The 51,522-nt window shown below is 59.7% G+C and carries 42 protein-coding genes; 19 read left to right on the forward strand and 23 right to left on the reverse strand.

Annotated features, from left to right (window positions below; translation table 11 throughout):
• The first annotated feature begins 329 nt into the window (after window positions 1-329).
• On the forward strand, window positions 330-1,034 hold the full coding sequence (locus tag FJ404_08890; GenBank protein MBM3822984.1) for a hypothetical protein: 705 nt from the start codon (window positions 330-332) through the stop codon (window positions 1,032-1,034).
• Here the strand turns inward: FJ404_08890 and accC are convergent.
• The 9 genes from accC to FJ404_08935 form a co-directional block, all read right to left on the reverse strand.
• Window positions 991-2,361 carry an acetyl-CoA carboxylase biotin carboxylase subunit gene (gene accC, locus FJ404_08895; GenBank protein ID MBM3822985.1) on the reverse strand — a complete coding sequence of 457 codons (1,371 nt, stop codon included), beginning with the start codon at window positions 2,359-2,361 and terminating at the stop codon, window positions 991-993. The genes FJ404_08890 and accC overlap by 44 nt on opposite strands.
• A 70-nt stretch (window positions 2,362-2,431) precedes the next feature.
• Window positions 2,432-3,004, reverse strand: coding sequence for an acetyl-CoA carboxylase biotin carboxyl carrier protein (accB, locus tag FJ404_08900; protein ID MBM3822986.1), 573 nt, complete (start codon window positions 3,002-3,004; stop codon window positions 2,432-2,434).
• Between the two features lie 103 nt (window positions 3,005-3,107).
• Window positions 3,108-3,542: a type II 3-dehydroquinate dehydratase gene (gene aroQ / locus FJ404_08905; GenBank protein ID MBM3822987.1), complete on the reverse strand. Its 435-nt coding sequence runs from the start codon at window positions 3,540-3,542 to the stop codon at window positions 3,108-3,110.
• 18 nt (window positions 3,543-3,560) lie between these two features.
• A complete protein-coding gene (locus FJ404_08910) occupies window positions 3,561-4,922 on the reverse strand; it encodes an O-antigen ligase family protein (protein ID MBM3822988.1) in 1,362 nt (453 codons plus the stop codon).
• A 6-nt stretch (window positions 4,923-4,928) separates the two neighbouring features.
• Entirely contained in the window at window positions 4,929-5,954 is a 1,026-nt protein-coding gene (locus tag FJ404_08915) for a hypothetical protein (GenBank protein MBM3822989.1), read from the reverse strand.
• Window positions 5,955-6,197: 243 nt separating this feature from the next.
• Entirely contained in the window at window positions 6,198-7,370 is a 1,173-nt protein-coding gene (locus tag FJ404_08920; GenBank protein ID MBM3822990.1) for a 2-oxo acid dehydrogenase subunit E2, read from the reverse strand.
• Window positions 7,371-7,384: 14 nt separating this feature from the next.
• Complete coding sequence (locus FJ404_08925; protein ID MBM3822991.1) at window positions 7,385-8,350, reverse strand: alpha-ketoacid dehydrogenase subunit beta; 966 nt, start codon at window positions 8,348-8,350, stop codon at window positions 7,385-7,387.
• Entirely contained in the window at window positions 8,347-9,306 is a 960-nt protein-coding gene (locus tag FJ404_08930; GenBank protein MBM3822992.1) for a thiamine pyrophosphate-dependent dehydrogenase E1 component subunit alpha, read from the reverse strand. The genes FJ404_08925 and FJ404_08930 overlap by 4 nt, the downstream gene beginning before the upstream one ends.
• Before the next feature lie 493 nt (window positions 9,307-9,799).
• The gene (locus tag FJ404_08935; protein MBM3822993.1) at window positions 9,800-11,851 is read right to left on the reverse strand and encodes a hypothetical protein; all 2,052 of its coding nucleotides are present in this window, start codon (window positions 11,849-11,851) and stop codon (window positions 9,800-9,802) included.
• A gap of 367 nt (window positions 11,852-12,218) precedes the next feature.
• On the opposite strand from FJ404_08935, the gene FJ404_08940 reads away from it, so the two are divergent.
• From FJ404_08940 to FJ404_08955, 4 genes are all read left to right on the forward strand, one after another.
• Entirely contained in the window at window positions 12,219-12,473 is a 255-nt protein-coding gene (locus FJ404_08940; GenBank protein MBM3822994.1) for a DNA-directed RNA polymerase subunit omega, read from the forward strand.
• A gap of 61 nt (window positions 12,474-12,534) precedes the next feature.
• Window positions 12,535-13,005, forward strand: a complete 471-nt coding sequence (smpB, locus tag FJ404_08945; protein MBM3822995.1) for an SsrA-binding protein SmpB — start codon at window positions 12,535-12,537, stop codon at window positions 13,003-13,005.
• A 77-nt stretch (window positions 13,006-13,082) separates the two neighbouring features.
• Window positions 13,083-13,451 carry a DUF4197 domain-containing protein gene (locus FJ404_08950; GenBank protein MBM3822996.1) on the forward strand — a complete coding sequence of 123 codons (369 nt, stop codon included), beginning with the start codon at window positions 13,083-13,085 and terminating at the stop codon, window positions 13,449-13,451.
• Entirely contained in the window at window positions 13,396-13,857 is a 462-nt protein-coding gene (locus FJ404_08955) for a DUF4197 domain-containing protein (protein MBM3822997.1), read from the forward strand. The genes FJ404_08950 and FJ404_08955 overlap by 56 nt, the downstream gene beginning before the upstream one ends.
• Before the next feature lie 77 nt (window positions 13,858-13,934).
• Here FJ404_08955 and FJ404_08960 read toward each other — a convergent pair whose 3' ends face one another.
• On the reverse strand, window positions 13,935-14,231 hold the full coding sequence (locus tag FJ404_08960) for an HU family DNA-binding protein (protein ID MBM3822998.1): 297 nt from the start codon (window positions 14,229-14,231) through the stop codon (window positions 13,935-13,937).
• A gap of 153 nt (window positions 14,232-14,384) precedes the next feature.
• Window positions 14,385-15,725 (reverse strand): DegT/DnrJ/EryC1/StrS family aminotransferase, encoded by a 1,341-nt coding sequence (locus FJ404_08965; protein MBM3822999.1) that lies wholly within the window; start codon window positions 15,723-15,725, stop codon window positions 14,385-14,387.
• 85 nt (window positions 15,726-15,810) lie between these two features.
• On the opposite strand from FJ404_08965, the gene FJ404_08970 reads away from it, so the two are divergent.
• The 7 genes from FJ404_08970 to FJ404_09000 all read left to right on the forward strand — a co-directional run bounded on the left by FJ404_08970 (window position 15,811) and on the right by FJ404_09000 (window position 23,856).
• The gene (locus tag FJ404_08970; GenBank protein MBM3823000.1) at window positions 15,811-16,044 is read left to right on the forward strand and encodes a hypothetical protein; all 234 of its coding nucleotides are present in this window, start codon (window positions 15,811-15,813) and stop codon (window positions 16,042-16,044) included.
• A 199-nt stretch (window positions 16,045-16,243) separates the two neighbouring features.
• Complete coding sequence (locus FJ404_08975; protein MBM3823001.1) at window positions 16,244-17,275, forward strand: rod shape-determining protein; 1,032 nt, start codon at window positions 16,244-16,246, stop codon at window positions 17,273-17,275.
• A 47-nt stretch (window positions 17,276-17,322) separates the two neighbouring features.
• A complete protein-coding gene (gene mreC, locus FJ404_08980; protein ID MBM3823002.1) occupies window positions 17,323-18,132 on the forward strand; it encodes a rod shape-determining protein MreC in 810 nt (269 codons plus the stop codon).
• A complete protein-coding gene (gene mreD, locus FJ404_08985) occupies window positions 18,129-18,686 on the forward strand; it encodes a rod shape-determining protein MreD (GenBank protein MBM3823003.1) in 558 nt (185 codons plus the stop codon). The genes mreC and mreD overlap by 4 nt, the downstream gene beginning before the upstream one ends.
• A gap of 4 nt (window positions 18,687-18,690) precedes the next feature.
• Window positions 18,691-20,637 carry a penicillin-binding protein 2 gene (gene mrdA / locus FJ404_08990; protein MBM3823004.1) on the forward strand — a complete coding sequence of 649 codons (1,947 nt, stop codon included), beginning with the start codon at window positions 18,691-18,693 and terminating at the stop codon, window positions 20,635-20,637.
• 6 nt (window positions 20,638-20,643) lie between these two features.
• Window positions 20,644-21,852 (forward strand): rod shape-determining protein RodA, encoded by a 1,209-nt coding sequence (locus tag FJ404_08995; protein MBM3823005.1) that lies wholly within the window; start codon window positions 20,644-20,646, stop codon window positions 21,850-21,852.
• 3 nt (window positions 21,853-21,855) lie between these two features.
• Window positions 21,856-23,856 (forward strand): Rne/Rng family ribonuclease, encoded by a 2,001-nt coding sequence (locus FJ404_09000; GenBank protein MBM3823006.1) that lies wholly within the window; start codon window positions 21,856-21,858, stop codon window positions 23,854-23,856.
• Window positions 23,857-23,866: 10 nt separating this feature from the next.
• On the opposite strand, the gene FJ404_09005 is transcribed toward FJ404_09000, so the two are convergent.
• From FJ404_09005 to FJ404_09030, 6 genes are all read right to left on the reverse strand, one after another.
• The gene (locus tag FJ404_09005; GenBank protein MBM3823007.1) at window positions 23,867-24,610 is read right to left on the reverse strand and encodes a hypothetical protein; all 744 of its coding nucleotides are present in this window, start codon (window positions 24,608-24,610) and stop codon (window positions 23,867-23,869) included.
• Window positions 24,611-24,613: 3 nt separating this feature from the next.
• Complete coding sequence (locus FJ404_09010; GenBank protein ID MBM3823008.1) at window positions 24,614-24,742, reverse strand: hypothetical protein; 129 nt, start codon at window positions 24,740-24,742, stop codon at window positions 24,614-24,616.
• A 3-nt stretch (window positions 24,743-24,745) separates the two neighbouring features.
• A complete protein-coding gene (locus tag FJ404_09015) occupies window positions 24,746-27,514 on the reverse strand; it encodes a hypothetical protein (GenBank protein MBM3823009.1) in 2,769 nt (922 codons plus the stop codon).
• Entirely contained in the window at window positions 27,511-28,347 is an 837-nt protein-coding gene (locus FJ404_09020; GenBank protein MBM3823010.1) for a GGDEF domain-containing protein, read from the reverse strand. The genes FJ404_09015 and FJ404_09020 overlap by 4 nt, the downstream gene beginning before the upstream one ends.
• Window positions 28,224-28,943, reverse strand: coding sequence for a response regulator (locus FJ404_09025; GenBank protein MBM3823011.1), 720 nt, complete (start codon window positions 28,941-28,943; stop codon window positions 28,224-28,226). The genes FJ404_09020 and FJ404_09025 overlap by 124 nt, the downstream gene beginning before the upstream one ends.
• 72 nt (window positions 28,944-29,015) lie before the next feature.
• Complete coding sequence (locus FJ404_09030) at window positions 29,016-29,963, reverse strand: NAD-dependent epimerase/dehydratase family protein (GenBank protein ID MBM3823012.1); 948 nt, start codon at window positions 29,961-29,963, stop codon at window positions 29,016-29,018.
• Between the two features lie 76 nt (window positions 29,964-30,039).
• On the opposite strand from FJ404_09030, the gene FJ404_09035 reads away from it, so the two are divergent.
• Complete coding sequence (locus FJ404_09035) at window positions 30,040-30,882, forward strand: LpxI family protein (GenBank protein ID MBM3823013.1); 843 nt, start codon at window positions 30,040-30,042, stop codon at window positions 30,880-30,882.
• Between the two features lie 143 nt (window positions 30,883-31,025).
• Entirely contained in the window at window positions 31,026-32,345 is a 1,320-nt protein-coding gene (locus FJ404_09040) for a Gfo/Idh/MocA family oxidoreductase (protein MBM3823014.1), read from the forward strand.
• A 55-nt stretch (window positions 32,346-32,400) separates the two neighbouring features.
• On the opposite strand, the gene FJ404_09045 is transcribed toward FJ404_09040, so the two are convergent.
• The 5 genes from FJ404_09045 to FJ404_09065 form a co-directional block, all read right to left on the reverse strand.
• A complete protein-coding gene (locus FJ404_09045) occupies window positions 32,401-33,207 on the reverse strand; it encodes a type II secretion system protein (protein ID MBM3823015.1) in 807 nt (268 codons plus the stop codon).
• Entirely contained in the window at window positions 33,174-33,455 is a 282-nt protein-coding gene (locus tag FJ404_09050; protein MBM3823016.1) for a rhodanese-like domain-containing protein, read from the reverse strand. The genes FJ404_09045 and FJ404_09050 overlap by 34 nt, the downstream gene beginning before the upstream one ends.
• Before the next feature lie 151 nt (window positions 33,456-33,606).
• Entirely contained in the window at window positions 33,607-35,232 is a 1,626-nt protein-coding gene (locus FJ404_09055) for a thiamine pyrophosphate-binding protein (protein MBM3823017.1), read from the reverse strand.
• Between the two features lie 45 nt (window positions 35,233-35,277).
• Complete coding sequence (locus FJ404_09060; protein ID MBM3823018.1) at window positions 35,278-37,275, reverse strand: pyruvate ferredoxin oxidoreductase; 1,998 nt, start codon at window positions 37,273-37,275, stop codon at window positions 35,278-35,280.
• Between the two features lie 281 nt (window positions 37,276-37,556).
• On the reverse strand, window positions 37,557-38,984 hold the full coding sequence (locus FJ404_09065; protein ID MBM3823019.1) for a sigma-54-dependent Fis family transcriptional regulator: 1,428 nt from the start codon (window positions 38,982-38,984) through the stop codon (window positions 37,557-37,559).
• Here FJ404_09065 and FJ404_09070 point away from each other — a divergent pair.
• Both FJ404_09070 and FJ404_09075 read left to right on the forward strand, forming a co-directional pair.
• The gene (locus tag FJ404_09070; protein MBM3823020.1) at window positions 38,983-40,299 is read left to right on the forward strand and encodes a Gfo/Idh/MocA family oxidoreductase; all 1,317 of its coding nucleotides are present in this window, start codon (window positions 38,983-38,985) and stop codon (window positions 40,297-40,299) included. The two genes, FJ404_09065 and FJ404_09070, sit on opposite strands and share 2 nt — an antisense overlap.
• A gap of 155 nt (window positions 40,300-40,454) precedes the next feature.
• The gene (locus FJ404_09075; GenBank protein MBM3823021.1) at window positions 40,455-45,626 is read left to right on the forward strand and encodes a hypothetical protein; all 5,172 of its coding nucleotides are present in this window, start codon (window positions 40,455-40,457) and stop codon (window positions 45,624-45,626) included.
• 82 nt (window positions 45,627-45,708) lie between these two features.
• Here FJ404_09075 and FJ404_09080 read toward each other — a convergent pair whose 3' ends face one another.
• Window positions 45,709-47,070 carry a DUF1080 domain-containing protein gene (locus FJ404_09080; GenBank protein MBM3823022.1) on the reverse strand — a complete coding sequence of 454 codons (1,362 nt, stop codon included), beginning with the start codon at window positions 47,068-47,070 and terminating at the stop codon, window positions 45,709-45,711.
• Between the two features lie 597 nt (window positions 47,071-47,667).
• Here FJ404_09080 and FJ404_09085 point away from each other — a divergent pair.
• The 3 genes from FJ404_09085 to FJ404_09095 form a co-directional block, all read left to right on the forward strand.
• Window positions 47,668-47,865, forward strand: coding sequence for a hypothetical protein (locus tag FJ404_09085; GenBank protein ID MBM3823023.1), 198 nt, complete (start codon window positions 47,668-47,670; stop codon window positions 47,863-47,865).
• Window positions 47,866-47,878: 13 nt separating this feature from the next.
• Window positions 47,879-51,328: a hypothetical protein gene (locus FJ404_09090; GenBank protein MBM3823024.1), complete on the forward strand. Its 3,450-nt coding sequence runs from the start codon at window positions 47,879-47,881 to the stop codon at window positions 51,326-51,328.
• Between the two features lie 2 nt (window positions 51,329-51,330).
• A partial coding sequence (locus FJ404_09095; protein ID MBM3823025.1) for a DUF4372 domain-containing protein occupies window positions 51,331-51,522 on the forward strand: 192 nt, incomplete at its 3' end.

Here is a 51,522-nt window from a genome sequence, read left to right on the forward strand (position 1 = left end):
CAGTGGAAGTCCGGCTTTTTCAATCCCATGAGCCCCCGCAAAGGGAGACAACATCCGCAACTCGGGGAGCGAGGGAAAGCCGGGGCCCAAAGCAGGCTGTGCCGCCGGATCAACCGGGGCATGGTTGAGGGAAGCGTAAAGCGCCCTGCCGGCCTGGGGCAACGCTGCTTCTGAAATGGGTTCCAATCTCCTCATGGTTTTGTTGTCAGACTATGAATGGAACCGCTCATCACCTGAAAGAAAAGATTTGCCTCCGCAGAGCCACAGAACAAAATCGAGCCAGGAATTCACCAACATTCCCACAAGGACTCAATCTCATCCCAATCCCTATGGGAAACCCGAAATCTCCGAAGGAAGAACCTCCCAAAACACCCGGGCCCGAAGGTTACGTCAGCGAGTTGGACAGGACACGAGCCGAAGAAAATATTTCAAACTTTCTCACCACCAAGTTTGAGGGGGAGGTCAAAAACGTTTTTCAAGGCGCCTCTAAAGCGCTCGCCCAGCGCCACCTCGATAGTGTGCTCAACTATCGCAGCGTCTATCTGACCGAAACCCTCCTGAATCGTTTGAAAACGGACCTGCCGGAATTGATGGATCGTTCCGCGCTGGCGGTGACTAATTCCTTGGCTCACTTGGTGGCTGCTTCCGGGCTCAAGGACGAGGATCGCAAGGCCATCGTGCAACTTGGAAGTCAGATGCAAAGTTTGAAAACCAAGCTGGAGGAACTGCGCATTCCGACGGCGCATGGGGACGGCGCGCTGTCCACGAAAGACAGGCTTCTGGGGGAGCAAATCCACTCGGAACTGGTCAACCTGGAAAGGCAGCTCAAAGCCAAATCCATCGACCCCGCCGCGTGGGGCCAAATCGCACAAGCAGCGAGCCAGGCCGTTCAGCAAACCGCCTTCAACGTTCAAAAAATCATCACCGTCGCCATCGAGGCTTCTCGCGGGAACGATAACACCAGCCCGAAATACGCCTACCCCCCCCTGATCAGCCGGAGCGAAATCGCGCCCCGGTCAAGAGTTGCTCGATGAAGTTCGTCGAGTAAACACCACGCCGGAAGTTCGGGTCCTGAAGGACCGCCTGCTCGAACGGAATCGTGGTCTTGATCCCCGTGACCATGTATTCCTCCAAGGCCCGGCTCATGCGATCCATCGCTTCGCGCCGGTCCTTCCCATACGTGATCAATTTGCCGATCATCGAGTCGTAATACGGAGGAATGGTGTAGCCCGCGTAGGCATGGCTGTCTAACCGCACACCGCGCCCCCCCGGAGCGTAGTACATCTCAATTCGCCCGGGACTCGGTCGAAAATCGTCGAAGGGATCCTCGGCGTTGATGCGGCATTCGATGGAGTGCCCCTTGAACTCGACGTCATTCTGGGAAATCTTCAGCGGCTCCCCCATGGCGATCAGGATCTGCTGCCGCACCAGATCGACGCCGGTGACCTCCTCCGTGATCGGGTGCTCGACCTGAATCCGCTTGTTGACCTCAAGGAAGTAGAACTGGCCCGCCTCGTCCACAATGAACTCGACCGTGCCGGCGTTCGTATAGTGGGCCACCTCAGCAATTTTGATCGCTGCTTTGCCCATCTTCTTCCGCAGATCCTTAAATCTCCCCTCGATCAATGGAGAGGGTGTCTCCTCAATCAATTTCTGATTCCGCCGCTGAATCGAACAATCCCGTTCGCCCAAATGGATGATGTTCCCCTTCTGGTCGCCCAGAATCTGGAATTCAATGTGGTGCGGATTCTCAATGAACTTTTCGATGTAAACTCCGGAATTGCCGAATGCCTTCTCCGCCTCAGATCTCGCCGTGTGATAACCCTTCACCAGAGAAATGTCATTGTGAGCAATCCGCATCCCCCTGCCCCCACCACCCGCCACCGCCTTGACCATGACCGGATATCCGATCCGCTTGGCCGCCGTCAGCGCATCTTGCTCGTTTTCCACCAATCCTTCCGAGCCTGGCGGACATGGCACGCCAGCCTTCTTGGCCAGATTCCGACTGATCGCTTTGTCCTCCAACGCGTTCATGGACCTCGAACTCGGGCCGATGAAGCGGATGTTGCAGCTCTCACACACATCCGCGAAATGCGCGTTTTCTGAAAAAAAACCATAGCCGGGATGGATCGCATCCACATCGGCAATCTCAGCCGCGCTAATCAAGCGGTCGATGCGCAAGTAGCTGTCGCTCGAAGGGGCTTTACCGATACAGATCGCTTCATCGGCCATCTGCACATGCATCGAATTGACATCGGCTTCGGAATAGACGGCAACGGTCCGGATGCTCAACTCCTTGCAAGCTCTGATGATTCGCACCGCGATCTCGCCGCGATTAGCGACTAGGATTTTTTCAAACATGGATCGGGTGAGAGAAAGTTCGCTCGGGGGACCTTTTGAGTCGTTTCAGCGTTGATACCTTGATCCGCGTCTATTTCGGACGAACCTTGAAGAGAGGTTGGCCGAACTCAACCGGTTTGGCGTTCTCAACCAGGACTTCAACGATAACCCCCTTCACCTCAGCCTTGATCTCATTCATGACCTTCATGGCCTCAATGATACAGACAACGCTTTCCGGCCCCACCTCGGAACCGATCTCCACATAGTTAGGCGAATCAGGAGAAGCCGCAGCGTAGAATGTTCCAATCATCGGGGACTTAATGTCGATCGTCCCTGCATGGACGTCGTCCACCGGCAACGCGGCGGGGACAGCACCGGAAGGGGTGGATCCAGATCCAGTGGGCAGGTGCTGAGGAGGCGGGACCTCTGCTAACATCGTCGGGATCGCAACACCCCCCCCCCCGCGCTTCAACTTTATCTTGAAATCCTGACGCTCCAACTCGAACTCTGAAATCGAGTTCTTCTTCATCAGGTCGATGATCGCCTTAATATCTCGAAGGTCCACAGATTGTTTTCCGACAGTTATGAAACGCTGCCACACAGGCTTCCTAACATCCTTCAGAAGCAAAAAAGCAGCGATCCTGTGGACCCTGCCTTTTGTCATCCGCGAAGCTTGAGAAAAGACTACCGACCCAACCCATTGAGGTCAAGACCCAACCTAGCCAAAGCATCATCGTGAAGTTCGATTCGAATGGAATCTTGCGAATTCATTTCTTCTTTAACATTAAAGCTGCAGAAAGTCCGAGCAAGTAAGAATGAGCCCCAAACCCCGCGATCACACCGGCACAAACGGCCGAAATCATCGAATGATGCCGGAAGGATTCACGGGAATAAACATTTGAAAGATGGACCTCAATCGTCGGCACACCCGCCCCGGATAGAGCATCGCGAAGAGCAATGCTGGTATGAGTGTAAGCTCCGGCGTTAACGATATAAAAATCCGCATCTTTTCGAAATTCCTGAACCCAATCAATTAATTCCCCCTCTGAATTCGTTTGCCGAAAGATCAATTCGACCCCGAACTTTTCGCATTGCGACCGGAGCATCGATTCGATTTCAGTCAGAGTCACAGACCCGTATATGCCTGGCTCCCGAGTTCCTAGGAGATTAAGATTGGGTCCGTTCAGTACCGCGATTTTCATGAGCTTCAACCTTTCCTTCTACCTCGTTTCGACCTGAACCTGAGCTTGAGCATGCCCGTCGGCCATCAATCCGCCCAGCCAAAAAAATGCCAGCCATATCAATGCCGGAATATACAAACCGAATTCCACGGTGGACTGAACGCCAAAACCGACCAAGCCCAACCACGGCCAAAACCTCTGTTGACATCTAAAACTGTATCGATATAGCCAAAGCAAGGACCCTGGAAGAATCAAAACAAAAAGCAAGGCACCAACCCATCCTGAGTCGCTTGCTTGCTGAAGATAATCGTTATGGACCAGTCGCGCCATCTCAGATTCCGGACGTTTCACCTGAGCGTAAATCATGGAGAATGAACCAGGCCCCGTCCCCAGTCCAGGATGTGATTTCGCATTGTTCCAGGCCGCCGACCAATAGTCGAACCTTGCCCCCACACTGGTCGCCCCTCTGGCAAAGTATCCCTCATATCGCCACAGAAAAAAGCCCAACCCCACCCCACCAGCCAGCGCCAGCATCGACCATCTTTTCCAATTATTCTCCGAATAACGCCAGCCCACCAGCCCAATCACTCCCAAAGCAATTAACCAACCCGCTTTGGATCCCGACCAAATCAGACAAGCGCCCCCGCCATAAATCAGCGCTCCTAAGCCGACTAAGCCCATCATCCGGCGACGATCTTTGAGCATTTCCCAAGTAAACGCCCCCAACACCGGCAATAAAAGGAGGATGGCCCCCGCCAGCGCGTTGGGATAAACAAGGGTCGAGAAAATACGATCGCTCTGGATCTTTTTGATGAATTCCGGCGGAAATTCCCGCTCCCAGTTCGGGTGTTCCTTAAAAAAGTGCTCACGGCTCGCAGCCAACCCTCCGAAGTGTTGGTCCATGCCAATCCAAAGCACATAGCCGAAACCCAACAACATCGGCACCATCATACCCGCTCGAACCTCCTGAAATCCCAACAGGCAGTATCCCAAGTAATACATGCCCACCGCGATTCCGAAATGGATAAGGGTCGACCTCGACATGGCGGGGTCCACACTTCCGGCCGAAGCCAGCGCTTGCCAGAGGAGCCATCCCAATGGCATCCAGGCCAGGCCTCGTGGCACGCGCAAATGCTTAAACCGCAGGAAGCAGACGACCGCTACCAAACCCAGAAAAGGAAAGTAAGCCCAACGCGCCGGCCAGGGTTGGAATAAGACACCCTCCAAGTCACGCGGCACCTCCACCATCTTGTCTAGGACGACGGGATTGCCGAATTTCAGCAAAGCCAAGCCCAAAAAAACACCAGTGAGAACCGATGCCCACCCCACCGATGGCTCCGGCATCCGCAAACTCGATGACCCCTCGGCTTGTTCGCCTTGACGCGCGTGGGATTTCTTCATGAGGCCCTACAGCTTCAGTTTCAACAATCCCACCTCGATCGCCAAAGATTCCTGGACGTTCGACCCCAAGTGCCGTTGCAACCGTTCCCAAATGAAAAGGTTTTCAGCGGCTTGCTCTTCCTGGAGTCGCGACCCGACACGGCAAGTCCATCCTTCCCATTCACGAAAATGAAAGCCGACTTCGTGAAACCCACCGCTGACGAGCCAGACGTCTCTCAACCACCACTCCATTTGCCGCAGCAGGCGTCCCCGTTCCCACTGGTACTCGGACTCCACCGCCGCCTCGAGTTCAGTTTCCCACTGTTCCCTTGTCTCGGGATCGACTTCGTCGTAGCGCTCCAAAGGACTGTCCTGGGCCATGGACTTCTCCAGGCTGCTCCGAATTTCTCCGAGTTTCTCGAGGAACACTCCCAGCAATCGATATCGGCCAAGCAGCCCGCCTTTTCCCTCCGCCGCCATCTCAACAAAGCGTTGCAGCCAAAGATTGTCCTCGGGTTCCGAACCCGCCCGATCGTTCGGACTGAGGCGGACACGCACGCAGCGGGATCGAATCGTATCGAGGAGACGTTGGGGTTCGCTGGTCAGCAACAGGATGACGGAGGAAACCGGTGGCTCTTCCAGGGTTTTGAGGAAAGCATTCGCCGCTTGTGGATTCATGCGGTCCGCCCCCGAAATCACGGTGCACCGAACCTTGCCTTCCACCGGTTTCATCAAAATGGAGTGCATCACCTCCCGCATCTGCTCGATCCTGATCACCCTTGTTTTCGACTCAGGCCGAACCCACTGGATATCGGTGTGCAGCCTCGCTTCGACGCGTCGGCAGGACTCGCAACGATCACAAGCATCCGGCCCCTCTTCGTGCTGCCGTGGGTTGTGGCAATTGAGGGTCTGGCAGAGCGCTGTGGCGACGCTTTCCAGGGAAACCCGGTCGTCCCCCTCCAACAACACACCATGCGCAAGCCTTCCGGCACCAAGGCTGCGCCGAAGCAGCGCCGAAGCCCAAGTTTGGCCAGGGATGGAGGAAAAGGACACGCGGAGTGATTACCACCAAGCCAGCCCACGCTCCAAGCTTTTGCGAACTCGATGCCGAAGTCAGCGCGTCTGCGAGTTGTCGGTGAGACAGACTTCCGCGCGCCAACTGCGACGTTCGTGGGGCTTCAGTCATGCGCGGCCCCAACCCAAAGCATCGCCGGTCGGCATCCGGACGTCGAGGCGGCGCGAACGCGGCTCTCGGACCGGCTCCCTGGCAATGCACTGCGGCGCTTCCTTGTCCGCTTATAATTCCTCAGGTTTGCCCAGCCATTCCGCGACTCGACCCAACAATCGACCCGCGGCGCCTCCATCCAGCACCCGATGATCGAAACTGAGGGTTAACTCCGCTTCCGTGATCGGCACGAAGGCTTGGGTTTGCTCGCACCACGACGGGACTTTTCGCCCCGCTCCCAACCCCAGGACCAAGGTCTGCTCCGGCAACGGAATGGGAGTCGCCCACGTCAGGCCGAAGGTGCCAAAGTTCGTGATCGTCGCAATCGAGCCGCCCGTGCACTCGGCAGGTAATCGTCTCTCCCGGGCCTGCTCAAGCAGGGTTTGATAGGGAACCACGCATTCGGCCAGGGACCGCTTATCGACTCCACGCAATACCGGCACCAACACCCCGTCTTCCGCCTCCACCGCGAATCCAATGTCAATCGCACCGGGATGGACCAGAGTGTGGCCAACAAGTCTGCCCGCCACCCCGCTATTCTCCGCCAGGGCCAGGGCCAGGGCCCGTAAAGCATACAAAGCAGGACCCGGCTTGGGCTGCCTGCCTTGGCGATGCTTGAGCAACGGATCGATGCGGAACGGCAGTCCAACGGTGGCCAACGGCCGGGTCCAACTTCGGCGCATGGCATCAGCCACTGCAACCCTCATGCTGGAAGCGGGCGAGCTACGGAATTGGCCGATATTCCTGATAAAAGCTTCGAAATCCTCAATCGTCACCCGCCCATTGGCACCGCTCCCTGCAATGCCCGCCATGTCCGCCGCGTGAAGTCCTAGCTCTTCCATCCGCGCCCTCATCCTTGGCGACAGATAACTCGCTCCCCCCGCATGCGCGGGCACCGGCAGTCCGCGCACGGTCGGTTCGACCTGGGTGCGAGCAAGATCGTGGGCATCCGCATGGGGCAGTGGTGACGCCGGTCGGGAACCCAACGGAGCCACAAAGTCTTCCGCCACCTCGAGCGTGCCCAGTTGGGATCCCACTGGAAAACTCTGCCCGGGAGCAGCGGTGAAGCCGATCAATCGCCCGCGGGCAGGTGAAGTGACGGTCATGGTTGCTTTGCTGGTCTCCACCTCGATCAATTCCTGGCCCGCGACCACCTCGGCGCCAGACTCCACCAGAAAACGGAGCACGGTCGCTTCGGCGATGGATTCGCCCAGTTGAGGCATCGTGATGGGGGCGGTGGGCATTGGAGAGACGAAAGCTAAAGTTGAAGAAGCCGGCGGGCGGCGGCGGCAATAGATTCCGCGGTGGGTCGATGCGCCGTCCACAAGTCGGGATGAAAAGGCACCGGGGTATCTTTGGCATTCAACCGCTGGGGTGGAGCATCCAGGAGCTCGAAAGCCTCGCTGGCCACCCGAGCCACGACTTCCGCGGTCACGCCCCCCCACGGCCAGGCCTCGCCCACAGCCAAGAGCCGGCCTGTTCGGGCCACGGAGGCGATCATGGTATCGGTATCCAGGGGCTTCACGGTTCTCAAATCAACCACTTCGGCTTCCCAACCTTCCCGGGCAAGTGCAGCGGCGGCAGCCAAGGCCTCGTGAACCATCGCGCTATACGCCACGACCGTCACATCCCGTCCCGGTCTTGCGATTCTGGCTTTCCCCGAGGGCAGCGCCGCCGCCGGCAAAGCATCCGCTTTGAGATGATAATACAGGAACTTGTGCTCGCAGAAAACCACGGGATCTTCAATGGCCACCGCCTCAAGCAGCATGCTGTAGGCATCCTCCACGGTGGCGGGAGTCATCACGATTAACCCGGGGAAATGCGCGTAAAGGGCCTCCAACATCTGGCTGTGAAACGGCCCGCTTCCCGCGGTTCCCCCGCACGGCAAACGGAACGTGACCGGGCAAGGCACCTGGGTGCGCCAGTGCAGGGTGGCCGCTTGATTGACGATCTGATTCAACCCGACCGTCGAAAAATCCGCAAATTGCATCTCCACGATCGGACGCTGTCCCTCAATCGCCGCGCCAATGGCGGAACCCACCATGGCGTCTTCGCTGATCGGGGAGTCCAAAACGCGCCCCGGAAACTCCTTGATCAGATGGCGCGTCGCTTTGAAGGCGCCGCCAAACTCTCCCACATCCTGGCCATAGATATAAACGCGCGGGTCCGTGGCCAGGGCCTTTCGTTGCGCTTCCCGAATCGCGTCCAGGTAGGTCAGGCTCATCCCAGAGGTTGCAAGTAAACCTGAGAAAGATGTTTTGAAGCCAGGGCGCACCAATCTTCACGGTAGGGGTCGGGTCCAGGCTCGCGGCTGGCCTCCTCCACCGCCTTCTCCACTTGCGCCTCGGCTTCCCGCCTCCAATTCCGTATTTCATGCTCGAACGCCCAGCCCTGGCGGGCCAGGAAATCCTGGGCCACTTGCAAGCAATCGCGCCCGAGCGGGCTCGCCTTCAAGGGTTCCTCGATGTAACCGGCGTCGTCGTGCTCCCCATGGCCGCACAGGCGCAAGAGCCGGGCGATCACCATCTGGGGCCCTCGGCCCCGGCGAGCCTCCTCCACCGCGTGGCCCACCCCTTTCAAGCAATCACTCAAATCGGTGCCATCGACGGTGGTGCCCTGAACACCATAGCCGCTCGCACGTTCAAGCAAGTCGGCACAAGCAAACTGGCGGGACGTAGGCGTTGAATAAGCATATTGGTTGTTGGCCACAACCAGCACCAAAGGAAGCTTCTCCACCGCGGCCTGGTTGATGGCCTCGTGAAAAGAACCGGTCGAAGTGGCTCCCTCCCCCACGCTCGCCGCGCCAACCGCCATTCGATCCCCCTTCATGCGCCGGGCCATGAGCGCTCCATTGACCACGGAAATCATCGCTCCCAGATGGCTGATCATGGCCAGCAGGCCTTCTCGCGGCCGGCCCCGATGAACGTTCCCATCCCGACCCTGCATCGGACCCAGGGCGGAACCGAGATGCGTCCGCACCACATCCAACACCGGTTCGCCAAACGCCAACCGCCCGGCTAAATCGCGGATCAAAGGGCCGAAGACATCGCCCTTCCGCAGGGATAGCCCCAAGGAAGCGCTCAAGGCTTCCTGCCCTTTGCCAAGAAAAACGCCTCCGTAGATCTTGCCCGCCCGATACAAACTGGCCATGCGCCCGTCCAGCACACGGGCCAGCAGCATCCAGCGAAAGGCTTGGCAATATCGCGCACTCGCCTCGCTGGTCTGAACAGGCTCTGAACCCGCGAGCCCCGTCGTGGGAGGGGTGTCACTCGATTGGAACACAACCAACATCTATCGCTTGGGCCGCCTGAACTGCAACGGTTCTTTTGCCGAATTCCACTCCGAGGTGGGTTCCTAACCCGCCTATTTCACACTCGACAAGGTTGGGAAACGTCCCCCATCGAGTTCCCGCAATGCGGGTTAGACCAAACCGCGCCCCCCGTTCAACAAACTGATCCCACTCCCACTCCACGCCCTGTTGGAAGAGATTCTTCGTCGGAGCACGCCTCAAGGATACGCTTTCTTTCAATCAGGGCGCGGTTTCCCGAGCCCGGAAATTCCCAGGCGCCAGACAAGTATGAAATTTCCGGGCTGAAGGTGTCGCCCCATCCTCAGCCACACGGTTTAACGGTCCCGCCCAAGCCACGCACGAACGAGATCAACCCTTCTCGATCTACGGCGTCGCGCCCGGCAGGTGGCGCACGTACAGGCCAAAAAGCTCATGATCTTTGGCCTTGCTCTCCATCCACTCTCTCAAGGACTCCACCTCGCTTGCCCGGAGCCGTCCGCGAGCATTGGTGGCGATTTGCACCGCCAAAGCCGGATCGGTCGATTGGATGAGCTTTTTGACTTCGCCCAGGACGGGGCTCACCCGGCCCAGGCGCGCCAAAGCTTCCTCCCGGGGCGACGCGTACCGCCCGTCCCCATCGGCATCCAAATAAATCGGGTTGGTCGCGGCCAGGGTATAGTTCTCGTAGGTCTTCCATCCCGGGTGAGTGACGCCATCGCCGATCACCACGAAGACAAGATGGCTGTCGTAATCGCGAGCGCGGATCCGAAACGAGAATTCTCGGTCCAGCGCGTTTCCAGGCTGCGCAATGATGGATTGCTCGGACACCATCACTCCGTTCAAAAAAGCTTTCACCCGCCTCGGCGCGATCCAACCGGGCGCCGCCACCCTCACGCTCGCCGTGATGTTCCCTCCCCTCACGGGTGCCAGCGAACCCATGCCAAAACGGCCATAAACTCGAGCCTCGACAAAAATCCCCAGACTCACGGATACGGTCCCCTTGAGAAAAGCCTGGCACGCTTCATCCACGTCAATCCGCGCAGGATCGTCCGTGGAACTGGGAACATACGTCCTGCCTTGGCCCGCGGGATCCTCCACGGAATGCGTGTCCGAAGAGCCCACCGCCGTAATGCGTTCGCCGCGATTCAGCAAGGCAAACCAGTCCGTGAAGAGGTACATCGGGTCCTTTTGCAAGGCTGTCGAATTGACCAGCTCCATCGCGTCAAAGGGAAAAACCTGGCCTTGGGCGCGATCTCCTGAACTTCGATTCATGCCCGCCTTGGTGAAGGGATTTCGCGGCATGTCCGGCCACCGCGGGTGGTTGAGTATGACGACCTTGGCGCCCTTGGCGCGGATGCCTTCGACGAGCTTAACCCAATTGGTCTCTTTCCAAACGGGCACGCTTCCCATGGGATCCATCGGGAATGCGTTAAAATGACCGTTGTCCGAGGTCACTTCGTTCCCTGTGACCGAAGTGAAAAAAACGTTCAGCGAAAGCTTGCTCTGGTAGGGACGATAATCGACGTGATGATTGTGATCGGTGGCAATGGCGAGTTCCACCCCTTCCCCCGCCAAACCCACCACGCGCTCGGCCAACGTGGCATTGCCATGCCCGCTCACTTCATACGTGTGCAGGTGCGTGTCACAGGCGACATAACCTGGAGTCTGAACCTCCCGGATCAACCGCAAATCCACCTCCGGAACGGGCGACTCTCCTCCGCCCACCAGGACCACCTGCTCCGCACGGCTCCATTCCATGCCCCGCATGGCGGAGACCCGATAGGTGCCCGCGGAAAGTTCCAGCTTCGTCTCCGCGCCACGCGTGTAGATCAATCCTTTCCGAACCGCCCGATCCTGCCCCTCGCAATAATACAGATCCGCCTCCTCGCCTTGCATGGACACAACGTGGATCCGGGCCGGCAAAGGAAGCCCCGATCCATCTTCCCTCACCCTGATTTTCAGCGGATGCAACTGGCGGTGGGTTCTCAAGGATTTCGGAATCCACTCGATGAGGCCCACCGCAATGTCATCCGTGGCGTTGTCAGGATGAATGGAGAGCTCATTGCGTCCGGAGCGCACGGCCTCCTTGGGAACGGCGTAATAGGCCACTCTCTCCGCAGTCTGGCGGTAGAGTTGGGCGATCTCGCGGCCGTTAAGACGGATCCGCCAGACGCCGTGGATATCTCGTTGCTTGAGTCGCAAGGTGCTTTCAACGGGATCCGAGATCTCGAAGAGTGCCAGAAGGTTGGTCCCTTGCGGTTTGGGCTGAACGCCGGGCCAGTTGTTCTCCACGCTGTCCCCCAAATGCAGATAGTTGGTCAGGATCGGAAGGGCCGCGTGCCCGCTCGACGCGACCAGCCAGAGGAACATCACTCTCAAGACCCACTGAGAAACTGGATCAGGCCCAAAACACAGGCGAATGCGGGAGGATGGCATAACGCCTTTCTCGTACTCGACAAGCCCCTGAACTACAAGCCTTCGGATGCGGACGAGGCTCATTCCACAAGCGGCTCCTTGATCACCGGGCCGGACGCGAAGGAAGCCTCACGGATCAAAAGCCCGCCCGCCTCGCTCCCGAGATTTTGACCGGTACGTCCCGATGTTGCCGGTGATGCAGGTAGGGCGCGTCCGTCCCGGCGCGCCGCCGGAGCATGATGTTTTGCATCCCGTGGGCGGCGGGCTGGGACAGGCCCGCCCTACCAACAACATCAGGATACACGAGATTTTGGCGTGAATTCTATTGCATCGTTGCCCGGGGCTATTAGATTTCTTGGCTCGACGGACGAACTTTGAGAAATCCTGAGTGAAAGCTGAACTTTGCCGACAAGCCCTTGAGAAAGTGGGCAATCCCAACATTCTCATCAATTTAATCTCGCGCCGCGTGCGCCAGTTGACCGGAGCTTCGGGCTCCAACACCCGGCCATTGATCACGGAAACCGCCGGCCTGGGCGCCGCGGATATCGCCCTGGTCGAGCTGGTTGACGCGAAGATGAGCTGGGAAGCGATCGTCGAGCCCGAAGGCAAGGAAACCCCGGCCAAGCGTCGCCGGCGTTCCTAAAGAGGTTCAGACCACGAGTTTCGCCCAGCCAGAAGGCTCGTCCTTCTGGCTGGATTTGTTGATGGCCGAGATTCTGACCAACTCCAAGGCCCGGCGCGACTATCACATCCTCGAAACTTACGAGGCCGGGATCGTGCTCCACGGCACCGAAGTCAAATCCCTCCGGGCCGGGCGAGGCCAGATCGCGGACGCGTTTGCCCGAGTGGAAAAGGACGAGGTTTGGCTGCATCACGCGCACATTGACGAATACGATTTTGGCAACCAACAAAACCACAAGCCGAAGGCGCCTCGCAAACTCCTCCTCCATCATTCCGAGATCCGCAAACTGGCGGATGCCGCCCAGGTGAAGGGCAACGCCCTGGTGCCTCTGGCCTTTTATTGGAAGAACGGACGCGTCAAGGTCCAACTCGCGGTCGGACAAGGCAAGGCCTCCTTCGACAAGCGCGAGGACTTGAAACGCAAAGACGCAGAAAGAGAAATGAAACGCGCGACGCAGTCAGCTTTGAAGGGACGTTCCCCGCGCGGCGCCTGATCCCGAGTCCAGGGACGATTGCACCTGGCTGGGGATTGTGCTCGCGGCGCTATGCGATCCGGGGCAGCATCGATTCCATGCATGTTCCTTCCTTGCTCCGCTTGTCCTGCGTCCTGGTCTTGGGATTGTGCCTGGCCGTGGAAACCGGCGCGGCCTCCTTCCTTGAACGATTGGGCGTCAAACGAGGAGCCCAGGCCGTCTCCCTTGCCGAACTTACCGAGGAACAAGCCGTCTCGGGATTACGCGAAGCTCTCGCTCGCGGGGCCCAGCACGCGGTCACTCATCTGGGTCGTCCGGACGGTTTTCTCAAGGACGCGTTGGTGCGCATTCCCGTGCCCGAGCGTCTGCAAACGGTCGAGCGAGGATTGCGGCTGGCGGGGACAAGGAGCCATGGTGGACGAATTTCTGACGACGATGAATCGTGCCGCGGAACAAGCTGTTCCTGAGGCGGCGGCGGTGCTCGCCGATGCGGTGCGTCAACTCACGCTCTCGGAAGCCAAGGCGATTCTCCGAGGCACGAACTCAGCCGCCACGGACTATTTTCGCCGATCCTCCGAGACCAACCTGCACGCTCGTTTTCTTCCCCTGGTGAAGAAGGCCACGGAATCCGCGGGGGTGACAGGCGCCTACAAGCAATTGATCGGGCGCGCGGGAATCGCTGGAGGCGCGACCCGGGGCGGATTGACCGCGGGACTGTTCCGTCAGGACGACCTGGATCTCGATGCCTACGTCACCCGCAAGGCCACGGACGGGCTTTTCGTCAAAATCGCCGAAGAGGAAAAGAGACTGCGAGAGAATCCGGCATCCAGATCGACGGACTTGCTCCGCAAAGTTTTTGGAGCCGTGCCCTGAACGAGGGAGGCTTGGAAACGAAGAAGGCGCCCTTGGGGGGCGCCTTGTCGCGAGAAAAATGCAGGATGACGTTGGCCTTACTTGCTGCCGAGGATCGCGTCCTTGGCGGCCTTGGCAAAACGGAACTTCAAGACTCGTTTCGCGGGCACTTTGATCTTCTGGCCGGCTTTGGGCCCGAAGCGCATGATCATTTCGCGGGCGGGACGGTTCGCGAGCACCACTTTGCCAATGCCCGGGATCACAAAGCTGTTCTTGGCGTTCTTGTAGGCCAACTCGGAAAGAGTCTGCAGGACCGTGGACGCCTGTTTTTTGGAGATTTCAGCCTTGTCGGCGATGGTCGCCGCGATTTGAGATTTGGTGAGTTGTTTTGCCATATGGGAATATTGATTGGTTAAACGTTGGATAACTGACTGCTAACTCGGGCGTATTAAACCGCGCCTCAACGCCCGCGCAAGGAGAAAATCGTCAGAATTTCCACGGAAATTCGCACATTTTTGTTCGCGGGCGAAATCAGCTCCACGGCGAAGTCACCCGCGGCGAAAATACCGGGTCACTTTCCGCACGCCCCGAGCGATCGCCCGCACGTCCTCTTCCGTCATTCCTTCATGCAAACCCACGCGAACACCAGTGGCCAGAATCCGCTCGGCCTCGGGTGTCTGCACGCGAGTGTAATCCATGGACGTAAGACCCATTTCGCGGATCGGCCAGCGCCCCGCGAAGAAGCCGTGTTTTTGGAACACCGGATTGCGATGGAGCGGGACGGGAATATAACCCGCCGAGACGGGTAGTCCTTCCGACACCATCGCTTGCACGAGTTCCGCCCGGCTGGCTCGCATCGACTCGAGACTGACGCGGAAAAAATAAAACCAGAAAACGCACCGATCGTCCTGGCGCACTTCGTGGGGCATGACACCGGGTATTTCCGACAGAAGCTCGCTCAGTAACCGGCCCAACCTGGATCGCGTTTCGGCGATGGCTTCCAGCCGGAGGAGTTGGGCCGAGGCCAGAGCCGACTGCGCTTCCGTGATGCGATAATTAGGCGCCATGAACTCGAAAAGCCCGCCTTGAATCCGGTCGAATCCCTTATCCCCGAACAACTGCAACCGCGAACCGAATCTCGCCTCAGAAGCGGCGACCACGCCGCCATCGCCGCTGGTAATGTGTTTGCTGTTTTGCAAAGAGAAGCAGGCCAGATGTCCCGCCTGCCCGATGGGCTGGCCCGCGTGGCGCGCTCCCCACGCCTGGGCGCAATCCTCGATCAACACCAGCTGATGATCGTCCGTGATCTTTCGCAGCCGGGCCATGTCGCAGGGATTCCCGCAGAGATGGACCGCGATCACGGCCTTTGTTCGAGGGGTGATTTTCTTCTCCACCTCCGCCGGGTCGAGGTTGTAGGTGGAAGGCTGGAGATCCGCGAAAACCGGCACGCCTTGTTGATAAATCACACCGATGACCGTGCCCATGTCGGTGATGGGAGAGGTAATCACCTCATCCCCGGGTCCAATCCCCGCCGCGGCGACGGCGATATGAATCGCTGCGGTGCCTGAGGAGCAGGGCATCACATGGGAGTGGGGGCAGACTTGGCGGAACCGTTCGATGAACAATTGGGTTTGGGGCCCTTTCCAGTAGAACAAGGAATCCTGCCGCACGAGCTCTTGGAGCTGCCGTGCCTCCGGTTCACCCCAGCGGGGCCCGGCTCGCCGCGGATGCGGCCAGGCTTTGGGCCCGCCGTGCAGGGCCAAGGCTTCATCTGCAAAATCGGCGGCTCCGGTTTGCGCTTGCAGAGAGGCGCCGCCGACCAGCAGAGCGGACGCTGCCATGAAGGAACGCCGGTCAAGATTTCGATCCGCGGAAGATTTCGATTTCATGGAGAGGCTCGGTCTTGATTCTTTGTACGGCGTCCGATTGCGAAAAGCAATAGAACCGCTGAGCCCGGTCTTCCGGTGCATCCCGATGTTGCCGGTGATGCAGGTAGGGCGCGTCCGTCTCGGCGCGCCGCCGGAGCATGATGTTTTGCATCCAGTGGGCGGCGGGCTGGGACAGGCCCGCCCTACCAACAACATCGGGATACACGGCCGGTCTTCCGCCGGGTCGTGGGTGAGGCACGCTGCAGCGACGGAGCGCGACGTTGACGTCGCATCCGGGTGTGTCTTCGAAAGGCATGGCAAGTTCAAGGAGCGAGGGTGATGCCGGAGGAAAGTCTCACCCCGTTGGCGGGCCACGGATCGGGAGGTGATCGCTGGGGGCGGGTTTGCGCGCGCGGAAGCGCCGTGAACGGCGCGCCCCGGCGACTTGCGGATGCTCCACCCGTCGTCTTTTGCGGGCAATTGGCTTGACCGGAGGGGTTTGCGCGGACTTTACTGGCTGGCGGTGTTCAGTACCGTCCATGTTCGCACAACTTAAAGGCCTGTTTTCCAACGATATCGGAATCGATCTCGGGACGGCCAATTCACTGGTGTACGTCCGGGATCAGGGGATCGTGTTGCGCGAGCCTTCGGTGGTCGCCATTGAGGCGGGGACAACGAATGTGCTGGCGGTGGGGGAGGAGGCGAAGCGCATGCTGGGCCGCACCCCGGGCAACATCGTGGCCATTCGCCCCATGAAGGATGGGGTCATCGCCGACTTCGAGATCACGGAGTCGATGTTGAGGCATTTCATTCAAAAAGTTCACAATCGGAAATTGATCGCTCCGCGCGTGGTGGTGGCCGTTCCCTCGGGCATCACTGAGGTCGAAAAGCGCGCGGTGAAAGATTCGGCCACGCACGCAGGGGCGCGCGAGGTCTACCTGATTGAACAGCCCATGGCCTCGGCCATTGGCGTCGGCCTGCCGGTGCATGAACCGGCGGGCAACATGATCGTCGATATCGGCGGTGGAACCTGCGAGATCGCCATTATTTCCCTGGCGGGCATCGTATTCAGCCGCTCTCTCCGCGTCGGCGGGGACGAATTTGACGAGACGATCGTGGCGCACCTTAAGCGCGCGCACAATTTGATGATCGGCGAACGCACCGCCGAAGAAATCAAGATCCGCGTCGGATCCGCTTATCCCCTCGAACAGGAACTGACCTTGGAAGTCAAAGGCCGCGACTTGAGCGCGGGCTTGCCCAAGACGATCACCATCCGTTCCGAGGAGGTTCGCGAGGCTCTCAAAGAGCCGCTGCAGAGCATTTTGGAATCCATTCGCATTACCCTGGAACGTTGTCCCCCCGAACTTTCCGCCGATTTGGTGGATCGGGGCATCGTCATGGCCGGAGGCGGCGCCTTGTTGCGAGGCATCGACCGGCTTGTCGCCCAGGAAACGGGTTTGCCGGTTCATATTGCCGAAGATCCGTTGACCGCCGTGGCCGAAGGGACCGGGCGTGTGCTCCAAGAATTGCAGTTCCTGAAGCGGGTCACTTCTTCGAGCACCCGCGGGTAGCGGCGTGACGTTCGCCTGGCTGTCCGCTGGGACAGCTGAAGGTGACGATGTTCAAAAGACCGGCTTATTTGCTCTGCGCCGCCGCGATGTTGCTCGCGGTCGTGCTGCTTTGCGTCCCCACCCGCGCCTCGGCCCGGCTCAAACTGGTTCTTCGCGGACTCTTTGTCCCCTTTTTTGGGATCGGCACCCTGGTGGACACCGGCGCGGATCGAGCCTCCCTCGCGTTGCTGCCGCGGCGCTACCTCATCGAGCAGCACGCCAAGTTGCAGCGGGAACACGAGCGGATGGCCGCGTCATTCTCCCGCTTGGAGGAACTGGAGCGGGAGAACCGCATGCTCCGCGAAGCGATGAACTGGAGGCAAAAATCGGGAGGCAATCTCAAGCTCGCACGGGTGGTGGGGCGGGATCCCGCCAACTGGTGGTGCATGATCCATATCGACATGGGGCAGAGGCACGGCGTGCAGGCGAATTACCCCGTGTTGACGCAGGAAGGTTTGGTGGGGCGCGTCGCGGACGCGGGGGAGTTTCAGTCGCGAGTCATCATGATTGGCGACCCCAATTGCCAGGTGTCGGCCTGGGTCGTGGAGGCGGGGACGAACACGGGAATGATTCAGGGCGGGGCCGGTTCGGGGACGGATGGATCCTGGGCGGACTTGGTTTATTTGCCAAACGACCCGGCCTTAAAGACTGGCATGCGTGTGGTGACCAGCGGCATGGGGCAGGTCTTCCCCAGGGGAATACCGATCGGGCGCATCATGGAACTTCGGAGCGTCGGACACGGTCTTTACCTGGAGGCGAAAGTGAAACTGGGACTTGACTTGAACGCGTTAACGGAGGTTTTTGTTTTGGCGCCATGAACGCAACCAAAGCCCAGGCGGTATTGTTGCTGGCGGCCGCCGCCGCGTGCGTTTATGTGCAGACCGTGTTTCCCTGGGGACGGCGGTTGACGGGAGTGCAACCGGATCTTCTGCCGCTGGTGATGGTTTACGCAGCGCTGTTGGGGGACGCGGGATTGGTGGCCTGTCTCGCGGTGACGGGAGGATTGATGTTCGATTCCCTTTCGATGAATCCACTGGGAACCAGCGTGTTGTCCCTGCTCGTGGTGGGGCTCGGCGTCCACTCCTTGCGCGATGTGCTGATGCGGGAGGCGCTCCATGCGAAGTGTTTGTTGGGAGCTTTGGCCTCCACGGCCTCCGCGCTGACGGGTTTGATCGCGTTAATGATGTCGGGGCAACGGCCGGTGCTGGGGTGGGACTTGGCTCGCGCGGTGGCCGGCCAGGGGATGTGGGGGGCGGTGTTGGCGCCGGCAGTGTTTTGGTTGCTGGGCCGGCTGGACCGTGCGTTCAACCATCCCCGAATCTCGCCGGGTTCGTTCAGGCCAGATCGTGAAATCAAGAGGGGGAGGAACTAGGTTCATGCTGGTGCTCGACCAATTGAGAAAATCGGACGTGCCCATGAGGAATGTGGCGGCAGTCGTTTTTCTCGGCTTGATCGTCCTGCTCGGCGGACTTTGGTACGTGCAGATCTACCAGGGCCATCGTTACCAGGCGAGCCACGAAAATCAGGCCATTCGCACGGTCCGGCTGCCTTCCATTCGCGGGCGGATTTTGGACCGCAACGGCATTGCGCTGGCGGAGAACCGTCCGAATTTTGTCATCAATCTGTATTTGGACGGATTGCGGAAGGATTTCAGCTCGAACTATGCGAGGCTCGACAAGTCATGGCGCGCCAACCATGGAGGCAAGAAGCCCGCCGCCAAGGAGGCGGCGGAGATGAGCCGTCAGGCGCGCTGGCTGTCCGCCAGCAACCAAGTCCATGTGTTGTCAGGATTGTTACAGCTTCCCTCGACCCTCGACGAAAAACGATTTGTTGCTCATTACGAGAAGCGCCGAGCTTATCCGCTGGCGGTGTTTCATCATTTGAGCCGGGAGCATGTCGCCCGCTTTTTGGAACAAGGAGCGAAATTTCCCGGGTTGGATCTGGAGATTCAACCCGAGCGCCATTATCCCTACGGAACCCTGGCGGCTCACGTCCTGGGCCATCTGCGGCGGGAGATGGAATGGGAGGATGAGGACGAGGACGGCTTCGACTACCGGCTGCCGGACTATCGAGGGGAGGTTGGAATTGAAGGCGCCTTTGATCGCGAGTTGAAGGGGCGGCCGGGGGTCAAGAGCATCGTGATCAACAACGTGCTCTATCGGCATTCGGAGGCTGTTTTGCAGGCGCCGAGCCCGGGTTTGGATGCTCATTTGACCCTCGATTGGGGCATTCAGCAAGCCGCGGAGGCGGCACTGCAAGGCGCAGGTCCGCAAACGCGGGGAGCGGTGGTGGTCATGGACGTGCGGACAGGGGACCTGCTGGCGCTGGTCTCGGCCCCCGCTTACGAGCCCGGTGCGTTTGTGCTGGGCATCAGCACCGAGGAATGGGAGAGGCTGGACGATCCCATACTGAAACCGCAGATCAACCGCGCGACCTACGGGGCTTATCAGCCAGGATCGGTCTTTAAGATTGTGTCGGGCCTGGCCGCGTTGGAAGCGGCGTCCATGACTCCCGATACTCTGGTGACCAATCCCGGTTATTTCATGCTGGGGCGCCGGAGGATCGACGACCTGGCGCCGGCCGGAGTGTATGATTTCCGGAAGGCTTTCATCAAATCCAGCAACACGTATTTCATTACGTTTGGCTTGAAGTGCGGGCTCGACCGTCTGCTGTCCTTGGGGCACCAGTTTCACTTCGGCGAGAAAACGGGCATTCCGCTGATGCAGGAGGTTCAAGGGGATTTTCCCCAGTACGAGGAAGTGCTGGGGCAATGGTCGCAAGGCAATGTGGCGAACGTGTGCATTGGCCAGGAGATTACGGTGACGCCCCTCCAGGTCGCCGTGATGGTTGCCGCCATCGCGAACGGCGGAACCGTGTTTTGGCCGAGGCTGGTGCAGAAGTTTACCGCGCCGGAAGGATCGGTGGACGCGGAGGGATTGTCGTTTGAGCGCGGCAGAGTGCGTTCGCAATTGAAGATTGCACCGGAGCATTGGGCGGCCTTGCAGGAGGCGATGCGAGCGGACGTGGGGGACAAGGAGGGCACGGGCACGGCGGCCGAAGTTCCGGGCATGGAAGTGTGCGGAAAAACGGGCACCGCACAAATCACCCAAGGACGGAAAGTCATCGATCACAGCACCTGGTTCGCCTCCTTCGCACCTTATTCGAGTCCGCGCTATGCCGTGGTGGTGCTGGTGGAAAGCGGTAGCTCGGGTGGTGGAACCTGCGGACCGGTGGCTCGAAAGATTTACCAGGCCATTCAGAAGCGGGAACAGCGGGCGGGCGGAAGGATGACGGCATCCCGGGATCCGGCACACCAGGATTAGGCGCGCATGTACGAGTCTCACCTCAAAACGAAGCATCCGCAGGTGGAGTGGCGGGTGGTGGGAGCGGCTCTGGCGCTCATGGTCATCGGGGCGTTGTCCATTTACAGCGCGACGTGGCCCGGCGAGTCAGCCCATCACGTGGCGTTTTACCGCCAGCGCGTGGTGACGCAACTGTTATACTACGGGGTGGGCTTGGGACTGGGCGTGGCCTTATGTTTGATCGACTATCATGTGTTTTCTCGATGGTCGCTGGTGGGTTATTGGGCGGCCATTCTTTGCCTGGTCGCGGTGCTGGTTCCCTTCATTGGAAAAAAAGTTTACGGCGCGCGGCGATGGATCGATTTGGGGGTTTTCCAGTTTCAACCCTCTGAGTTCGCGAAGCTGGCCTTCATTTTTGCCCAGGCCAATTTCCTCAGCCGGCCCTTGGAGGAATTACGGCAGCCTTGGGTTTTCATGAAAGCCATCGGCCTCACGGTGCTCCCGTTCCTGCTCATTTTGAAGGAGCCGGATCTGGGGTCCGCTCTCGTGTTGCTGCCGGTTAGCCTGGCGATGATTTACGTGGCGGGAGCCCCGCCCAAGTATCTGGTCCGGTTGGTGGCGGGGACCGGACTGGTGGTCGGGCTGATTCTGGTGGACATCCTGTTCATGCCGCCGAAATGGCAGATCAAGCTGGCGGACTATCAGCGTCATCGCCTGTTGGTGTATTTTGGAAGGGATTTTGCGCCCAAGGGAGCGCCGCCCGAGGAAAAACGCCGGGCTCGAGAGTTGGAGCGGGAAAAGTCTTACAACGTGGAACAAGCGCTGATCTCCGTCGGCTCGGGAGGGTTCGTGGGCAAGGGCTGGAAGCAAGGCACTCAAAACGCCTTGGGTTATCTGCCGAGGGGAGTGGCGCACAACGATTTCATTTTCTCCGTGATTGCCGAGGAGCGAGGTTTTGTCGGCAGCCTGATCGTGCTGGGTTTGTACGCAACGGTTTTGTTCACGGGAATCCAAATCGCCGGGCAGGCGCGGGACCGTCTGGGACGGCTGCTTGCGACAGGCGTCGTGGCCTTACTCTTCAGCCACGTTTTCATCAATGTAGGTATGAATATTCGACTCATGCCAGTGACCGGCATCCCGCTCCCGCTGCTGAGCCATGGCGGCTCGTCGGTGGTGTGCTCCCTCGTGGCGATGGCGGTCTTGCAGAATGTGTACTTGTACCGAAGACATTATTAACTTATGAGCGAACGCAACTTTTCACGCAAACGCCGCAGTCAGCGATTCCGCCCCCCCGGGGGCATGGCCCCCAAAGCCGAGGCTTCCGCCGAGGCCCGTGTCCAAGCCCAATCGACCGCACCCGCGGACGAGGTGGTCTTCGACCGCCGCCGGCATGAACGCGAGATTGAGCGGGCGGAAAACAAGGCGGCCGGCCTGCCCGAGACCGCGGAACAACCGGGGGTTGTCGCGGAGGGGTCCTACCCACCGAGGGACCGCCATGCCTATCGCGAACCCAACCTCGAAGTGCCCGAGGATGCCTCGGAGGCGCTGGAGTCTCGAGGACAAGAGACTGCCCCCGAGCAGCCTTTCGAGCCGGTGCCCGTCCGAGGAAACGCCTCCGGCATCGTGGAGACCCTCCGTGCGGCCGCGCAGAAGGTGATGAAAAAGGTGCAGCGCCTGATGAAGCCGCAGCGCAAAGTGCATAAGGAGGTCATCATCAACGCGGAATCTCTCGAGACGCGAGTGGCGGTGATCGAGGACGGCAAACTCGAAGACTTCACCATCGAGCGCACGACCGAGGAACGGCTTGTCGGCAGCATCTTCAAGGGCAAAGTGAAGAATCTGGAGGACGGGTTGAAGGCGGCCTTCGTCGATATCGGGTTTGAGAAGAACGCCTTTCTTCACTATTGGGACATCGTCCCGAACAATTTCGACAGCGGTGTTGAAGTGGTCGAGCGTAAAACGAAAAAGCGGGAAAAGCCCCGCATCACTCAAAAGGACATTCCCCGGCTTTATCCTCCCGGCACGGACATTATTGTGCAGGTCACCAAGGGTGCCATTGGGACGAAGGGGCCCCGGGTGACGACGAACCTAGCTCTGCCAGGGCGGTTTCTGGTGTTGTTGCCGAATTCCGATCAAAGCGGCATTTCGAGGAAAATTGAGCATCACGAGGAACGCCAGCGCCTCAAGAAAATCGTGCGCAGTCTGACCATCCCCGAGGGCATGGGGGTGATTATTCGGACCGCCGGAGAGGGCCAGCAGGCCCGGTATTTCGTCCGGGATCTGGCGCTGCTCCTGGAGGAATGGCGGGAAATTCAGGAGAAGATCAGCCAGCAACCCTCGGCGACCTGCGTGTTCCAGGAGCCCGATTTGATCGAGAGAACCGTGCGGGATTTCTTGACCGAGGACGTGGAGCGCATCGTGGTGGACAGCTCGGCCCAGCATGATCGCATCCGGTCCATCATTGCCAAGATTTCGCCCCGGTCCGGGAGCAAGATCAAACTGTACAACGATTCACAGCCGGTGTTTGACCGATTTGGCATTTCCCGCCAGCTCGAATCAGCCTTCTCGAGGCAGGTGCATCTCAAGAGCGGAGGCTACATTGTGGTGGACGAGACCGAGGCCCTGGTGGCCATCGACGTCAACACGGGCAGGCACAAAGGTGGCAAAGACCCGGAATCGACCATCCTGAAAGTCAACATCGAAGCCGCGGAAGAAATCTGCCGCCAGTTGCGGTTGCGGAACATGGGCGGGTTGATCGTGCTGGACTTCATCGACATGAAGCACCGGCGAGATCAGCAATCCGTGTTTCAAAAGATGCGGGAGGGACTCCGCCGCGACAAGGCCAAGACTCATCTTCTCCCGATCTCCCAACTGGGATTGTTGGAAATGACCCGGCAACGCCACACCGAAAGTGTGCGCGCCGCGGTTTACGACGACTGCCCGTACTGCAAAGGCAAGGGAAAGGTCAAGAGCACCATCACGATGAGCGTGGAAATCCAGCGCAAGCTGGGAGAGATCCTCAAGAAACGACATCGGGACGAATCCGACTTCCAGCTTCGCATCGTGGTGAATCCCTCCGTCCTCGAACGATTGCGCACGGAAGACGAAAAGTTGCTGATCGAGATGGAGAAGCGCTATTTCGGGAAGCTCTCGTTCCGCGGGGATCCTTCGTTCCACGCCGAGCAGTTCAAGATCGTCAACGTCTCCAGCGGAGAGGAACTGGCCTCCGTAGGGGGCTGAGAGGCGCTGCTCACCCGGCGGGAACAGTGAACATCATGACCCCGTGGTAGGGGGTGGCATTGCCCGGCTCGTAGTAGGAGTCCAAGGCCGTTTGCCATTCCACGGCAGGATGGCGCACGGTCCTGGCAGTGACCCGATAGAAGTAAACGCCAGGCTTGAGGTGCATGGGGAGCAGATACTGAGGCTCAGTCAGACCTTCCCGTTTGACGACCAGCGAGGATTCGGTGAATCGCGGGCTATTCGCCAACTCGAAGTCATAGCGCACCTCAGCGCCCTCGAGGTGAACGGCGCGATCCCAGAAAAACGCCCAACCTTCATCGACCTTTTCCGGAGTGCCCTGGAAGAAAGGCATCGGCCATTGGAGCGCCTCCAGGTACTCGGCCTGCCGGGCCGCGATGACGGTCTCCAGGCGCCGGTATTCGGTCTCCCAGGCGGCACGACGAGCCTCGGCTCCTTCGACGCCGACCAAAGACAAGAACTCCTCGTCAGGCGGGACGAAGAGTTCCCTGGCCGCGAGGTCATGGTAACTCTCAAGCAGGGTTCCAACTCGGGCGGGCGTAAAGGTCTCCGCCGCGAGTTTCCGAACCGCGGAAGTCAATTGAGCGCGTGTGGCGGGATCCTCGATGATCCTACGATGAAGGGGGATACTCCACCAGTTCGCCACCCCCCGGGTCCATCGAGGGCGTGGACCCGCGGCGGCGAGCTGGTCCGGCTGTCCATAGAAGTCGAACGCCCCGTCGTAATCCCAAGGCAGGAACTACCAAGTCGAGCTGCCACGCGGACTGTAGAGCAGGAAGTTCTGGCTGACGGTATCGACGTTTTCCAGGAGGATGTTGGCGGCGAGCCATTGGAAATAATTGGAAGGCTCGAAATGCTTTTCCAGCAATCGCTAAGCAGGGAGGCCTTCACGATTCACTTCTTCCAGCATGCGAATCAGTTTGCCGTGGCCGCCGGCCCCACGAATTTCCAAGACGGCTTCAAACTGCGCCGCATTAAAGGCCGGATCAGACTCCGTGCGAAGAGCCTCCGGATTCCGGTCAAAATAGAAATCCTTCGCTTTGTAAAGATGGCCGTCGGGATCGAGCGCGTGAGCCTTGAGGAAAGACTTGTTGGGCTCCTCGACGAGCGTAAAAAGACCGAACCGGGCGCCGTCCACCTTGAGGCTGATGAATGCGGTGCGCAGGCTGGTGAGATGGGGAGTGGCGGTGAACAAGTCGAAAGCGAGTTTGTTCCGAACCCGGGTCAAGTCATAGGGATGCTTGTTGAGGTTCAGCACTTCCAATCCCCGCCAGGAAGGCGACGTCGAGGCGAGTCGGATCTTGTAGGATTTTTGCGTTGTGAGCCTCGTCGATTGACCCCGCTGCTCAAGGGTGGCCGGCAATGGCATCGCTTCTCCCGTGCTCGAAGGGACGTTCCAAAGTCCCGCCGCTCGAGGCTCGAAGGCATCCGACGGATCCTCGTCCGATTGGACCTCCGCGAACGTTGCCCCTCCAGGGATGGGGGTGAGCTTGAATTCCGCATCGACTACGCTGAGCGGATCCCGGGTATAAACGCTACGATCCTCGACGAGCAAAGCGGAGCGACGGGTGTGAAAGACAGCCGTTTGGATAAACCCCAGGGGATTGCCATCTTGCCGCCGCAGGCCGGCCTGCAATTTCAATTGGTAAGTCGTGGCGTGGAGCAGAGGGTGAACGGGCTCGAACACGACCGTATGGAGCGCATCGAAGAACCGAAACACTCCGGGCACAACATCCCCCGAATCCTCCGTCAAGGAGGCGGTCGCGCTGCTGAAGCTTGACGCGTCCACCGGAACTCGAAATCGCCAAACCATGGAAGTCCCGGTTGAAACATCAACCGCATCGGGTGCTGGATCCACCGAGGCCAGCACGGGGTCTCCAGGAAGAAAGGCCTCGGGAGTAACGACCTTGAAATAAGAACGCGCACCCGCGGGAGTGCCGGCAGGAAGAGCGAGTCGGTGGATTTGATTCGTGGTGGAGGCGGGATAATCGCGAACCCGGGTCCAAGTACCTTCGCTGATTTCACCACGGGACAGCAACGTGTAAGCATGTCCGGCGATGCTCATGAACTCCAATTCGATATGTCCGTCGTGGATCAACCGGGCGGAGAGTCGCAGGACGCTCGCGGGATCCTTGGGGTCCGTGCCCCCTTCGTATTCCTCGCGATTGGTCAATCCATCCCGGTCGAGATCGAGCCTGGCATCCGAAGGATCGCGCGGGTCGAGTCCGGCGCGCGTTTCCCATGCGTCGGGTAATCCATCGGCGTCGCGGTCCGCGAGATTGCTGGCGCCGGGGGTGCCGCTTCCCGTGAAGGAGACGACGGTGCCGGAGCCATCAGGAAATCTTCCTTCGGTCAACCCTTCCGACTGGGGCCCGTAAGTGATGGTTTGGATGAGCGATAGCGAAGGGTCGAACAAGCTCAAGCTGCCGCCTGACGCGGGCAGTTTGAGGTCGGCATGGCCGGGCCGGGGTGTTTCGTCGGCCCAGATGCGGACGAATCCGCGGGGTGCGACCAGCGCCGGGACCGAAGTTTGCACCCAGGCGTTGAGATTGGAAAACGAATGGCCGGTGAGAACCAGCGGCTGCGAGCCTGGATTGTAGATTTCGAACCAATCGGGATCGGAGCCCGTGCCGTCCACCCGCCATTCATTGAGCACGAGCGCGGCCGACGAGCCTGCGTCGAGGATGGATTCGGCGGTTTCGTGAACGAATTGCCATCCCTGGGCGGACCGGAGCAGTGCGTAGCCGGGAACTTGCGAACCGTAGGTCATGCCGTCGATTCGGTTGGTCTGAGCATCGAACAGAAAGACCGCGCCTCCTTCCGCATCGAGTCCAAAGCCTGTGCGCAACCCGGAGCCCGCAAGGTCGCTGGTGCAGAGCAAGGCGAGACGCTGGCCAGGGTCAAGTCGAGTACCTGAAGGCACCACGTAGCGTCGGAGGAGACTTGGAGAATCCGTCAGGCTCCACTGTTCGAGCGAGACGGCCGTGGCGCCGGTGTTTGCCAATTCGACGACGTCCACTGCATTTCCGCCGGCGGGAGCGGCGACGATCTTGCGAAGTTGAACTGGGGGCTGGGGGCGCGACGAAGCCGCTCGGCCCGGTGTACCGCCTTCCATCGAGTTGGCGCTCCAGAGCGAGGGATCGTTCGGGTCGCCCGAGGCTCCATGGAATTCCAAGGAAGCCCCCTTCCCCGCCGCCGCGCCCGGCCAAAACCCGCCGGTGCCATACTCGACCGACCGAACGTTGCGCAGAGCGGAGTCTCGCAGGGTGAGGCGCTCCCCTTGATTTGAGAGGCGGCCCGTGTAGATCCCCAGAATCTTGGCGCCGGGGTGGCGGTTGGTGAACGCGGCCGGATTGGCGTCCGAAATGAGAAGCCCGTGTTGTCCTGCGGAAAGCAGCGTGCCGGCCGGGAAGGCGAACTTCAAGCCGTCCACCGACCATCTGGAAAGATCGACGGAGCCCGCCCCGGCATTGAACAATTCCAGGAATTCAAAAGCATCCCCATCCTTCGGTTGATACATGATCTCCGAGAATTGAAGGGCGAACCTGAGGCTTTCGGGGGACTCGGCGGCGCTGAGCGGCAGAAGCAAAGCGAGCAGCGCGACGAGCACGGGTGGACGGGGTGGGGAATGGCGTTTCAAGAGTACATCTTGGATCGACGCAGCATGAACTGCTGCGTCACTCGATTTCGGCCGCCTTGCTTGCTGGCGTAAAGAGCCTCGTCCGATTCGGCCAAAAGGGCGGCGGGATCCGCGGCCGTGTTGGAGCGGGTCGAGATGCCCAAGCTCGCCGTAACCTGCCGGTGCTTCCAAGGAGCGTTTTTGATGGCGCGCCGAATCCGTTCGGCAACCGCATTGGCGTCGCAACGGTCGGCCTTGGGGAGCACCACGACGAACTCCTCCCCTCCATAACGCGCCACATGGTCTCCAGGTCTGACGTTTTCAGCAATGATCCGGGCCACTTGCTTGAGCACTTCGTCGCCCGCCGGGTGGCCAAAACTGTCATTGAAGGCCTTGAAACGGTCCACATCGATCAAGATGACGGAAAGGGGCTGCTGATGGTGCTCGGATTGATCGAAAAGGTTCCGGAATGCGTCCTTGAAGGCTCGGTGGTTCTTGAGGCCAGTCAAACCATCTTCGCTGGCCAGGGCTTGGAGTTTGGCGTTGGCTTCCTCGAGCCGTTGCTGTTGGTCGTGGATTTGCCGTTCCTGGACCCGGCGGCGGGTGATGTCCTGCAAGGAGACCAGCACCGCTTCACCGCCTTCCCAGATGGTGTTGAACGAGCGCATTTCCAGAACGAGGAACTCATTCTGAACTCGTCGAAGTTCGATTTCCTTGGTTTCCCCAGGACTCAAGGCCAGGGCAAACGGGGCTTGCTCCTGCAATGGGAGGGCTTCGCTGAGCAGGGAGCGTGCGGAGGAATTGAGAAACTGGATGCGCTGGTTCCGATCCAGGACGACCATCCCGTCCGCCATGTTTTCCAGCAGAGACCGGAAGTTTTTTCCGAGGCCTGCAGCTTGGCCGATTGCTCCCGGAGTTGTTGATTGCGGATGTTGAGCTCCTGCTGGGTTCGCACGAGCACGCGATATTGCTGAATGGCGTTTTCGTAGGTGGACAGCAGGAGCGAAAGGATTTGCTGCGGCTCGGCTTGAACCCGGTGGCTGCGACCCGCAAGATTGACGACGAAGCCGCCCTCGAGGTCCGAAACGGGTCGGGCGGCTTGGTGAAGCAGCGCGGCTTGAACGCGATCGAGGAGGAATTGCGGATCGTACGGCTTGGTGAGGTAGTAATCCGCCTTGGATCCAAGTCCTTGGAGAATATGTTCCGGGTCCGAGAGCGTGGTGAGGAGAATGACGGGAATGGACCGGGTCTCGGGTTGGCTCTTGAGAGCGTGGCACATGCCATAGCCATCGAGTTCCGGCATGTCGATGTCACTGATGATCAGGTCCGGCCTGTCCGTGGCGACTGCGCTCAGGGCTTCGCGGCCATTTTCGACGACCCGAACTTGATGGCGGTCCTTCTCGAGCAGCATTTTCAAGGCAAACGCCTGGGGCATGCTGTCCTCGGCCACGAGGATGGAGGCGGGTTGCGGCAGGGTGCCTCCGCCTGGGGCGTTCGAGATGTTCTCGTTTTACATTCCCACTCAGCTACCGCCTTGGCGGTAAAAGTCGAGGGTAAGATCGAGGCCTTTCTGCCAGGCGACGCCGGGTTCATAGCCTAGTCCCTCGCATGCGGCGCCGAGATTGGCCAGAGAAGCGCGGACGTCGCCAGCGCGGGATTCCGCGAAAACGGGTTCCAGGGATTGGCCGGTCAGCCGATTGATTTCCTCAACCAGTTGGAGAAGGTCGATGGCGTGGCCGCCCCCGACATTGAAGACCTTGCCGGCCACTTTTTCCGAAGGGCCTTCCGCGGCCAGGAGGTTCGCTCGCGCCAAGTTCTTGACGAAAACGAAATCGCGCGACTGTTTGCCATCTCCGAAGATCGTGGGACGCTGCCCTTTGAGCATGGTGGTGCAGAATCGGGCAATCACGCCTGAATAGGCCGAGTTAAAGGATTGCCTGGGCCCGAACACGTTGAAGTACCTGAGACTGACGGTTTCGAGTCCATAAAGCTGGTGGAAGAGCTGTCCGTAGCGTTCGGCCGCGTATTTTTGCAGGGCGTACGGGGAGAGTGTGTCGGGGAAGAGGCCCTCGTGCTTTGCCGGTTCGGGATGGTTGCCATAGATGGCGGAAGACGAGGCGAACATGAAGCGTTTCACCTTCAGGTCCCGCGCCGCGACGAGCAGGCGCAAGGAACTTTCCAGATTGTCGGTGTTCGACTTGACAGGTTCGGCGACGGATCGGGGCACGGAGGCAATGGCGGCTTCATGGAACACCCAATCGCAACCGGCCATGAGTTTCTTGACGAGCTTTTCGTCACCAATGTCCCCCACGACGAGTTCCACCCGGTCACCGGGTTTTTTCCAGCAAAGATTGGATTCTTTGCCCTCGCTTAAATTGTCCAGTATGGTCACTTCAGCGCCGCGCTGGCAAAGTTCCTCGGCGATGTGAGACCCAATAAAGCCAGCGCCACCCGTGATCAATGTTTTCATTCTCATATCTCTACAGCATCGACCGGTTTTTGCCCATGCGTGAATTGCCTTGGGTGATGGACTTCCAGGTTGAAGGATGGGAACGGTTGTGATGAATACGCTGGGCATCATTGCGGGAAGCCGGGGTTTGCCGCTGCTGGTCGCGCGAGAGGCTCGCCGGTTGGGGGTGAAATCTATTGTGGCGGTGGCCGTGGAGGGGGAAACAGATCCCGCCATTTCAGGCCTGGCTGATCAGGTCGTTTGGGTCAAGGTGGGTCAATTGGGGCGGTTGATTGAAGCCTTTCGCGAGCGGGGGGTGCAGCAATGTGTGATGGCGGGACAAATTGCCCCCAAGAATTTGTTCGATCTGCGGCCAGACCTCCGAGCCATGAAATTGCTCTGGTCGGTCAAAGAACGCCACGCTCACAGCTTGTTCGCGGCGGTGGGGAGGGAACTGGAAAGAGATGGAATCCAACTCATCGACGCGCTTCCCTGGCTGGGGCCGGCCCTTGTTCAACCCGGCTATCAGGCGGGACCCGCTCTCACGGAGGTGCAATGGCAAGACCTTCGGTTAGGGGCTCGCGTGGCCAGGGAAGTCGCCCGTTTGGAAATCGGCCAGACGGTGGTCGTCAAGGAGGGGGTGGTATTGGCGGTGGAGGCCTTCGAGGGCACGGATCGCTGCCTGGCCCGGGGAGGTGAGTTGGCAGGTCGTCAGGGTGGCGCAGTCGCCGTGAAGCTTCCCAAAGCCGGACATGACATGCGATTCGACATTCCTTGCGCCGGGGCGAAGACGGTTGAAACCTGCGGTCAAAGCGGGGTCCGGGTGCTGGCTTTGGAACCGGGGCGCACGATCCTGTTGGAACGCGCCGAGACGGAGATGCTTTGCCGTCAACAAAGCGTCTCCCTGGTGGCCTTGCCGGCTGAACCGAATCCGCGTTGAACGCCTCGCCAAGCCCATGAAGTCACCCTGTCGGCCGCGATTCCACTTCGCAACTTTGCCCCCGCGATTCGCCTGTTTTCTTGACCCTGTGGCCTAAAGCAGCCTTGACTGGATTGTCGTCAACAATCCTTCCTGCTTGTGCCATGAACCCTCCTGTCTTTCGTCGGCGTGGTTTTATCAAATCCACCGCGGCTGCGGCCTCCGCCCTCGCCTTTCCGCTGGTCGCCTCCCGCAACGTGCTGGGTGCCAATGAACGATTGAATGTGGCAGGGATCGGGGTGGGAGGGAAAGGCGCGGTCGATGTGGACGGTTGCGCCGGGGAGAATATCGTGGCGCTTTGCGATGTGGACGAAGCCAACGCCCGCGCCACTTTCTCAAAATACTCGACGGCCAAGCGCTACAAGGACTTTCGCGTCCTGCTCGAAAAAGAAAAGAGCATCGATGCCGTGACCATTTCCACTCCGGATCACATGCATGCTCTGCCGGCCGCCATGGCGATCAAGATGAAGAAGCATGTTTACTTGCAGAAGCCTCTGACGCACACGGTCTATGAAGCGCGCCGCCTCACCGAGTTGGCCAAGTTCTACAAAGTGGCCACCCAAATGGGGAATCAAGGGCATTCGAATGCTGGAACCCGGCGCATGGTGGAGCTTATTCGTTCCGGCGTCCTCGGGAGGATTCAAGAGATTCATTGCTGGACCGACCGCCCCATCTGGCCGCAAGCGATCGACCGGCCTTCCGGGTCCCATCGAATCCCCTCGACTCTGGACTGGGATTTGTGGCTCGGAGTGGCGCCAGAGCGCCCGTTCAATCCCGCTTACGCTCCGTTCAAATGGCGCGGTTTTTGGGATTTCGGAACCGGAGCCCTGGGCGATATGGGCTGTCACGTGATGGACCTGCCGTTCTTTGCACTCGATTTGAAGAACTTGGTGCGGGTCAAAGCCTTCGCGCCGAAAGGGAACCCGGAGTCCGCGCCAGCCTGGTCCGTGATTACCTACCATTTCGAACAATCCGCCACCCACCCCGACTTGAAACTGGTTTGGTACGACGGCGGACAGAAGCCCTCACCCGAGGCGGCGCGAGGGCTCAAGCTGTCCAGCAACGGAGTCTTGATCCATGGCTCGGAGGACACGTTGTATGTGGACAGTTATTGGGGATCGGGCCGTTTCTTGTCCGGCCGCCCGCTTTCGGAGTTCAAGTCCGTTTCCGAGTATCTTCCCAAGTCGGAGGATTTCGATCGGAACCATTATCGGGAATGGATTGCAGCCTGCAAGGGCGGGGCGGCTGCACTTTCCAATTTTGACTATGCCGGTCCTCTGACCGAAGCGGTGCTTTTGGGTAATGTGGCCCTGCGCACCGGTGAAGCGATCGACTGGAGTTCGCGCGGCATGAAGATCACCAATGTGGATGAGGCCAGCCGCCTGTTGCACAAGAAATACCGCAAAGGCTGGGGCGAAATCTAATCGAACCGCAGCGGGAAAACCCGGTCTGCGAAAGTGGCGGCACCACCCGACCGTATCACTCTCCCGTTCGTGTGTCCGGCACGCACCAAAGCAACCCGGGCTTGTTGGCGCGTTGTTCTTGTTGGAACGTAAGGTAAGGGATGAAATGGACCTGTCCGCTGAACCCGGCAATGACCGCGCCTTTCTTGTGGCGCCTTCCTATGCCTTCCAATTCATTAGGATACTGGCTGCCGTCGAAGCCGGGGTTCGATCCGTACGCGCCCCCAAAGTTTCGGATTTCCGGTTCCCACATCGCGTAGGCGGCGGGGTTGAATGAGCCCAGCTTGTAAGTCTTGTTGACGAAACGGCCGAACGAGCAGACCGCGCCATTCATGATGTAGCTCGAAAGGTTGGGCTGCCGCCTGACAAATGACACATGATTGGTTTTGTCCAGCGGGCAGAGATAGACTTTGCGCTCAGTGAGGAATTTCCAGAAAAGCCCCGCTTCGACGTGAGGCCGGTCATTGGTTCGAAACAAGTCGGGAGCCCGGCCCACCACAGGGCGGTAGAGCCAGCCGGGTCCGAAGTCGTTTGCCCAGTTCGGCCAGGGCATGAAATCCTGGTTTTCGTCCGCGTAAAGGTGGATGGAAAGGGCGAGCTGTTTATTGTTGTTGACACACGCGGTGCGGCTGGCCCGTTCCTTCGCCCCGGCGAGAGCGGGCAACAGCAGGCCCGCCAGAATAGCAATGATGGCAATAACGACCAGCAGCTCAATGAGGGTGAACGCCCGGGAGCACGGCGAGGGTTTGGGTGAGCCTCCAGTCCGCAAGGAGTCCTCCTTTGTCGCGCTTACTTTTTGTCCGGCACCGCTTCCTTGGCCCAGGCGCGATAGCCCCCTTCAAGATTGAACAGCTTCGGGAAGTTGAGTTTGGCCAGCTTTTCGCAAGCGGTGACACTGCGCCGTCCCGCCGCGCAATGAACCAAATAAGTCTTGGACTTGTCCATCGCTTCCATCTTTTTCAGAAAGTCGTGTGCATTGACATCGACGTTCACAGCTCCGGGGATGTGGCCGTCCTTGAATTCGGACTCGGTGCGGACATCGAGGATGACGATGGTTTTTCCGGTCCTCATTTTTTCGAACTCGTCCACCTTGATGTTCTTGTAGCCGGGATCCGCGCTCCAGAGCTGGAGGTTGAACAAGGCGAGCCAAAACACCAGCGCCACGGGAGAACGAACGAAGTTTGTCATGAAGTGGGGCGGCACAAGAAAAGGGGGCAGAGGGTCAAATAATTCCCGCGAGCTCCTGCAGCAGACGCCAGTTCTCGAGCCTCTCCTGGCGGGATTCCTGCAGGAGCGGAGAGGGATTGCCGTCCTTGTCGAAATGTTTGGCAAAGCGTCCCTCGGTGCGGGCAAAGGTGATGAAGTCATAGACTTCACCCGTTTGGGGATTTTTGTACCAATCTTCTTTGGGAGCAGGATTGCCCTGGAGGCTGAGGCGTTCGGCCAGTTTGGCGCCCTTGCGAGGATCGTAAATCAGCACCGGGAACGTGCGGGTGTCCACCGCCAGTTTCGATTGGTTCATCGCCATGTTGTCGCCGACACCATGTTCGGGCTGGCAGGTCGTATAGACGCTGATGACCGCCGGCCCGTCGAATTCGTTGGCGGCCATGATGCACTTGTAGAAGTGATTCGACATGGCGCAACTGGTTTGCGCCACGAAGGTGTTGGGATGCATCATCGCGATTTGGGCGATTTCCTTGCGGCGCTCGACTTTGCCGGGAACGGCCTTGCCATGGACGGAGAACTTGGTGTTCTGGCCTTTGAAGGACGCGGTGGAGCTTTGGCCTCCAGTGTTCGAGTAAACCTGGGTGTCCAGGACCAGGACTTTGATGTCCATGCCTGAGGCCAGCATGCGGCTGAGGGATTGGAACCCGATGTCGAGCATGGCGCCGTCGCCGCCGAAGACCCAGAGTTTCTTCTTTTTCCAGCCCATCTGATCCCAACGAGCCCGCACGCCCATGGCATCGGCGGGACCGTTTTCGAAGAGCGAGTTGGTCCAGGGCACCAGGTAAGGATTGTACGGATAGGTCGAGGCATAGACGGTGGAACAACCCGTTGAATTGACAATGCCGACGCTTTCCTTCCCGTACACGAACCCAGTGGCGGCAAGCATCATGCGGATCGCGGTGGCTTCGCCGCAACCCATGCAAGAGCCGGCGCCGCCCACATAAAGGAGCGAACGTTCGGCGAGCATCATGTCGCTCAGCAGTTTCTCGTTGATGTACTGCTTCGGGGTCTCCTTGAGATTGAGGTAAAACTTGAAGTCCTTCTCGAAGCGCGGAAGGACCTTGCCGCCTTTCATGAGCATGCTGAGGGCGCCGTGATTGCCGCAGGCATCCACGCATTCGGCGCAGCCTTTGCACTTGGTCGGATCGATGAAAATACCGAAGTAGGCGGGTTCAAGGCCCTTCTTCTCGTAGGTCGTCCAGAATTTGGTGGTCTTGGCAAATTGCCGGGCGAGGTGTTCGCGTTCGGTCGGGTCTTCGGTCTTGGCCAATTCGGCTTCGAGCTCCGATTTGGGAACCGCCTTGCCGAGGATCGCCGTGTCCGGACATTCCGTGACACAATCCATGCACGCCACGCAGTTGTCGCTGTTCAACAGCGGAATTTCGGGAGCGATGTAGCTGAAATCGCGGAGGCTGCCGCTGCCGGCGGTGATGAGCGACCGGGCCGTGCTCAAGTCGGCGGGCAATTCGAGCTCCGCGGAGCCATCGTTATAGGCGCCGACAATGCGTTCATTGAAATCGTTGACGTCGAGCACGTCCGAGGTGATGGGCACTTGGTTCCTTCTGGGCTCAGGGGCAGGAGAGCCTTCGGAAGCGGGAACCGGCTGGCTTTGTTGAATCATATTGAGGAAAATAACGGTTTCGGCGGATCAGTGGAGGCAGGCGGATTACTTGGCCATGATGAGTTCCGAAGCCGCCGGGGTGGTTTGACCGATGACTTCGCGGGGTATCTCTTTGACTTCATTCAGCCCCAATTTGACGCAGCGCAGGTTTTCCTGAACGACCTTTTCGCCGCGCTTTCCGAAGTATTTGCGGATGTATTTTTCGACACTGTTCAGAATCTCCTCCTGGCCCATGCCGGAATCAGCGGCAAACGGAGTGACCTTGATGAAAATACCGACCAGAACCACACCCTGCATGCGTTGTTGCAGGTCCGGGTCGGTGGCGATTTCCCGCGCGATTTTCACCGTGTCGAGGAAGAATACCCGGACCTTGCGGTTGCGGATGATTTTCTGGCCATAGGCAGGGATGGCTTGCCAAACGTCCGACGGATCCACCTTGTCGCTCTGGATAAAAATGGAGCCATTTTCGGCAATGCCCGCCAGGGGGTTGCCCAAGTTGAACGCGTTGACGTCGTTCAGCGGAATGAATTCCACATGTTCCAATTCGCTATGGGTCCGAATGTGATCCCGCGCCACCGTCAGGTAATAGGTGGTGGGCAAACCTTTCTTCTCCGACCCGTACTTGGGATAGGCCTGCACGTGGAGATTGAAAAGTTCGCCCACGAACGAGGCGATCAATTTGTTGGTGGTCACGGAGCCGAAGCCGCCCACCGAGTGGCCGCGCATCGAGAAGGCTCCAGAGGGGCGCAAATCGGGGTCTTCGGAATCGGGCAGGGCGACCTCGTGCTTGACACCGACCACAGCAAATTCCTTGGGCGAGGCGGAAGCCATGTTGCGCGCCATCGAGATGAAATGGCAGCCGCGCACGTCCCGGGAGCCCAGTCCCGCCGCGCAGGCCAGAATTTTCGGCAATCGGCTGATGGCAGGGTAGCGATGCTCGGATCGGCTCCCATAGCCCAGCCCGGCCAGCGCGTCGGCAAAAGCCGCCTTAATGCCCTGGGCCAGGGGATTGGACTGCGCGAGCGGATTGTCCATGCGCTCCACCACCGTCGCCACTTTGACGTTTTTTAAGGCTTCCACCAACTCCACGGCCGGGAACGGGGCGAAGCAGGTCACATGGATCCCCCCGACCTTCAGACCCAGATGCTGGCGGATCCAATCGATGGCAGCCTGGGCGGTTTCCATGAGCCCGCCCATGCCCACAATCGCGTAATCAGCGTCCTCCATGCGATAGCAATCGAGCATGCTGTAGCGGCGTCCGGTCAGCTTGTAAAAGGTGTCCATCGCCTCGCTGATGGCCGCGGGCACTTTGTCGTAAAAGGCGCGCTGGGCAATTTTGCCCTTCATGTAAGAGTCCTGGTTTTGGACGACGCCGGACATGAGCGGGAACTCCGGGCTCATCAGGCACCGGAGCTTCTGGTTGGGATCGGAAACGAATTGCTTCATGAGCTCGGGTTCGGCCATGAGTACATTCTCGATCGTGTGGGTGGTCAGGAAGCCGTCCTGAACATTCATGAACGGCGTTTCCGAAGCCTCGGCGGCACGGCGGGCGATGAGCGCCAAATCCCCGGACTCTTGGGCGTTGCGACCAAAAAGAATGCCCCAGCCGCAGTCGGAACAGCTCATGACGTCGTCATGGCCCGCATGGACATTGAGGGAATGGCTGGTCAGCGCGCGGGCGCCGATATGGAAGACCACGGGCAGGCGTTTGCCCGAAATGGTGTAGAGCACCTCCTTCATCAGGACCAAGCCCTGGCCGCTCGTGAAGTTCGTGACCCGGCCGCCGGCAAGCGCGAAGCCTTCGCAAGTCGAGGCGGCGGAGTGCTCCGATTCGGGTTGGATAAACGCGAGGGTATCGCCCCAAAGATTCTGTTTCCCGTTCGACACTTCGGTCTGATAACCGGTTCCCATCGTGGTCGACGACGTGATGGGATACGCGCAAGCACCCTGAGTGATGTGAGTTTCCACCCAGACGACGTGGCCCGCGCCGTCGGATGTGGTGGGGATTCCCGGGAATGGAAATATCGAAGACTGTCCGCTCATAATTTACAATCAGTGGGAGGAATTTTTAGGGATTCGAATCTCCACGCATCAGCGTCGGCGCGCAAGGAAAAGTTTGGCAACGTGGAACTTCCGGCACGTCGTGCTTTCCACAAGGCGCCCGCCATCCTCGTCCGGGCACCGGAGATTCCAGCGCGGAATTCTCATGCTTGTTTCGCGACCGGAAGTGCTGGGGCTTGGGAAACCGCGCCTCGGCCACAGGAAACGATCCCCTCCGGGCTGGGCCGGCCTCCAATTCCACCAAGAACAGCAAGGAACCAGCCTCAACCGGGGTCCACGGAAAACCCCAATTCCCGCAGGCGCTGGAGCTTGTAAACCAAGGCCCTGCGGCTGATCGCCAAAGCCTTGGCCGTCTCCGTGCGATTGTAGCCGTGCTCCTTCAAAACAGACAGAATCGCTTCCCGTTCGACGTCCTCCAATCGAGCCGCGTCCGGCGGGCGCTCCACCCGCGGCTCGATCCGCGGTATCTTCGCCGGCAAATGCTCCGGCAAAATCACCTCGCCGCGCGACAACAAGGCCGCCCGTTCCATCGCATTGCGTAATTCACGAACATTGCCCGGCCACGCGTACTGGTCCAGACACGCCACCGCCCCGGCGGATAACCTGCTCTTGCCCCCCCCCATCCCCGCCAAAAACTTGGAAGCCATCGGAAGCACGTCCTCCCGCCGCTCCCGCAAAGGAGGCACACGCAACTCGACCACATTCAATCGATAGTAAAGATCCTCCCGGAACCGCCCCTCCTTGACCCGAGATTCCAAATCCAAGTTCGTCGCCGCGATCACACGCGCCGCACTCCGCCGATCCACATTGGACCCCACTCTTCGATAATGCCCGTCCTGCGTCACTCGCAGGAGTTTAGACTGCAACGCGGGCGACATCTCGCCGATTTCATCCAGGAAGATGCTCCCCTCGGACGCCAGCTCAAATTGCCCGACCCGATTCTGAATCGCCCCGGTAAATGACCCTTTTTCGTGCCCGAACAACTCGCTTTCCAACAACTGCTCGGGAATCGCGGCGCAGTTCACCTTGATAAAAGGCCGTTCAGCTCTCGCACTCCAATGATGGATCAAGTCCGCCAAAACTTCCTTGCCCGAACCGGATTCCCCCATCAACAAAACCCGGCTGTCCGAACGGGCCACCAGCATCGTGTCCCTCAACAAACCCCTCATGATCGGGCTTTCCGCCACAACCCCCTCAGGCAACGGCATTTGCTCCTCCTGTCGAGGAACGAGCCCCTCCCCCGCTTGCGCAAACTTCCGCACCGCAGCCAACAACTCGTCCAAATCAATGGGCTTCGCCAGATAGTCAATGGCGCCGTCCCGCATCGCCCCCACCGCATCGCGCACGTCAGCGTAACCCGTCACCAGCAAAATGGGCAGGACCGGAAACATCCGGCGCGCTTTCCGCATCGTCTCCAATCCTGAGAGCCCGGGCATGCGCACGTCCGAAATCATCATCGACACCGGCGTGCGCGCCAACGTTTCCAACGCCCGCTCCCCCGAATCCGCCGTCAACGTGGCAAACCCCTGGGATCGCAAAAAGGAATCCAACAGGCTCCTCTGCCCCTCGTCATCGTCCACAATCAAAATCTTTGGCACCGCCACGCCGCGATGGGACCACCCCCCAAGCCTAAAATCAACCCCCGCCCGGAGGCTTGCTTTGAGCGCCCCGAAGCGGGAAAAAGCGTCCATGCCATCCTTCCCCCTTTTCGCTTCCACTTCTCGACGCCGGTTTCTCTACGCCTCCTCCGCCGCAGCCCTCGCCGCGTCCCTGCCTGGTTGGAAACCTCGCGCCTCGGCGCAACCCTCCGGGGCCAATAGCCGCGTCCGCGTCGCCGTCATGGGCCTGAACGGACGTGGCATGGATCACGTGCGCGCGTTTCTCGCCCTCCCCAATGTCGAAATCACCGCGGTCTGTGACGTGGACGAACGCGCCATGACCAAAGCGTCCGCACTCGTGGAAAAGTCCCGCGGCACCGCTCCCGCCGCCATCAAGGACATCCGCCAGTTGGTTGAATCCAAAGCCATCGACGCGCTCTCCATCGCCGCCCCCAATCACTGGCACGCCCCGGCCACACTGCTCGCCTGCGCCGCGGGCAAGCACGTCTACGTCGAGAAACCCTGCTCCCACACTCCCCGCGAGGGCGAACTGATGGTCCGCGCGGCCCGCAAATTCCATCGCAAAGTGCAAATGGGCAACCAACGGCGAAGCTGGACCGGACTGCGCGAAGCCATCGCGGAACTTCACGGCGGCGCCATCGGCAAAGTCACCTTCGCCCGCACCTGGTACAACAACCAGCGGCCCTCCATCGGACGCGGCAAGGCCGTCCCCGTTCCCGCCTGGCTCGACTACGACTTATGGCAGGGCCCGGTCGAGGAACGCCCCTTCCGCGACAACGTGGTTCACTACAATTGGCACTGGTTCTGGCATTGGGGCAATGGCGAACTCGGCAATAACGGCATCCATGCCCTCGATGTCGCCCGCTGGGGCTTGCGCGCCGGCTGCCCCCGCCAGGTCACCTGCGGGGGAGGACGCTACCAATTCGACGACGATCAGGAGACTCCAGATATCTATGTCACCACCTTCGAACTCGAGGGACAGGGTGCAAGCTGGGAAAGCCACAGTCATCACGGTCGCGGATTCGAAGGATCCGGTTTCGGCATCACCTTCTACGGTGATCGCGGCACCTTCGTCATTTCAGGCAACTCGATGAAATTCTACGACCTCAACAACAAACTCACCCGCGAACTGCCCCACCGGGGGAACGACCTCGACCATTATGGCAATTTCGTCGAAGCCATACGGAACGATGTCCCTCTCCATTCCGAAATCGAGGAAGGCGTCCTCAGCACACTCTGGTGTCACCTCGGCAATATCGCTTGGCGTACTCGTCAAACCCTTCAGCTCGACCCCGCCCGCCAGCAGCTCAAAAACAACGACGCGGCCAGAAAACTGTGGGCATCAGGCTACCGCAAAGGCTGGCGCGACCTCGAAAAAATTGCCTAGCGCGCCGGACGTTCGATTTCCCGATCACGCTTCCATCATGGAATGGTTCGTGCTTTATTTCGTCCGAAGTGTGCCCTTCACCTTACTCATCCAACCGAGGTCGTCACGATCCCATACTCGGTGATCTTACGCGGGTGGTCCGAATTCGCTCCCTCATGAACAATCTCTGTCTCCGTTTTGCCGCCCTAGGCTTCCTCGTCGGCAATCTCTGCTTCGCGCGCGCCCAGGTGTTCTTCTCGGAAATCATGTATCACCCCGTCGAGTTGCCCGCTTTCAATTCGGACGGCACCCCGGTCCTCGACCTCTCCCGCGATGTTCATGAGTTCGTCGAACTTCACAACCCGGGGACCTCATCGGTCCCTCTCGCGGGTTGGAAACTGTCGGGCGGGATCGATTTCACCTTCCCACCCGGCTCCAGCATCGCGGGAGGAGGTTACCTTGTGGTCGCCAAAGACAAGTCCCGCCTGGCGAAGATTCCCGCATACTCATTGACCGAATCCAGCCTCCAGGGCCCCTTCACAGGACAGTTGAGCAACGAAGGAGAAACCCTCCGTTTGCGCAACGCCGCCGATCAAGTGATCGACGCCGTCAGTTACGCGTCCCATTTCCCCTGGGCCATCGCCGCGAACTCCATGGGAGCCGACGAAGAATGGACCGGTCTGCGCCACATGGATTACCAGTATCGCGGACGATCGCTCGAACGGGTCAGCTTTGCCCACCCGGGCAACGACCCCGCCAATTGGGTCGCCTCGCCCATCCCCGGCAATCCGAGCCCCGGCAAGCCCAACGCCTTCCGGCGCGATAAACCCTTGCCGATCGTCACCGGGTTAAGCGCCAGCCAAGCCGCCGACCGCCAGAGACTCATCCGCCGGGACCAACCCGCCCTCGTCGAAGCGATCTTCTCAGACCGCTCGGAACTCGGCCCCGTGGAAATCGAATCCTTCGTGGATGACATCAACCTGACCGGAGAAACCGTGTCCACTCTGCCCATGACCGCCGCCGCAGGCAGCCTGGCCTACTCTGCGACCCTGCCGGGGAGAGCGGAACGCAGCGTCGTCCGCTATCGCATCGTAGCTTCGCGCGCGGGCCGCCGCGAGGTGGTCTCCCCTCGTGCGGACGACCCATTTTCCTGGCACGCTTACTTCGTCTCTCCGGCGCGGAGTTCCGCCAAACCCATTTACGATTGCTTCATTTCCACGGCCAGCCTGAATCGTCTCGCGGCCAACATCGCGGGAAATCCCCGCCGTGTCACCTCTCCCGATCCCCCCGGCACACCCCGCGCTTCCTGGAACGCCACTGAACCGGCCATTTTCGTCCACGACGGCGTGGTCCGGGATATTCGCATGCGCCACCACGGCAGCCGCTACAACCGGCGGGCCGATCGAAACTCCTTCAAGTGGCATTTCCCCAGCTACAACCCATTCCTCGGCACCGACGCTATTTTCGAAACCGACAAGGGCAATGACTTCGTCGTCGGCCACAATCTCTTCATCAACGCCGGATTCCCCGTGTCCAAAGTTCGTTACGTCGATCTCTATCTCAACAACAACGCCGTCCTGCAGCGCTTGGAACAGGGCGAGTTCAACGGAGACATGCTCGACGCGTTCCACGCCGAACAGCGCACCCAAAATCCGGGCACGCCGCTGGAAGCTCCCGGCGAAATCTACAAGAGCGTCGGCACCATTCAGTCCAACGGAGAAGGACCCTACGGAGTCGGTGACGGACGCAGACTCTCCAAGGCGCCAACCTGGCCCGACTGGAAAATGTACGAGTGGACTTACAGCCTCCAAAACCACGGATGGAAAGGCTCCACCGACATCAAAAAGCTGCTCGACGGACTTTGGGCCGCGCGCGGTGACACCCACACCTCGCCCAACCCCAATGTTCCGCGGCTGCGCGCGTTCATGCTCGAACACTTCGACATCGACGCCATGCTCAACTACATCGCGGTGGAGAATTGGTGCTGCCCCTGGGACGACACCACCCAAAACCATTTCCTCTGGCGCAAGAGCAACGGCAAGTGGGGGATGCTGCCGTGGGATTGCGACGCGTGGTTCGGACGCGGCGATAATACGCCCGCCACCTCCTCCATCTACATCGGAGAAGTCGGCGACCCGAACAACAATTTCCGCGGACCGAACTTCATCAAGGACAGTTTTATCAAAGCGTTTCGCCAGGAGTACAAAGAACGTCTCTACCTGCTGAACAACACGCTCTTGCATCCCGAAAACATCAGCGCCATGGGCTTCTCCTCGATCCGCTCCTTCGCCAACACCCGGTTCACTTCCGTCAACCAACAGTGCGGTTTCGGAGTCTTTCAACGCCCCAACAAGCCGCTGCCCGTCAGCCCCGCCGCCAACGCGGGCGTGGTGCCCGGAGTCTCCCTCCGCACCAGTTCCTACAGCCACAGCGCCACCCCCGGCCTGAGCCACACGCGAACGCTCTGGGAAATCCGCGCCGCGGCGGGATCCTACCTCGCCCCGGTGTTCAAAAGCACGAGCTCCACCCACTTGATCGAATTGCCCATCCCCTTCGAAGAACTCGAATTCGGCTCCCGCTACTTCTGGCGGGCAACCCACCTCGACGCACAAGGCCGCCCATCCTTGCCCTCCGACGAAAGTTCTTTCATCTTTGGCGGCACTCCCCCAACGAGCACGAACGCGGTCCGTCTCGTCTCCATCGATGCCGGATCCGTCTGGCGTTACCATCAGGGCGGCATCGACCTGGGCACCGCCTGGAAAGCGCCGGGCTTCAACGATTCCACCTGGGCTTCCGGAGCCGCCCTGCTCGCGGTCGAAAGTGCCCCCCTCCCCGAGCCGATCCGCACCACCCTCACCCTCGGCCCCACCACATTCTATTTCCGCAGGACCTTCAACTATTCCGGTCCCGCCCGCAGCACGCTCCGCCTGAATACCGTGCTCGACGACGGTGCCGTGCTCTACCTGAACGGAAAGGAAATTTGGAGAAACCGCGTGAGCGGCTCGGCCCCCGCCTACTCCGCTCTCGCCGACGTGAACGTCGGTGACGCGGTTTATGAAGGCCCTTTTGAAATTCAAGTGGACAACTTGAACTCCGGCGTCAACACCCTGGCCGCCGAAGTCCATCAGTCCGCCGCCGCCAGCAGCGATGTCGTGTTCGGACTGACCCTCGAACATTTGTCGATGTCATCCGCCAGCCAGGGCGAATTGGCCCTCAATGAAGTGCAAGCCAGCCGCGGAACGCCGCGCACCGCCGGCCAGCCGACCTCCGACTTTATCGAAATCGCCAACACCTCCGACCGCACGTTGAGCCTCGACGGATTTGCGCTGACGGACGACGTGCTGAATCCCTCCCGCTTCCGTTTTCCCGCCGGCACACAGATTGCCCCCAAAGGCCGTCTGGTCATTTGGTGTGACAATGAAACGAATGCTCCCGGTCTACACAGCGAATTCGAGCTCAACGATGGAGGTCAAACCGTGCTCCTGCTCGCGCCAAGCCCCACGGGCTTCACCGTCGCGGACAGCGTCCAATTCGGAGCCCAGATTCCCGATCACTCCATCGGACGCGCCGCCCACGGCTCTGGTGAATGGCAGCTCAACGAGCCGACACCCGCCGCCGCCAATCGCCTCGCTCCCACCGCACCGCTCAGCTCCGTCGTCCTCAACGAATGGATGGCCAGCCCGGAATCCGGGGACGATTGGTTCGAACTCCACAACCGCAGCGAGCTCCCCGTCGCCCTGGGCGGTCACTTCCTCACGGGAGATCTGTCCAATCCGGCCCAATCTCCCATCACCGCCCTGACCTTCATCGAGGCTCGAGGGCATCTCTCCTTCACGGCCGACAACAACCCCGACGCCGGCCCCGACCACACGAGTTTCAGACTCTCCGCCAGCGGGGATGTGATCGGACTTTTCTCCTCCAGCGGCGGACGAGTGGATTCCGTCACTTTCGGTCCTCAACGCGCCGGAGTGTCCCAGGGGCGGCTCCCTGATGGCGCCGCCGCCATCGTTTCTTTCCCACTCAGCGCCACGAAAGGCCGTCCCAATTTCCTTCCCCTGAACGACGTGGTCATCAACGAAGTGCTAAGCCATAGCGATCCGCCGTTGGAAGACTCCGTCGAACTTTTCAACGCATCAACCGTTGCCGTCGAGGTCGGTGGATGGTTTCTCAGCGACGATCCTCGAACTCCCAAGAAGTATCGCCTGCCCGCGGGCACGCGGTTGCCTCCCTCCGGATTTCTGGTCCTCTTCGAATCCCAGTTCAATGCCGACACCAACGCCCCGACCAGTTTCGCGCTGAATTCGTCACGGGGAGACCAAATCATTCTCTCCGCAGCGGATGCTTCCGGCAACCTGACCGGGTATCGCGCCGAAGCGGAATTCGGCCCCGCTTTCAACGGCGTATCCTTCGGACGCCTCACGACCTCCACGGGCATCGACTTCACCGCCTTGTCTCAAACAACCTTCGGATCGGAACCAGCCGCGACGCTTGCTGGCTTTCGAACGGGACGTGGCGCTCCCAACGCCGCGCCCCGCCTGAGTCCGGTGCAGATCTCCGAGATCATGTATCACCCGCCCGATGCCGTCTCGGGCACCAACCGCACCGACGACACCGTGCATGAATTCGTCGAACTGAGGAACACATCACCGCTGGAGCAACCACTCTTCGATCCGGCGTACCCTGCCAACACCTGGCGAGTCCGGGGAGGAGTCGAAATGGAACTCCCGCCCGGACTCCGGCTTGCTCCCGGGGGCCACCTCTTGCTCGTCAATTTCAACCCCGCCACAAACGCCGCGGCCCTGGCATCTTTCCAATCCCGCTACGCCGTGCCCGCGAATGTCACCCTCTTGGGCCCCTACCGGGGCAAACTCTCCAACGCGGAAGATCGCGTCGATTTGCTCAAACCCGATGGACCCGCGCTCGCAGGACCCGACGTGGGTTATGTGCCCTTCGTGTTGGTGGACCGCGTGCGCTACGGCGACCAACTCCCCTGGCCCATCGAAGCGGACGGCGGCGGCGCGTCCCTTCAACGCCGGGGCGATCGTCTCTACGGGAACGATGCCGCCAACTGGATGGCCGGCGCTCCTTCACCAGGCCGCGGCGCGCCTCTTTCACAGGGTGTTGTACTCACCGTCAGGCGTCCCTCGCTCAGCGAGAATATCGTGCAAATTCAATACGAAGCACAGGCAGGAAAAACCCATCAACTCGAATATCGGGATGCTTTGGAATCCGGCGTCTGGTCCAAGCTCGGCGATCCTCACAAACCCGCCACGCCGGGCGGGGTCGTTTTCAGAGATAGTCCGCCCGCCTCGCTTAAACACCGCTATTACCGACTGTCCGTGTTCTAACCCGCCTGTTTCACACTCGACAGGGTTTGGAAACGTTCCCCATTGAGTCTCAGCAATGCGGGCCAGATCGAACCGCGCCCGTTCAACGTAATGCCCGAATTCTCAACCGGCGATACTCCATCTGGCCCCGGTCCCCTTCCAGCCCGATGGGGCCCGTCTCAGGCACCTTCATCGCTTCCTCAATCACTTCACCGTTGCAAAGGCAAAACGCCACGCCCCCTTTCACCGTCACTTCAATCTCATTCCACCCCCCCGGACGATAATTCCGGAGCTTCTTGTAGGGGCCGGCCAGCGGATAATCCCGGCACTGCAATTGCCGGCCGCGAATGAAAATACCGCTGTCCGCGTTGGGGGTGGCCCGGAATTCAAGCCGCAGCACGAAGTCCTCGGGAAAATCGCGCGTCGTGTAGAGTTGCTGAATTTTTCGACCCTCGCTGGGTGTGGCCACGACCAACCGCCCTCGAATGGCTCGATACCTTCCATCCCGGCTTTCCGACTTGCCGTCAAACGCCACTGGAGCCTCCACCACGGGCCAAGGCGGCGCGCTCGGATCGCTCGCCTTCCACTTCCGTGCCGACTCTTTATCCGCCTCAGAAGTGACGCGATATCCCCACCCGGTCAAATCCCGTCCGTTAAACAAACTCTCAAAACCGGGTTCAGGTGCAAACTCGTACGTTTCAGTCTCTACCCAACCCAAAGTGGCAAACACCGGACGTAAAGCCGATGCCCACTTCGCGTAGCCCGCCTGGTTCAAGTGCAATAAATCTGGAAACTCCGACGCGGGCGCATCTCCCTGGTCGTCGGCGTACAACGTCCAAGTCTCCACCAAAGTCACCGATTCACGAGCCCGCACCGCTTCGGCGTAAAGCCGGTTCAGCTTCTTGATTTTGTCGGAAGGTCGGGACTTTGCAGCCGAGCTCGGAAACACCTGGCACAACACGACCGGAAGCTTTGGATCTTGGCGTCCAATCTCATCCAGAATCAGCGGCAAATTGCCGGCGATGGTCTCTGGCTCGGCCTTCTCCTCCAAGTCATTCGTCCCGATCAGCAACACCACCCCCCGCGGCTTGAGAGCCAGCACATCCTCGCGCAGCCGCAGCAACACGCCCCGCGAAGTATCGCCACTGATGCCGCGATTGGCCGCTTTCAGCCCGGGCCACCAGCCGGAAAAATCGTCTCCCCAGCCTTGGGTGATGGAATCCCCGAGAAAAACCACCGCACCTGCGTCCCGCTCAACCCGCTCAGCCCATCGAGCGCGACGCTCCACCCATAGCCGTTTGAACCAATCATAACGCCGAATCGGCCCCTGCCCCGCCAATCCTTCGTCACTGGCGGGTAATTGAAACTTCGACGAACTTGCCTCCTGCGCGTGAGAAGAGCCGCCCAAGCGACCCACACCAAGAATGAGCACGGCCAAACCTAAAGAGATCCGCATGGAGTTCATGCGTTCGATTCTCCTCAAATTCAGTCAGCTGACAAGGACAGTCCCGCCTGCCAAAGCCCTCTCCGTGTATCCCGATGTTGTTGGTAGGGCGGGCCTGTCCCAGCCCGCCGCCCACGGGATGCAAAACATCATGCTCCGGCGGCGCGCCGGGACGGACGCGCCCTACCCGCATCACCGGCAACATCGGGATGCACCGAAGCCCTCTCGGAAAAATCCACAGCACAGCCATCCAACTTCGCCTCTGAATCGCAATTCGAAACTCGAAATTCCCAAATCTCCTGCCCCCTCACCCGCCTTTATCCCTTTCCGGCACTCGCACCACCTTTAACCTCAAATTCCTCAGCGCAAACAATTCCTCCGCCACTCCCTTCATCCGCCTCGCTCCCGACTTCCGCTTCGGTCCGAACCGTTCCCTCATCGCTCCGAACATTTCCTCCACATACTCCCGGCTCCCAAAAATCGCTCCGTCACAGAAATACCTAACTCGGCACCTCACATACTCACTCACCTCAAAACAGGACTCGTCCTGGCCATTGCTGCCACCTGCGGCAAAAATCAATTGAGCCGCGCCGTTGATGAAATTACGCTATTCACATCATGAAAATCCGAGAGCTGACCGTCAGCCCCATCGGTAATTCTCGCGGCGTGCGGCTGCGCGTCCGCTGCGCCGGCAAGGAGGCCGATATCGCCTTGGACCAGATTCGTGTTTTGGGCAAATCCCGCTTGATTCGCCGCATCGACCGGCTTTCGACATCCGCCGGCACGGTACTGCGCCGGCTCATCTCGGAAATGTAGGGCGAGGGTTGAAATGATGCCGACGCGCAACGCGCAAGCGGAACTCGTGAACCGGATATCCTCCGCCATTCCGGCGAGAGGGTTCAGGTCTGCGACGGTCCTCTGCTTCGTTTCGCCAGTCCTGTGGGCAGCCAAAAACGCCACGGGGTCGGTGCAGTCTAAGACCTGGCGGCTAATCGTCGCCGTGCTTGGGCTGTTCATCCTCCTGTTCACGCCACACTCCCCCCTCCAGGCCCAACCCGTAGGAACCAACCGCGTCCTCGAACTCGACGGCAAGGGCAGTTATGTCGAACTGCCTCCGAATCTTTTCACCAATTTGACCGAGGGCACTGTGGAGGCCTGGGTGAAGTGGCGAAGCACGTCGAGCTATCAGCGCTTTTTCAGCTTCGGTGAAACTGTGAACGATATGGGGGTCGGCGGGCAGGGATTTGGCGGGCCGTCGGACATCCACTTTTTTGTCAATGTCCAGGGCGACTTGGGCTTGATCGTAGTTCCTGGGCTTCTTCAACTACAGCAATGGAGCCACCTCGCGGCAGTCTCCGGTCCGGAAGGCCTGAAGCTCTATTTGAACGGGACCCTCGTCAGGACCAATGATTACCGCAAAAGCTTCAGTGGCATCTCAGGCAAGCGGAATTATCTCGGCCGTTGGAACGCCCGGTCAGGCGGAGCGGTGGATCCGGTCACCTTCGACGGGCAGATTGACGAGTTTCGAGTTTGGAAGGTTGCGCGAACAGAGGAGCAGATTCGCGACACCATGTTCAGCAGGCTCGCCGGAAACGAAACCGATCTCGTCGGCTTGTGGAACTTCGAAACCGTCGAGAACAGCGTGGTCAAAGATCTCTCGCCCGGCCGACACGACGGCAAGATGCTGGGCAACGCCAAGGTCGTCGTCGAAGAACCTCCAGCCTCCATGCGTTCTGAAGGAAACCAGCGTGTTCTCGAACTCAATGGCAAGGATCGTTACGTAGAACTTCCGCCCAACATGCTTACAAATCTGGATGCGATAACCATCGAAGGATGGTGCCGTTGGCGCAGCTTCCGGGCGAGTTCTCGTTTTTTTGACGTGGAGTTCGGAGAGGGGCGTTTCAGCGTCCACAACAGACAGCTTAGCCATGGGTTGCAATTTGAGGAATACCAGCACGACGGCCGCTTTCGTGCCGCCGTGCTTCCTGCGCTGCTGACCACGAACGAATGGGTACACATCGCAACGGTGCTTTCGAAACAAGTCTCACGGCTCTATCTGAACGGTTCTCTCATCGTCTCGAATCTTCCGCCAGCCGACGACAACTACGGCAGCATCACAAATCGTTCAAATTATCTGGGCCGTTCCGGTGTACGCGAACGTTTCTCGGCTGATGAAGATTTCGACGGCCAAATGAGTGAAGTGCGCGTCTGGCGAGGCGCTCGAACCGAGAGCCAGATTCGTGAAAACATGCACAAGCGGTTGACCGGACGAGAGGAGTCCCTCGCCGCACTTTGGAATTTTGAAGACGGTACGGCGCGGGATGCTTCGACGAACGGATTTCACGGCAAACTCATGGGCAACGCCGCGGTCGTCCAAGCAGAACGCCCGGGTGCGGCGGGCCTCCTCCGCCCGGCGGTGATTTCGGGTCGCGTCACGGATGAATCAGGCAAACCGGCACCCAACACCAAAGTACGTATGGAGCAAAGCGGCGAAGAAGTTGCGAGTTTCGAAGCAAGCGCCGACGGCTCGTTCCGACATGTGCTCCTGCCGAACGGCAGGCCTTACGACATCGAAGCGGTCAGCAACGACAAAGACGCCTGGCGACTCGGCGTGGTCCTTGAAGGAGGCCAGACGGCCACCCTCAATTTTACTCTCCGTCCAGGTCTAAAAATCACGGGCACGGTCTTTGCACTCGTCACCAACACACCGCTCGCGGGAATCGTGGTGCAACTGCTCAGAGTCAACCCCAGCCAGATCGGTTCCGCGTTGGAGACCGACCGCCCGGCGGGCGGCACGTTAAGCGATGACCGGGGCAGATACTCCTTCGCCAACCTTGCTCCCGGTGCCTATCGACTGCGATGCCACGTCCCGGGCGGGTTCGTCGAGGCCACAAACCGGGTCCTGCTTGCTGACGCCGAGGCCGGATCTGTGAAGCCTCCGGAAATCGATTTTCGAATTGCGCCGCTCAAAAAGGGAACTTTTCGCACCTTCGGTTTTCAAGATGGACTGACTAGCCGGCAAGTTCGAAAGCTCTTTGTGGATCCGGAAGGTATTCTTTGGGCAGCAACCTCCGGCGGAGTGGTACGCTATGATGGGCATCACTTTACGACCTTGACGAAATCAGACGGACTGGCTGGCAACTCCGTGACGTCCATCCACTGCGATCCGGATGGGGTGATGTGGTTCGGAACCACGAGCGGCCTTTCGCGTTACAACGCGCAAAGTTCCGGGCCCAAGTTCACCAATTGCACGACCGCGAATGGACTCTTACACAACTCGATTGGTCCCATCGTGCGTGACCTGCACGCCGTGCTCTGGGTCGGCAACGGGTCTTGGGAAAGCGGTGGCCTCTCGCGCTTTGACGGCAACCATTGGACGCACCTGACGGCCACCAATGATTTTCCGATCACGACAGTCCAGGCGATGGCGCACGAATCCGACGGCACTCTTTGGGTCGGCGGATACGGCGCGGGCGGAACATCTTTGGTCCGGATCCGAGACACCAACATCACGAGGTTTTCCAGAAACGACGGATTCGCGGAAAACGCCTGGGTTGCCGCCATTCAAACGGCGGACCATGGCAATTTGTGGATCGGCACAGACATGGGCGCGATGCGCTACAGTGGGGGCAAATTCAGCACGGTGAAAATCCAGAGTGGTCTGGGGGTGGATTCCATCAGCAGCATTCATCGAGATCGCGAAGGCCATTTCTGGTTTGGCGGTGAAAACGGAGTCGCTCGATTCGACGGGACAAGTTTCATCATGTTCACCAAGGACGACGGTCTCGCTGAGTCGAGGGTTGGATCCATCGTGCAAACAGAGGATAGAAGTCTATGGTTCGGTCATCCGTCCGCCGGACTGACACGATACAACCCTCGCGCTTTTCATCTCCTTGGGGAAAGGGAAGGCGTGCTTGGCGGACCGTTCACTCCCGCCCGAATCGTAGAGGACGGCGCACTCTTGGTGGGTGCAACCGACCAGGGCATTTACCGGTTCGATATGAATGGCCGACTTCAAACGAATCATACGGCAGCGAACGGTTGGCGGGGTGGTCCGGTCATGGAAATTGCTGTCGGTCCCGGAAATGTCGCCTGGATCGCTGGCGTGTTCGGCCTAGGCCGACTGGACGGCGACCGCCTGACCTATTTCACGGACACTAACTCGCTTTCGCCACGAGAGTTGCTTGTGACCCCGGAAGGCACTCTCTGGTATTATGCAAACACCCGTTACTTAGACAACACAGTCATCCCACAGCCGAAGCGAGAAAATGAAGGGTAGAGTTGACGCTTGAATTCTGCCACGAGGCAGAAGTGAAAAAGAAAAGCATCAACTCAACCACGAGCAAGTTCACAGTTCTTCATCAGGTTTGCAATCATATCCCGTCGCACGCGGTCAGCGAGGCGGCTCGGGAACAGGGTTCGGAGGATCATTCGCGAACGTTCAGCCACTGGAGCCACTTGGTCAGCCTGATC

Source organism: Verrucomicrobiota bacterium (genome assembly GCA_016871495.1).
GTDB lineage: Bacteria > Verrucomicrobiota > Verrucomicrobiia > Limisphaerales > VHDF01 > VHDF01.

Bases quoted from the DNA above. Each gene is read 5' to 3' on its own strand.
- FJ404_08890 (MBM3822984.1), top strand. From the start codon at position 330: ATGGGAAACCCGAAATCTCCGAAGGAAGAACCTCCCAAAACACCCGGG.
- accC (MBM3822985.1), bottom strand. From the start codon at position 2,361: ATGTTTGAAAAAATCCTAGTCGCTAATCGCGGCGAGATCGCGGTGCGA.
- accB (MBM3822986.1), bottom strand. From the start codon at position 3,004: ATGACAAAAGGCAGGGTCCACAGGATCGCTGCTTTTTTGCTTCTGAAG.
- aroQ (MBM3822987.1), bottom strand. From the start codon at position 3,542: ATGAAAATCGCGGTACTGAACGGACCCAATCTTAATCTCCTAGGAACT.
- FJ404_08910 (MBM3822988.1), bottom strand. From the start codon at position 4,922: ATGAAGAAATCCCACGCGCGTCAAGGCGAACAAGCCGAGGGGTCATCG.
- FJ404_08920 (MBM3822990.1), bottom strand. From the start codon at position 7,370: ATGCCCACCGCCCCCATCACGATGCCTCAACTGGGCGAATCCATCGCC.
- FJ404_08925 (MBM3822991.1), bottom strand. From the start codon at position 8,350: ATGAGCCTGACCTACCTGGACGCGATTCGGGAAGCGCAACGAAAGGCC.
- FJ404_08930 (MBM3822992.1), bottom strand. From the start codon at position 9,306: ATGCTGCTGGCCCGTGTGCTGGACGGGCGCATGGCCAGTTTGTATCGG.
- FJ404_08935 (MBM3822993.1), bottom strand. From the start codon at position 11,851: ATGCCATCCTCCCGCATTCGCCTGTGTTTTGGGCCTGATCCAGTTTCT.
- smpB (MBM3822995.1), top strand. From the start codon at position 12,535: ATGGCCGAGATTCTGACCAACTCCAAGGCCCGGCGCGACTATCACATC.
- FJ404_08950 (MBM3822996.1), top strand. From the start codon at position 13,083: ATGCATGTTCCTTCCTTGCTCCGCTTGTCCTGCGTCCTGGTCTTGGGA.
- FJ404_08955 (MBM3822997.1), top strand. From the start codon at position 13,396: ATGGTGGACGAATTTCTGACGACGATGAATCGTGCCGCGGAACAAGCT.
- FJ404_08960 (MBM3822998.1), bottom strand. From the start codon at position 14,231: ATGGCAAAACAACTCACCAAATCTCAAATCGCGGCGACCATCGCCGAC.
- FJ404_08965 (MBM3822999.1), bottom strand. From the start codon at position 15,725: ATGAAATCGAAATCTTCCGCGGATCGAAATCTTGACCGGCGTTCCTTC.
- FJ404_08970 (MBM3823000.1), top strand. From the start codon at position 15,811: ATGTTGCCGGTGATGCAGGTAGGGCGCGTCCGTCTCGGCGCGCCGCCG.
- FJ404_08975 (MBM3823001.1), top strand. From the start codon at position 16,244: ATGTTCGCACAACTTAAAGGCCTGTTTTCCAACGATATCGGAATCGAT.
- mreC (MBM3823002.1), top strand. From the start codon at position 17,323: ATGTTCAAAAGACCGGCTTATTTGCTCTGCGCCGCCGCGATGTTGCTC.
- mreD (MBM3823003.1), top strand. From the start codon at position 18,129: ATGAACGCAACCAAAGCCCAGGCGGTATTGTTGCTGGCGGCCGCCGCC.
- mrdA (MBM3823004.1), top strand. From the start codon at position 18,691: ATGCTGGTGCTCGACCAATTGAGAAAATCGGACGTGCCCATGAGGAAT.
- FJ404_08995 (MBM3823005.1), top strand. From the start codon at position 20,644: ATGTACGAGTCTCACCTCAAAACGAAGCATCCGCAGGTGGAGTGGCGG.
- FJ404_09000 (MBM3823006.1), top strand. From the start codon at position 21,856: ATGAGCGAACGCAACTTTTCACGCAAACGCCGCAGTCAGCGATTCCGC.
- FJ404_09020 (MBM3823010.1), bottom strand. From the start codon at position 28,347: ATGGCGGACGGGATGGTCGTCCTGGATCGGAACCAGCGCATCCAGTTT.
- FJ404_09030 (MBM3823012.1), bottom strand. From the start codon at position 29,963: ATGAAAACATTGATCACGGGTGGCGCTGGCTTTATTGGGTCTCACATC.
- FJ404_09035 (MBM3823013.1), top strand. From the start codon at position 30,040: ATGGGAACGGTTGTGATGAATACGCTGGGCATCATTGCGGGAAGCCGG.
- FJ404_09040 (MBM3823014.1), top strand. From the start codon at position 31,026: ATGAACCCTCCTGTCTTTCGTCGGCGTGGTTTTATCAAATCCACCGCG.
- FJ404_09050 (MBM3823016.1), bottom strand. From the start codon at position 33,455: ATGAGGACCGGAAAAACCATCGTCATCCTCGATGTCCGCACCGAGTCC.
- FJ404_09055 (MBM3823017.1), bottom strand. From the start codon at position 35,232: ATGATTCAACAAAGCCAGCCGGTTCCCGCTTCCGAAGGCTCTCCTGCC.
- FJ404_09060 (MBM3823018.1), bottom strand. From the start codon at position 37,275: ATGAGCGGACAGTCTTCGATATTTCCATTCCCGGGAATCCCCACCACA.
- FJ404_09070 (MBM3823020.1), top strand. From the start codon at position 38,983: ATGCCATCCTTCCCCCTTTTCGCTTCCACTTCTCGACGCCGGTTTCTC.
- FJ404_09065 (MBM3823019.1), bottom strand. From the start codon at position 38,984: ATGGACGCTTTTTCCCGCTTCGGGGCGCTCAAAGCAAGCCTCCGGGCG.
- FJ404_09075 (MBM3823021.1), top strand. From the start codon at position 40,455: ATGAACAATCTCTGTCTCCGTTTTGCCGCCCTAGGCTTCCTCGTCGGC.
- FJ404_09080 (MBM3823022.1), bottom strand. From the start codon at position 47,070: ATGAACTCCATGCGGATCTCTTTAGGTTTGGCCGTGCTCATTCTTGGT.
- FJ404_09085 (MBM3823023.1), top strand. From the start codon at position 47,668: ATGAAAATCCGAGAGCTGACCGTCAGCCCCATCGGTAATTCTCGCGGC.
- FJ404_09090 (MBM3823024.1), top strand. From the start codon at position 47,879: ATGATGCCGACGCGCAACGCGCAAGCGGAACTCGTGAACCGGATATCC.